The 55,324-nt window shown below is 59.2% G+C and carries 59 protein-coding genes (2 of these 59 only partly in view); 27 read left to right on the top strand and 32 right to left on the bottom strand.

The features are described from left to right. From JFT81_RS28070 to JFT81_RS28035, 8 genes are all read right to left on the bottom strand, one after another. Nucleotides 1-2,904: the 5' portion of an HD domain-containing phosphohydrolase gene (locus JFT81_RS28070; RefSeq protein WP_201230859.1), read on the bottom strand. 42 nt of this gene lie to the left of the window's left edge; 2,904 of the gene's 2,946 nt are visible here — the first part of the coding sequence; it begins with the start codon at nt 2,902-2,904; its stop codon lies beyond the left edge, outside the window. Nucleotides 2,905-2,952: 48 nt separating this feature from the next. After that, nucleotides 2,953-6,597 carry a transporter substrate-binding domain-containing protein gene (locus tag JFT81_RS28065; protein ID WP_201230857.1) on the bottom strand — a complete coding sequence of 1,215 codons (3,645 nt, stop codon included), beginning with the start codon at nt 6,595-6,597 and terminating at the stop codon, nt 2,953-2,955. An 8-nt stretch (nt 6,598-6,605) separates the two neighbouring features. Then, nucleotides 6,606-7,232, bottom strand: coding sequence for a response regulator transcription factor (locus tag JFT81_RS28060; protein ID WP_201148455.1), 627 nt, complete (start codon nt 7,230-7,232; stop codon nt 6,606-6,608). Between the two features lie 296 nt (nt 7,233-7,528). Beyond that, nucleotides 7,529-8,857 (bottom strand): deoxyguanosinetriphosphate triphosphohydrolase, encoded by a 1,329-nt coding sequence (locus JFT81_RS28055; protein ID WP_201230854.1) that lies wholly within the window; start codon nt 8,855-8,857, stop codon nt 7,529-7,531. Nucleotides 8,858-8,925: 68 nt separating this feature from the next. After that, complete coding sequence (locus JFT81_RS28050; RefSeq protein WP_201230852.1) at nt 8,926-10,089, bottom strand: EAL domain-containing protein; 1,164 nt, start codon at nt 10,087-10,089, stop codon at nt 8,926-8,928. A gap of 123 nt (nt 10,090-10,212) precedes the next feature. Next, nucleotides 10,213-10,551, bottom strand: a complete 339-nt coding sequence (locus JFT81_RS28045; protein ID WP_201230850.1) for a hypothetical protein — start codon at nt 10,549-10,551, stop codon at nt 10,213-10,215. Beyond that, nucleotides 10,548-10,934 carry a phage holin family protein gene (locus JFT81_RS28040; RefSeq protein ID WP_201148450.1) on the bottom strand — a complete coding sequence of 129 codons (387 nt, stop codon included), beginning with the start codon at nt 10,932-10,934 and terminating at the stop codon, nt 10,548-10,550. The genes JFT81_RS28045 and JFT81_RS28040 overlap by 4 nt, the downstream gene beginning before the upstream one ends. Nucleotides 10,935-10,936: 2 nt before the next feature. Then, on the bottom strand, nt 10,937-11,251 hold the full coding sequence (locus JFT81_RS28035) for a YqjD family protein (protein WP_201148449.1): 315 nt from the start codon (nt 11,249-11,251) through the stop codon (nt 10,937-10,939). Between the two features lie 305 nt (nt 11,252-11,556). On the opposite strand from JFT81_RS28035, the gene JFT81_RS28030 reads away from it, so the two are divergent. Continuing rightward, complete coding sequence (locus tag JFT81_RS28030; RefSeq protein WP_201230848.1) at nt 11,557-12,765, top strand: ammonium transporter; 1,209 nt, start codon at nt 11,557-11,559, stop codon at nt 12,763-12,765. Here JFT81_RS28030 and JFT81_RS28025 read toward each other — a convergent pair. Beyond that, nucleotides 12,762-14,474, bottom strand: coding sequence for a monovalent cation:proton antiporter-2 (CPA2) family protein (locus JFT81_RS28025; protein ID WP_201230846.1), 1,713 nt, complete (start codon nt 14,472-14,474; stop codon nt 12,762-12,764). The genes JFT81_RS28030 and JFT81_RS28025 overlap by 4 nt on opposite strands. 207 nt (nt 14,475-14,681) lie before the next feature. Between JFT81_RS28025 and JFT81_RS28020 the strand changes: the two genes are divergently transcribed. From JFT81_RS28020 to JFT81_RS28005, 4 genes are all read left to right on the top strand, one after another. Then, nucleotides 14,682-14,918, top strand: a complete 237-nt coding sequence (locus JFT81_RS28020; RefSeq protein ID WP_201230840.1) for a glutaredoxin family protein — start codon at nt 14,682-14,684, stop codon at nt 14,916-14,918. A 164-nt stretch (nt 14,919-15,082) separates the two neighbouring features. Further along, nucleotides 15,083-15,400, top strand: a complete 318-nt coding sequence (locus tag JFT81_RS28015) for a transcriptional regulator (protein ID WP_201230838.1) — start codon at nt 15,083-15,085, stop codon at nt 15,398-15,400. A 71-nt stretch (nt 15,401-15,471) separates the two neighbouring features. Next, nucleotides 15,472-16,362 (top strand): pseudouridine synthase, encoded by an 891-nt coding sequence (locus JFT81_RS28010; RefSeq protein ID WP_201230835.1) that lies wholly within the window; start codon nt 15,472-15,474, stop codon nt 16,360-16,362. A gap of 210 nt (nt 16,363-16,572) precedes the next feature. Continuing rightward, nucleotides 16,573-16,881 (top strand): class I SAM-dependent methyltransferase, encoded by a 309-nt coding sequence (locus tag JFT81_RS28005; protein ID WP_201230833.1) that lies wholly within the window; start codon nt 16,573-16,575, stop codon nt 16,879-16,881. A gap of 6 nt (nt 16,882-16,887) precedes the next feature. Here JFT81_RS28005 and greB read toward each other — a convergent pair whose 3' ends face one another. From greB to JFT81_RS27990, 3 genes are read right to left on the bottom strand one after another with little or no spacing between them, the layout of a single operon-like run. Next, the gene (greB, locus tag JFT81_RS28000; RefSeq protein ID WP_008079921.1) at nt 16,888-17,385 is read right to left on the bottom strand and encodes a transcription elongation factor GreB; all 498 of its coding nucleotides are present in this window, start codon (nt 17,383-17,385) and stop codon (nt 16,888-16,890) included. A 34-nt stretch (nt 17,386-17,419) separates the two neighbouring features. Next, nucleotides 17,420-19,924, bottom strand: a complete 2,505-nt coding sequence (locus JFT81_RS27995) for an ABC transporter permease (RefSeq protein WP_201230832.1) — start codon at nt 19,922-19,924, stop codon at nt 17,420-17,422. After that, nucleotides 19,924-20,607 (bottom strand): ABC transporter ATP-binding protein, encoded by a 684-nt coding sequence (locus tag JFT81_RS27990; RefSeq protein ID WP_007908572.1) that lies wholly within the window; start codon nt 20,605-20,607, stop codon nt 19,924-19,926. Before JFT81_RS27990 ends, JFT81_RS27995 begins: the two co-directional genes overlap by 1 nt. Nucleotides 20,608-20,617: 10 nt before the next feature. Here JFT81_RS27990 and JFT81_RS27985 point away from each other — a divergent pair, with 10 nt between their 5' ends. The 3 genes from JFT81_RS27985 to JFT81_RS27975 all read left to right on the top strand — a co-directional run bounded on the left by JFT81_RS27985 (nt 20,618) and on the right by JFT81_RS27975 (nt 22,746). Continuing rightward, nucleotides 20,618-21,223, top strand: a complete 606-nt coding sequence (locus JFT81_RS27985) for an arylesterase (RefSeq protein ID WP_201230829.1) — start codon at nt 20,618-20,620, stop codon at nt 21,221-21,223. A gap of 57 nt (nt 21,224-21,280) precedes the next feature. Beyond that, entirely contained in the window at nt 21,281-21,574 is a 294-nt protein-coding gene (locus JFT81_RS27980; RefSeq protein ID WP_007908575.1) for a hypothetical protein, read from the top strand. Between the two features lie 200 nt (nt 21,575-21,774). Next, nucleotides 21,775-22,746 (top strand): L,D-transpeptidase family protein, encoded by a 972-nt coding sequence (locus tag JFT81_RS27975; protein ID WP_201230827.1) that lies wholly within the window; start codon nt 21,775-21,777, stop codon nt 22,744-22,746. A gap of 126 nt (nt 22,747-22,872) precedes the next feature. Here the strand turns inward: JFT81_RS27975 and oprI are convergent, their stop codons facing one another. Further along, nucleotides 22,873-23,124: an outer membrane lipoprotei OprI gene (oprI, locus tag JFT81_RS27970; protein WP_003199355.1), complete on the bottom strand. Its 252-nt coding sequence runs from the start codon at nt 23,122-23,124 to the stop codon at nt 22,873-22,875. A gap of 639 nt (nt 23,125-23,763) precedes the next feature. Between oprI and JFT81_RS27965 the strand changes: the two genes are divergently transcribed. Continuing rightward, entirely contained in the window at nt 23,764-24,045 is a 282-nt protein-coding gene (locus tag JFT81_RS27965) for a GNAT family N-acetyltransferase (protein WP_003226804.1), read from the top strand. A gap of 60 nt (nt 24,046-24,105) precedes the next feature. Here the strand turns inward: JFT81_RS27965 and JFT81_RS27960 are convergent, their stop codons facing one another. Continuing rightward, the gene (locus JFT81_RS27960; protein WP_201230826.1) at nt 24,106-25,182 is read right to left on the bottom strand and encodes a 3-deoxy-7-phosphoheptulonate synthase; all 1,077 of its coding nucleotides are present in this window, start codon (nt 25,180-25,182) and stop codon (nt 24,106-24,108) included. A gap of 142 nt (nt 25,183-25,324) precedes the next feature. Further along, complete coding sequence (locus JFT81_RS27955; protein ID WP_201148625.1) at nt 25,325-25,768, bottom strand: PilZ domain-containing protein; 444 nt, start codon at nt 25,766-25,768, stop codon at nt 25,325-25,327. Between JFT81_RS27955 and JFT81_RS27950 the strand changes: the two genes are divergently transcribed. The 5 genes from JFT81_RS27950 to cysB all read left to right on the top strand — a co-directional run bounded on the left by JFT81_RS27950 (nt 25,767) and on the right by cysB (nt 29,737). After that, a complete protein-coding gene (locus JFT81_RS27950) occupies nt 25,767-26,153 on the top strand; it encodes a thioredoxin family protein (RefSeq protein ID WP_201230825.1) in 387 nt (128 codons plus the stop codon). The two genes, JFT81_RS27955 and JFT81_RS27950, sit on opposite strands and share 2 nt — an antisense overlap. After that, entirely contained in the window at nt 26,154-27,107 is a 954-nt protein-coding gene (locus JFT81_RS27945; protein WP_201230824.1) for a putative 2-dehydropantoate 2-reductase, read from the top strand. A gap of 34 nt (nt 27,108-27,141) precedes the next feature. Continuing rightward, nucleotides 27,142-28,047 (top strand): 5'-nucleotidase, encoded by a 906-nt coding sequence (locus tag JFT81_RS27940; protein WP_201230823.1) that lies wholly within the window; start codon nt 27,142-27,144, stop codon nt 28,045-28,047. 98 nt (nt 28,048-28,145) lie between these two features. Then, entirely contained in the window at nt 28,146-28,649 is a 504-nt protein-coding gene (locus tag JFT81_RS27935) for a universal stress protein (protein WP_201230822.1), read from the top strand. Between the two features lie 113 nt (nt 28,650-28,762). After that, nucleotides 28,763-29,737: an HTH-type transcriptional regulator CysB gene (cysB, locus tag JFT81_RS27930; RefSeq protein WP_007908591.1), complete on the top strand. Its 975-nt coding sequence runs from the start codon at nt 28,763-28,765 to the stop codon at nt 29,735-29,737. 9 nt (nt 29,738-29,746) lie between these two features. On the opposite strand, the gene JFT81_RS27925 is transcribed toward cysB, so the two are convergent. Continuing rightward, entirely contained in the window at nt 29,747-30,229 is a 483-nt protein-coding gene (locus JFT81_RS27925; protein WP_201230821.1) for a GreA/GreB family elongation factor, read from the bottom strand. A gap of 2 nt (nt 30,230-30,231) precedes the next feature. Next, nucleotides 30,232-30,642: a hypothetical protein gene (locus JFT81_RS27920; protein WP_201230819.1), complete on the bottom strand. Its 411-nt coding sequence runs from the start codon at nt 30,640-30,642 to the stop codon at nt 30,232-30,234. Nucleotides 30,643-30,766: 124 nt separating this feature from the next. Between JFT81_RS27920 and earP the strand changes: the two genes are divergently transcribed. Continuing rightward, nucleotides 30,767-31,909 carry an elongation factor P maturation arginine rhamnosyltransferase EarP gene (earP, locus tag JFT81_RS27915; RefSeq protein WP_201230817.1) on the top strand — a complete coding sequence of 381 codons (1,143 nt, stop codon included), beginning with the start codon at nt 30,767-30,769 and terminating at the stop codon, nt 31,907-31,909. Nucleotides 31,910-31,957: 48 nt separating this feature from the next. Continuing rightward, nucleotides 31,958-32,527: an elongation factor P gene (locus tag JFT81_RS27910; protein ID WP_123534886.1), complete on the top strand. Its 570-nt coding sequence runs from the start codon at nt 31,958-31,960 to the stop codon at nt 32,525-32,527. A 144-nt stretch (nt 32,528-32,671) separates the two neighbouring features. Here the strand turns inward: JFT81_RS27910 and JFT81_RS27905 are convergent, their stop codons facing one another. The 3 genes from JFT81_RS27905 to JFT81_RS27895 all read right to left on the bottom strand — a co-directional run bounded on the left by JFT81_RS27905 (nt 32,672) and on the right by JFT81_RS27895 (nt 34,883). Next, nucleotides 32,672-33,091, bottom strand: coding sequence for an organic hydroperoxide resistance protein (locus tag JFT81_RS27905; RefSeq protein WP_201230808.1), 420 nt, complete (start codon nt 33,089-33,091; stop codon nt 32,672-32,674). Nucleotides 33,092-33,389: 298 nt separating this feature from the next. Then, nucleotides 33,390-33,854 (bottom strand): MarR family transcriptional regulator, encoded by a 465-nt coding sequence (locus JFT81_RS27900; RefSeq protein ID WP_201230806.1) that lies wholly within the window; start codon nt 33,852-33,854, stop codon nt 33,390-33,392. Between the two features lie 72 nt (nt 33,855-33,926). After that, a complete protein-coding gene (locus JFT81_RS27895; RefSeq protein ID WP_201230804.1) occupies nt 33,927-34,883 on the bottom strand; it encodes a LysR family transcriptional regulator in 957 nt (318 codons plus the stop codon). A gap of 110 nt (nt 34,884-34,993) precedes the next feature. On the opposite strand from JFT81_RS27895, the gene JFT81_RS27890 reads away from it, so the two are divergent. Then, the gene (locus JFT81_RS27890; RefSeq protein ID WP_201230801.1) at nt 34,994-35,743 is read left to right on the top strand and encodes a sulfite exporter TauE/SafE family protein; all 750 of its coding nucleotides are present in this window, start codon (nt 34,994-34,996) and stop codon (nt 35,741-35,743) included. Here JFT81_RS27890 and JFT81_RS27885 read toward each other — a convergent pair. Further along, nucleotides 35,733-36,587 carry a LysR substrate-binding domain-containing protein gene (locus tag JFT81_RS27885; protein ID WP_201231100.1) on the bottom strand — a complete coding sequence of 285 codons (855 nt, stop codon included), beginning with the start codon at nt 36,585-36,587 and terminating at the stop codon, nt 35,733-35,735. The genes JFT81_RS27890 and JFT81_RS27885 overlap by 11 nt on opposite strands. A gap of 96 nt (nt 36,588-36,683) precedes the next feature. Here JFT81_RS27885 and JFT81_RS27880 point away from each other — a divergent pair, with 96 nt between their 5' ends. Next, nucleotides 36,684-36,905, top strand: a complete 222-nt coding sequence (locus tag JFT81_RS27880; protein ID WP_201230799.1) for a DUF1127 domain-containing protein — start codon at nt 36,684-36,686, stop codon at nt 36,903-36,905. Between the two features lie 64 nt (nt 36,906-36,969). Next, entirely contained in the window at nt 36,970-38,196 is a 1,227-nt protein-coding gene (locus JFT81_RS27875; protein WP_201230797.1) for a winged helix-turn-helix domain-containing protein, read from the top strand. A 132-nt stretch (nt 38,197-38,328) separates the two neighbouring features. On the opposite strand, the gene JFT81_RS27870 is transcribed toward JFT81_RS27875, so the two are convergent. Beyond that, on the bottom strand, nt 38,329-39,675 hold the full coding sequence (locus tag JFT81_RS27870; protein ID WP_103304747.1) for a 3-deoxy-7-phosphoheptulonate synthase class II: 1,347 nt from the start codon (nt 39,673-39,675) through the stop codon (nt 38,329-38,331). 151 nt (nt 39,676-39,826) lie between these two features. Between JFT81_RS27870 and JFT81_RS27865 the strand changes: the two genes are divergently transcribed. After that, the gene (locus JFT81_RS27865; protein ID WP_201230796.1) at nt 39,827-40,582 is read left to right on the top strand and encodes a spermidine synthase; all 756 of its coding nucleotides are present in this window, start codon (nt 39,827-39,829) and stop codon (nt 40,580-40,582) included. Nucleotides 40,583-40,717: 135 nt separating this feature from the next. Here JFT81_RS27865 and JFT81_RS27860 read toward each other — a convergent pair whose 3' ends face one another. Continuing rightward, nucleotides 40,718-41,509 (bottom strand): crotonase/enoyl-CoA hydratase family protein, encoded by a 792-nt coding sequence (locus JFT81_RS27860; RefSeq protein ID WP_201230795.1) that lies wholly within the window; start codon nt 41,507-41,509, stop codon nt 40,718-40,720. Between the two features lie 422 nt (nt 41,510-41,931). On the opposite strand from JFT81_RS27860, the gene JFT81_RS27855 reads away from it, so the two are divergent. Further along, nucleotides 41,932-43,605: a DEAD/DEAH box helicase gene (locus JFT81_RS27855; RefSeq protein ID WP_008088238.1), complete on the top strand. Its 1,674-nt coding sequence runs from the start codon at nt 41,932-41,934 to the stop codon at nt 43,603-43,605. 157 nt (nt 43,606-43,762) lie between these two features. On the opposite strand, the gene JFT81_RS27850 is transcribed toward JFT81_RS27855, so the two are convergent. After that, nucleotides 43,763-44,530 carry a class III extradiol ring-cleavage dioxygenase gene (locus JFT81_RS27850; protein ID WP_201230794.1) on the bottom strand — a complete coding sequence of 256 codons (768 nt, stop codon included), beginning with the start codon at nt 44,528-44,530 and terminating at the stop codon, nt 43,763-43,765. 103 nt (nt 44,531-44,633) lie between these two features. Here JFT81_RS27850 and JFT81_RS27845 point away from each other — a divergent pair, with 103 nt between their 5' ends. Beyond that, the gene (locus JFT81_RS27845) at nt 44,634-45,290 is read left to right on the top strand and encodes a thiopurine S-methyltransferase (RefSeq protein WP_201230793.1); all 657 of its coding nucleotides are present in this window, start codon (nt 44,634-44,636) and stop codon (nt 45,288-45,290) included. 87 nt (nt 45,291-45,377) lie between these two features. Here JFT81_RS27845 and JFT81_RS27840 read toward each other — a convergent pair whose 3' ends face one another. Both JFT81_RS27840 and mobA read right to left on the bottom strand, forming a co-directional pair. After that, entirely contained in the window at nt 45,378-45,599 is a 222-nt protein-coding gene (locus JFT81_RS27840) for a YgdI/YgdR family lipoprotein (RefSeq protein ID WP_008088233.1), read from the bottom strand. A 78-nt stretch (nt 45,600-45,677) separates the two neighbouring features. Next, a complete protein-coding gene (mobA, locus tag JFT81_RS27835; RefSeq protein WP_201230792.1) occupies nt 45,678-46,280 on the bottom strand; it encodes a molybdenum cofactor guanylyltransferase MobA in 603 nt (200 codons plus the stop codon). A gap of 81 nt (nt 46,281-46,361) precedes the next feature. On the opposite strand from mobA, the gene moaB reads away from it, so the two are divergent. Further along, nucleotides 46,362-46,901, top strand: a complete 540-nt coding sequence (gene moaB / locus JFT81_RS27830; protein WP_201148444.1) for a molybdenum cofactor biosynthesis protein B — start codon at nt 46,362-46,364, stop codon at nt 46,899-46,901. Then, nucleotides 46,885-48,111 (top strand): gephyrin-like molybdotransferase Glp, encoded by a 1,227-nt coding sequence (gene glp, locus JFT81_RS27825; protein ID WP_201230790.1) that lies wholly within the window; start codon nt 46,885-46,887, stop codon nt 48,109-48,111. Before moaB ends, glp begins: the two co-directional genes overlap by 17 nt. Before the next feature lie 59 nt (nt 48,112-48,170). Here glp and JFT81_RS27820 read toward each other — a convergent pair whose 3' ends face one another. Beyond that, nucleotides 48,171-48,464, bottom strand: coding sequence for a hypothetical protein (locus JFT81_RS27820; protein ID WP_201230788.1), 294 nt, complete (start codon nt 48,462-48,464; stop codon nt 48,171-48,173). A gap of 305 nt (nt 48,465-48,769) precedes the next feature. Between JFT81_RS27820 and yegS the strand changes: the two genes are divergently transcribed. Then, on the top strand, nt 48,770-49,687 hold the full coding sequence (gene yegS, locus JFT81_RS27815; protein WP_201230786.1) for a lipid kinase YegS: 918 nt from the start codon (nt 48,770-48,772) through the stop codon (nt 49,685-49,687). Here the strand turns inward: yegS and JFT81_RS27810 are convergent. The 3 genes from JFT81_RS27810 to JFT81_RS27800 all read right to left on the bottom strand — a co-directional run bounded on the left by JFT81_RS27810 (nt 49,671) and on the right by JFT81_RS27800 (nt 52,181). Continuing rightward, the gene (locus tag JFT81_RS27810) at nt 49,671-50,330 is read right to left on the bottom strand and encodes a response regulator transcription factor (RefSeq protein ID WP_201230784.1); all 660 of its coding nucleotides are present in this window, start codon (nt 50,328-50,330) and stop codon (nt 49,671-49,673) included. The two genes, yegS and JFT81_RS27810, sit on opposite strands and share 17 nt — an antisense overlap. Continuing rightward, nucleotides 50,327-51,220 carry a sensor histidine kinase gene (locus JFT81_RS27805; RefSeq protein ID WP_201231099.1) on the bottom strand — a complete coding sequence of 298 codons (894 nt, stop codon included), beginning with the start codon at nt 51,218-51,220 and terminating at the stop codon, nt 50,327-50,329. Before JFT81_RS27805 ends, JFT81_RS27810 begins: the two co-directional genes overlap by 4 nt. Nucleotides 51,221-51,713: 493 nt before the next feature. Next, nucleotides 51,714-52,181 (bottom strand): hypothetical protein, encoded by a 468-nt coding sequence (locus JFT81_RS27800; protein ID WP_201230782.1) that lies wholly within the window; start codon nt 52,179-52,181, stop codon nt 51,714-51,716. A gap of 454 nt (nt 52,182-52,635) precedes the next feature. Here JFT81_RS27800 and JFT81_RS27795 point away from each other — a divergent pair, with 454 nt between their 5' ends. Both JFT81_RS27795 and JFT81_RS27790 read left to right on the top strand, forming a co-directional pair. Continuing rightward, nucleotides 52,636-53,571, top strand: coding sequence for a chemotaxis protein CheV (locus JFT81_RS27795; RefSeq protein WP_007908676.1), 936 nt, complete (start codon nt 52,636-52,638; stop codon nt 53,569-53,571). 258 nt (nt 53,572-53,829) lie between these two features. Then, nucleotides 53,830-54,636 carry an MOSC domain-containing protein gene (locus JFT81_RS27790; protein WP_201230781.1) on the top strand — a complete coding sequence of 269 codons (807 nt, stop codon included), beginning with the start codon at nt 53,830-53,832 and terminating at the stop codon, nt 54,634-54,636. A 175-nt stretch (nt 54,637-54,811) separates the two neighbouring features. Here the strand turns inward: JFT81_RS27790 and JFT81_RS27785 are convergent, their stop codons facing one another. After that, nucleotides 54,812-55,096 carry a pyrimidine/purine nucleoside phosphorylase gene (locus tag JFT81_RS27785; RefSeq protein ID WP_007940055.1) on the bottom strand — a complete coding sequence of 95 codons (285 nt, stop codon included), beginning with the start codon at nt 55,094-55,096 and terminating at the stop codon, nt 54,812-54,814. A 104-nt stretch (nt 55,097-55,200) separates the two neighbouring features. Then, nucleotides 55,201-55,324, bottom strand: the end of a protein-coding gene (locus tag JFT81_RS27780) for an exonuclease domain-containing protein (RefSeq protein ID WP_201230780.1). It continues 419 nt past the right edge of the window; only the last 124 of its 543 coding nucleotides appear in the window; its start codon lies off the right edge, out of view; it ends in the stop codon at nt 55,201-55,203.

Genomic DNA, 55,324 nt, shown 5'->3' with positions numbered 1-55,324 from the left:
CACCGAATCAATTTGCTGTGGATCTAGAAAGCGCAGGGCGTACTGCATGTACACGCCTTCGTTGATGAACAAAGCGAACAGCTCGGGATCGATGTGCGCTTCGTGGCTCATCGTTGCCATGATGTTCAGCGCTTCGCTGAGCGACTTGGCCTTCTTGTACGGCCGATCGGCCGCCGTCAGTGCCTCGAAAATATCGGCAATCGCCATCATCCGCGCCGGCAGGCTCATTTCTTCGCGCTTCAGGCGTTTCGGGTAACCGCTGCCGTCCATTTTTTCGTGATGGCCGCCGGCGATTTCCGCGACGCTGTCCAGGTGGCCGGGGAAGGGCAGGTGACTGAGCATCAGGATGGTCTGCACCATGTGGTGATTGATGATGTAGCGTTCTTCGCGCGTCAGCGTGCCGCGCGTGATGCTCAGGTTGTACAGCTCGCCGCGATTGTATTTGTAGCGCGGTACGTCCAGCTTGAAACCCCATGGATTGTCTTCGGGAATCAACTCGCTGGCATCGCGATCAAGCAGATGCTCGGGCTTGTCCGCGAGGAGTTTCTCGCTGACCGGCAGCAGCGGTGCCGGCGTTTTTTGCTGACGGCGGTTTTCTTCCCATGACACGCCCAGGCGATCATCCAGGGTGCGCATCCAAGTGCGTTGAGCCAACTCGTTGAGCCGTTGCTGATCCGCTTCGGCCATTGCCTCACTGCCCAGGTTGCAGCGCGCGACAAAGGCGAAATCTGCGTCGAGTGCCGACAGCGTGGCGTCGCGCCGTTCGCTCAACGGCGCTTCATTGCCACCCATGGCCAGCGCCTGCCAGTAGCTGATCCAGGCATCGCGCTTGAGCACCTCGAAACGCGTGCGAATTTCGTGGATTCGGTCGTTGATGGTTTCCAGTTTGGTGGCTTTATCGACGACGTATTCCGGCGTCGTGACCTTGCCGCAATCGTGCAGCCACGCGGCGATATGCAGCGCCTCCCATTCATCTTCGCTGGGCTGATAGGCGCTGAACGCGGGCGCCTGACTGGCAGCCGCGGCATGCGCAAGCATCAGCGTCAGTTCCGGCACCCGCTGACAATGACCGCCGGTATACGGGCTTTTGGCGTCGATGGCACCGGCCAGCAATTGAATGAACGCATCCAGCAGTTGTTTCTGTTTGGCTTGCAACCGCTGGCTTTCGATACTGACGGCCGCGGCCCCGGAGACCGCTTGCAGAAAAGCGATGCGGTCGGGCCGCAGTTTTTCCAGATCGGCCGCGGTGCCGCTGTCGTTCACCAACAGGATCAGCAAGCCAATGGTTTCGTTGTGTCGATTGCGCAGGCGTATACCGATCAGGTGCACGCGCGGCGAGGACATCGCCAGCAGGACTTTTTGCAGATCGCCAGCCTGCTCGAAACCCAGATTGCTGACGATATTGTCGGCTACCGCAAGTTGCTGAAACCATGCCGGGCCCTCATTCGCTTGCAGGTCTCGGCCCTGAATATCAAACGCCTCAAGGGTTTGCGCGGTACCGTCGACGACTAGCCCGTAAGGCTCCATGCGGCTGCCGTCGCTATCACGCAAATAGATCAGACCGGCCTGGGCCTGAGCGATCTGCACGGTTTCGAACAGCACCCGTTGCAGCAAGGGGGCGAAGCGGGTTTCGGCGCACAGGCTGTCGGTGATACGGAAGAAACTCGCCAGGGTGTCTTTCATCCGCGCCATCGACACGCTCAGTTGGTCGACTTCGAGCACTGGCGAGCGCCGCGCGAGCGGAAAATTGAAGTCGAAACTACGAATCGCGTCGGCTTCTTTCACCAATGCGTGCAAGGGTTTGACCAGCAGCCGTGAAATCAGCCAGCCCAGGGGCAGGCACAGCAGCAAGGTGGCGAGCGTAATCAGCGCGCCTTGCCAGCGCATGCGGTAAGCATCGACCAGCAGTTCGTCCTCAGGCACCAGCAACGCCAGTTGCAATCCCTTCGGGCCACCTTCCTGCATGCTGCTGCGGGCCACGATCCATTGTCGACCGTCAGCCTCCAGACGGTTGCCCCTCTGCTCGCCGGACAGCAATGCGTGCAGGCTCGGGCTCAGGTCGGTGACTTTGGCCAGCCGCGCGGTGCGGTCATCGACAATCAGTCGACTGCTGTCGGGGTAGGCCACGGCATTGCCGTCAGCGTCGAACAGGGCAATTTCGGTGGCCGGCGTCACCACGTGTTTGCTCAGGGTCGCGGACAGCGCTTGCAGCGTCAGGTCGGCGCCGATGACGGCGTTGTCGCCGCTGCGTCGGGCAAGGGTGGTGCCGACATTGTGGGTCGAGAAAAATACATACGGTTCGGTGGTGATCTGTTCGGATTGCTGCCGAGCGCTGATAAACCAGGCGCGGCTGCGTGGATCGTAGGTATTTTCAGGGTTGTCCAGGCGGCTGATGGGGGTCAGTGATTGATCGAAAAACAGCGTTTGCGAGTGTGCTTGACCCTCGGCGTCGTGTTCGATGTTCCAGACCTGATAAACCGCCGTTTCCGGTGCCTTGAGCAGGGTTTTCAGTGCCGCCGTGCGCAGGGGCCGCACCATGAAAAAGTCACCATTGGCGTAACCCAGATATAACGAGGCCAGATCCGGGTTGTCGGTCAGCGATTGGCTGAACGGTCTGAGCAACGGCAGGCGCTGCTCAAGGCGCAGCGCCTGGGTGGCCGGGTTTTCCGCCAACAGGCTCAACAGATGCCGGATCGGCTGGTAGGTGGCATGCAGGTCGAGACGCACGTCCTGTTCGATACGGTTGAACAGCTTCTCGCTGCTAGAGAGGATGATCTGCGTGGTCTGCCGATAATTGAACAGCCCCAGCACGATGCCGGTGAGCAGCAGCAAAAACGTGAACATGACGCTGATGTGCACATGCAAGGGAAACCGGCGTTGTTCCGGGCGCAGTGGGCTGGGCATCTCGGGCTCTCCATAGGGTGTAACTCACTGCTCAGCGCCCAAGCATAGTTAAGGCACAGTCATTCTGCCTTGGTCGGTCAAATCCAATTGTTGCTGCAGGGCGTGCTCCAGTTCGAGCATCACCTGATTACTGGCGGCGCAACGACGGGCGATCTCTTCTTTTGCCAGCGTTTGCATGCAGGCTTGCTCAAGGGCTTCGCAGCACTCGATCACCCGCGAGGCCTGGGCGATGCGTGCGGCCCCCTTGATCTTGTGGGCAACCACGACCAATGCCTGGCAATCATTTTGTGGCGACAGCGCGAGCAGTTCCTCGCGATCGAGGCGGCTGCTTTTCAATAATTCAACCAACAGCCGTCGGCTCTGCTCGGGGTTGCCGCCGGTGAGCATGTTCAGGCTTTGCAGATTGAATGCGGCAGGTGTCGATGCCGGTGTCACGCTGTCGACCCATTGACTCAACTGGCTCAGGCTCAAGGGTTTGAACAGGCAATCATCCATGCCCGCCTGCTTGCAGCGTTGTATCTCCTCAGGTTGCGCGTTGGCGGTGAAACCCAGCACCGTGCAGGGTGGACAGCGGTGCTGCAGCTCATGCTGGCGAATGGCGCGGGTCAGTTCATAGCCGTTCATCAACGGCATGTTGCAGTCGACGATTACCAGATCGAATTGACCTTCCTTCCACAGTTCGAGTCCGCTGCTGCCATTTTCGGCGACGCTGAAACGGTGTCCGAGGAACTCAAGCTGCTGACACATCAACAAGCGATTGGCGGGATGATCGTCGACCACCAGCACATTCAGGGGCGTAAGCGTAGGGTTGATCGACGGTTCGATTTTTCGCGTGACGACTTCGGCTGGCAAGGTTTCCAGCGGCAGGGAAATACACACCTGAGTACCGATTCCGGGATGGCTGCTCAGTTGCAGTTTGCCGCCCATCATCTCGCACAGGTTGCGACTGATGACCAGGCCCAGGCCTGCGCCGCCTCGGCTTTGTTGTGTGCTGTTTTCTGCCTGGGCAAAGGGTTCGAACAGACGCTGCTGGTCCTCGGCACTGATCCCGACGCCACTGTCCTGAACGCTTAACTGCATCAGCGAGCGTGTCGGGTCGTCGGTGGTCATCAGATCAAGGGTTATTTTGATCTGCCCGTGCTCGGTAAACTTGATGGCGTTGCTGATCAGGTTCGACAGCACCTGTTTGAAGCGCAATGGGTCCAGTTGCACATCGACTGCCAGCTCCGGGGGATTGAACGTCAGGTGCAGGGAGAGGTTTTTCTGTCGGGCGAGACCGTCGAAAATTCTGCTGACAGACGCCACTGTCTCGACCAGATTGACCCGTTCCGGGCACAGGGTCAGGCGTCCGGATTCGATCCGCGCGATGTCCAGAATATCGCCGATCAAACCCAGCAGGTCTTTGGCCGAGTGGTAGGCGGTGTCGATCGATGAACGATCCGGGTGTTGCTGATCCATGCGCTTGAGCGTCAGCTCGAGCATGCCGATCACCGCGTTCATCGGTGTGCGGATTTCGTGGCTCATCGTCGCCAGAAAGGTACTTTTTGCGCGGTTGGCATCGTCCGCAAGCTCCTTGGCCGTGCGCAACTTGTCAAACAACTGGCGGCGTTCGCTGATGTCGATCCAGCCGCCGATGATGCCTTGCACATCACCGCCAGAGTCGCGATACGGCAGGATCCAGTGATAGATCGTCAGTCGCCGGCTGCCGATGTGCAGCGGCCGGTCGAGTAACAGCGGAATCCCTTCGGCCACTACGCGCTGGTAATCCGCTTGAAACGCCTGGGCTTCGAAGGCGTTGCTCAGGGTTCCGTCCATTACGCTTTTGCCAATGACGTCTTCGCGTCTGGTGTTGAAGACCTCAAGATAGCTGTCATTACAGCTCTGTAGCAGGCCCTGGCGGTCGCGAACGTAGATCGGATGTGGCGTGCCGTTGACCAGTGAACGCATGAACTCGAACTGATCGTTCAGCGCCCGCTCGGCGGCCCGACGTTGTTTGATCTGCCGGCGCATGTAGGCATTCCAGGCGAGCAACAGCAATAGAACCAGGCAGGCGCCAATAATCACTTGATAGAACAGGCGCTGGTAATTGCGCCAGGTGTTCTGGGCGGCGGTTGAGTAACCGCGCCAGCGGCCATTGATGACACCGAGTTCTTCAGGCGCGATGCTCAGCAAGGCCTTGTTGATGATTGAACTCAGTTCGGTATTGTCACGCGCAGTGGCCAGTGAAAAGGCCGCCTGACCAGTGCCTATGGTGGTGGTGATTTGCAGCGCACGGTCGAAGATGCGTGACGAGATGAAGTAATTGGCGATCACCAGCGAGTTCACGGCGCCATCGACATGACCTTCAGCCAGCAACGAGACCGCGCTGAAAGTGTCCGCCGTTTCGATCAGATTAATCCTCGGAAAGTCCCGGCGCAGGTATTCGACCATCGGATTGCCTTGCGCGATCGCCACTTGCTTGCCTTTGAGCTGACCGAGGTTGGTCGCGCTGTCGGCACTTTTGCGGGTCAGCAGGACGTAAGAGTTTTCCAGATACGGCCGACTGAAGTTCAGGGTTTCTTCGCGTTCGGCCGTCGGCAGCAGCGCGGCGATGAGATCCGCCTGATGGTTGTCGATCTGCTTGATCATCTCGGCGTCGTTGCGACTGCGGCGGATCTCGAAACGCAGGCCGGTGCGCAGGCGAATCAGTTCGAGAAGGTCGGCGCTGATCCCGCGAAAGTTGCCGTCGCTGTCGAAGAACGTCAGCGGTGCGTAGGCCTCGTTCACCACCACGCTGGCCACGGGATGACGTTTGATCCACGACTCTTCGCGTTGACTCAATTGCAGCTTGCGGTCGGTGAGCAGCAGGTCGCTGCCGGCACTCCAGCGTTTGGCAATGTTTTCGCGTTCACTGCGTGGCACGGCGTTGAGTACGGTGTCGATGATTTCCAGCAACCTGGGGTTATTGCGGCGCACGGCGAAGCTGAATCCCTGAGCTTCCTGCTTGCCAAAGTTGGCCATGCGCACGTTGTTCAGGTAGCCCTTGTTGATCATGTAGTGGGTGGAGAGGGTATCGCCGAGAAACACGTCGGATTGGTCGAACGCGACGGCGTTGAGCGCGTTCTGGTAGGAGGGGTAGCAGGTGATCAGTGCCTTGGGGTACAGAGCCTTGACTTCGGCCAGCGGCAGATAGTGATAGACCATGCTCAGGCGCAGTCCCGCCAGGCCTTCGCTGAGAGAGCGGCTTTCGCCTTCGCGGGTGACAAGGACGGGTTGATCGGTGGCGTAGGGAACGGAAAGCGCGAGGTTGGCGTTGCGGGCCTCGTAGCCGTTGGCCGTACCGAGTATGTCGACTTGCCCGTCGACCAGCGCGCGAATGGCAGCATCGCGGGAGGGGAAACGCTCAATGCGCACAGGCAAACCTGTGGCGATGCTCAGGAAACCTGCATAGTCAGCGGTCAGACCCTCGTAATCACGACCGCTGACTGTCATGTCGAAGGGCGGATAATCGGGAGCAGAGGTGCCCAGTATCAGTTCGCTGCGAGTCTGTAGCCATTGCTGCTGAGACGGTTGCAGCGTCACCGGCACTGATTCGCTTGCCGAGCGGCTGAGCAGCGAATAGTGCGGGGTGGTCGAGAGCACGGCGAAGGCGTTGGTGCTCAGCAACAGACTGGCACTCAAGGCAATTAAATAGTCCTTTAAACGACTGGGCATGCTGGCTCTCACACGAGTGCGTTACGTTTGGCCATCTCTATAAGTTCTACAAGGGATTTGGCCTTGAGTTTTTGCATCAGACGTTTCTTGTAGGTGCTGACGGTCTTGTTACTCAGAAACATGCCCTTGGCTATTTCTTTATTGGTGCGCCCTTGGGCAAATAATTGCAACACCATAAGTTCACGATCATTGACGGACTTGAACAGTTCCAGTTCAGCGTAACGAATATCATCAGTGCGAACCGGATTCAAAGCCTGACTGGGGAAGTAGTTATAACCGGAAAGTACCGCTTTTATTGCGCTGACCAGTTCGCTCAAGTCTTCTTGTTTACAGACATATCCCGATGCGCCGGACTGCATGCAGCGAATACCGAACAGAGTCGGGCATTGCGCGGTGAGCACCAGGGTTTTCAATGAAGAGCCCATGGCGTTGAACCGCGCAAGGACTTCCAGGCCGTCGAGCTTGGGAATGCTGATGTCGAGAATGATCAGGTCCGGCATGCACTCGCGCACCATTTGCATGGCATCGACCCCATTATCGGTTTCGCCGACGACCTTGTAGCCTTCGTGTTCCAGCAGCATTCGAACAGCAAGACGGATGACCGGGTGATCGTCGACGATAAAAACGGAGTTCATAATCAAATCCCATACAAGCACGAATAAAGCGCGCACCTTAGCTCAGATGTATGAGCGCTCACATGAACGGGTATGGCTCAAGGTGTGTTATCGGATTATTCCTACAAGTAATGAGGACGAGGACTACGGTCGAGTAGGTTTGATGTAAGGAGGAGGGATTATTAGTTGTATTAATCGGCGTGAAGTGTCACGTGAGATTTGTTCGTGAAGGATGTTTGTACGTGTCTGATATGGCTTGTTCGGGTGGTGTTTACTTGTACACCCGACCGGCCATGACGCCGGTCGGGTACAAACGATCAGTGACTGGAGCGCCCGGTCATTTCCAGCGCCATATCGCTGGCATAGCTGTCGGTCATGCCGGCGATAAAATCGATCATGCGCAGAAACGAGCTGTGTAACGAACCCTGCGGATCAGGGGCGTTATTGCCCAGCAAGTCGAGGATGCGCCGGCTTTTGAATGACGGCGTACGACCGTTGTGTTGTTCCAGCGCCGCGCCACAGAACGAGTTGAGGAGGATTTCCAGGGTCGTGTAGGCGCCGATTTCGTGCAGGGTCTTGCGCTTGTCCTGAAAGATTTTCTTGCGGGCGATGTCCTTGGCGTTCAACACACAACGTTTGGCCGGGCCGTGCATGTGCTCCACCAGATCTCCGTGCAGCGTGCCGGCAAGCAGTGCATCTTGCTGTTCGACAAAGGCGCGTGCCGCCGCATTGGTCAGGTGCTCGATGGCTTTGCCGCGCAGGATCGCCAATTTGCGCCGCCGTGAATCCTGCGGACCCAGCTGGCGGTAGGTTTCCGGCAGATCGTCACCGACCAGGCCCAGCAGCAGCGATTCGACTTCGGCGTACTCCAGCAGCTCCATTTCGAGGCCGTCTTCGAGGTCGATCAGTGCATAGCAGATGTCGTCGGCAGCCTCCATCAGGTACACCAGCGGATGGCGTGCCCAGCGTTGGTCTTCGATTTGCGGCAGGCCGAGTTTATGGGCGATCTGCTCGAGCAGCGGCAGTTCGCTCTGATAGCAGCCGAATTTGTGTTTCTTGTAGCCCAGCGAATCGGCGTGCCGCGCCGTCCACGGGTACTTGAGATAAGTGCCGAGGGTCGCGTAGGTCAGCCGCGTACCGCCGTCGAACTGATGGTACTCAAGCTGTGTGAGTACGCGGAAACCCTGGGCGTTGCCTTCGAAGTTGAGGAAATCGCCGCGTTCGGCTTCGCTCATGCCATCCAGCCAGCCGCGCCCGGCAGCCTGTTGAAACCAATGGCGAATCGCGTCTTCGCCGGAATGACCAAACGGTGGATTACCGATATCGTGGGCCAGGCAGGCCGATTGCACGACCATGCCCAGATCGGCCGGGTCGCACCATTCGGGCAAGGCACTGCGCAAGGTTTCGCCGACGCGCATGCCCAGCGAGCGGCCTACGCAACTGACTTCCAGCGAGTGGGTCAGGCGCGTGTGGATGTGGTCGTTGCTGGTGACCGGGTGAACCTGGGTCTTGCGCCCCAGACGGCGGAAGGCGCCGGAGAAAATGATGCGGTCATGGTCTTTGTGAAAAGGGCTGCGGCCGAGTTCTTGCGGGCTGTGCAGCGGTTTTCCGAGGCGTTCGCGGTTGAGCAGGGTAGGCCAATCCAAGGCTGATTCTCTCCGTCTGGTGACTGATGCCCTAGCTTCCGGGTTCAGCTCTGCGCCTGCAAGCGGAACTACAAACCCGCCGCATCAATATCGATCAGCAGCAGGCGTTCACCGTTGTCGAAAAATTGTCCGGCCGTCAGGCAGTACTGGTTGCTGGTGGCATCACGGTAAGTGTTCGACAGGGTCAGGCGCCGCTCCTCCCAGCCTTCGGCGAGCAGATGATAGAAGTACGGGCGCCACGACCAGTTGTGCCCCAAATAGCGGTCGTCGGCGACCCAGCCGTTGTGGCGCCATTCCAGGTTCGGGGTCAGTTGCGTGCCGTGGCGATCGCACTGGTAGAACCGCAGCAGCCAGGGAAAGGCTTCCAGTTTCGGCAGTGCACTCAAAGGTGCATGGGCTTGAGCCCAGGCTTGCAGAATCGCCATTAATTCGCTGAGCTGCTGGCGCATTTGCATCAATCGGCCACGTTCAGCAAGCTTTTGCCGCACATAGCGCTGGCGCAGTTCGGCAAAGCGCTGCACAAACGCATCGGTAGGAAAGAAGGCTTCCTGCGCCCGTGCGAACAGAAAACCCTGCACGTAACGCGCGCCGCACTCCAGAGCGTAATTCAATTGGGCTTCGGTCTCGACGCCTTCGGCGATGATCCAGCAACCGGTTTTCTCGGCCATCAGCGCCAGCGCCTTGACCACGTCACCACTCGGCCCGCCTAGGGCTGCCGCCTGAAACAGGCGCATGTCGAGTTTGAGGATGTCTGGCTGCAGCGCGAGTACCCGATCCAGTTGCGAGTAGCCGGCGCCAAAGTCGTCGATAGCGATTCTTGCCCCGGCCTCGCGGTAGCGCGCCACCACTTCAGCCAAGCGCTGACTGTTGCCGCCCAGTTCGGTGATCTCGAAAACGATACGCTGCGGATCGACACCGTGCCGCGCCAGTTGCTTGAGGCTGGGCAAGGCCTGATCGGCGCGAAGACGGCTGATCCAGCGTGGCGACATGTTCAGGCTGAGAAACCAGTCCGCTGGCGCTTCATGGAGACGGCTCAAGGCGTTGTCGCGGATCTGCCGGTCGAGGCGGCGCAAAGCGATTGCCGGAGTCCGAGGGTCGGCGAACAGTGGCCCGACCGAGCTCAATTGCCCATCGGCCTGGCGCAGACGGCCCAATGCTTCGACGCCGGCTATGCGTCCGGTCGCGGTATCGATGAAAGGCTGAAAGCAGGCGAGCGGTTGCCCGTCAATCACGGGGCCTCCTTAGTCGTTCTTGTTCTGGTTGAACCCTGCCGACCGGATAGGCAGGCAGGATTGAACCTCTGGATAAGAGGTTCATCCCGCCGTTACTGCAAGAATGTAGCCAGATGCGTCAGCTCAGCGCTTGCCCGAGTTCTGCATGACCAGTTTGATCAGTGGGCCCAGGCTGGTGCCCAGACGCACCAATCGGGTCAGACCACTGACGCCGCCGCTTTTTGCGCCTTTGCCAGTGATGAAGCCCAGCAGCGTCACCGCCGCCACGCCCCACAGCGGCGCGTGTTTGATGCCGAATCCACCTTGCAGGTTCTGCGTCATGCCGCGCATGCGCTGCAAGGGTTGCAGCACTTGCCCGGTTTCGTGGCGGATTTCCTGACGGTGCATTTCCATGCGCAGGCGAATCAGTGCCTTGCGCATCTCTCTGCGTGAGCTGTTGTGCGGAAGTTCAGGCAGGCTCATGGCAGCAGGCGCTCCCGGTCGTTGGCCAGCTCTTCGAGCGTGCCGTGGAAAGGTGAGGACTCATCGAAGATTGCGGCCCTGAGGCGCACCGCACAGAAAATCGCCGCCAGGGTATAGAACACGCACAGGCCTATGATCGCGGCCAAGCGATAAGTGTCCCAGAACACGATCAGAACCAGCGTCGATAAACCGACCAGCAGCAATAGGGCAAACACCAGCGCCAGACCTGCAAACAGCAGCAGGCTGACGGTGCGTGATTTCTGCTCCTGCAGTTCGATGCCGAACAGTTCGACGTGACTGTGCAACAAGCCAAGGACAGCGGCGCCCAAACGCCGCGTGGAAGATGCGGTGCCCGCAGTCGGGCCGGATTCACCGATCGACATGATCAGCGCCGAGTGGCCAGCAGGCCGATCAGAAAGCCGACGCCAGCGGCAATGCCGACCGATTGCCATGGGTTGGCCGAGACATAGTCTTCCGTTGCAGTAACGGCTGCCTGACCGCGCTCACGCAGCGAGTCTTCAGTCAGCTTCAGGGTTTCCCGAGCACGCAGCAGGCTGTCGTGAATCTGCTCACGCAGTTCATCTGCCTGATCGCCGGCCAGGGTGGCGGTGTGCTCGAGCAACCGTTCGGTGTCGGCCACCAAAGTCTGGAAGTCGTTCATGAGGATTTCTTGAGCAGTCTTTGCCTTGATGCTGGCCATGGGTGGATCTCCGTAAGTGACGTCTGAAGCGTTCGAGTATGAGCCTTGCGTGAAGGTTCAGTACAAATGACTGGTACAACTTTTGCTGTGTCGTGGTGCGTTGCCCGGCGGTCGTGCGCTGTTGCCGGGCGTAAGTGTTGAAAAACCTTAACCCAATTAAACCCGGTTCGTGTCAGCACATCGACCTCGTGCGCCAAAGCAGTTCACCGGGCATTCGCTTGTGTGACTCTGTGGTCGCAACTTGGTGCATGAAATGTGCGCATGAACCGCTTTGGTGCCTTTTTAGCCTTCAGGTCTGCCTCTTTATGGAAAATCTGCAAAGCGCTGTGGACACGCTGGTTCACAGTTCCAATACGTTGTTCATTCTGATTGGTGCGGTGATGGTACTGGCGATGCACGCCGGTTTCGCTTTTCTGGAAGTCGGTACGGTTCGCCAGAAAAACCAGGTCAACGCGCTGTCGAAAATTCTCAGCGATTTCGCCGTCTCGACGCTGGCCTATTTCTTTATAGGCTACTGGATCTCTTACGGCGTGACGTTCATGCAACCAGCGGCGGTGTTGAATGCCGATCATGGTTACGGACTGGTGAAATTCTTCTTCCTGCTGACCTTCGCGGCGGCGATCCCGGCAATCATTTCCGGCGGCATTGCCGAGCGCGCGCGATTCGTTCCGCAGTTGTGCGCGACGGCGCTGATTGTCGCGTTCATCTACCCGTTTTTCGAAGGCATGATCTGGAACGGCAACTACGGTCTGCAAGCGTGGTTGGCAGCGCAGTTCGGTGCGCCGTTTCACGATTTTGCCGGATCCGTGGTGGTGCATGCCATGGGCGGTTGGCTGGCGCTGGCAGCGGTGTTGCTGCTTGGCCCGCGCAATGGCCGTTATCGCGACGGGCGCCTGGTGGCGTTCGCGCCGTCGAGCATTCCGTTTCTGGCATTGGGCTCGTGGATACTGATTGTCGGCTGGTTCGGTTTCAACGTGATGAGCGCACAAACACTGCAAGGCGTCAGTGGTCTGGTGGCGGTCAACTCGTTGATGGCAATGGTCGGCGGCACGATGGCGGCATTGATTGTCGGCCGCAATGACCCGGGTTTTCTGCACAACGGGCCATTGGCCGGGCTGGTGGCGATCTGTGCCGGCTCCGACTTGATGCATCCGGTCGGCGCGCTGGTCACCGGTGCGATTGCCGGCGCCTTGTTTGTCTGGTGCTTTACCGCGGCGCAGGTGAAATGGCGCATCGACGATGTGCTGGGCGTGTGGCCTTTGCACGGTTTGTGCGGCGTCTGGGGCGGAATTGCCTGCGGGATTTTTGGCCAGACCGCCCTCGGTGGCCTGGGCGGCGTCAGCCTCATCAGCCAGTTGCTCGGCACCGCGCTCGGCGTCGTGGTGGCGCTGATCGGTGGCTTCGTTGTGTACGGCGCGATCAAGGCGCTGCATGGGCTGCGCCTGAGTCAGGAACAAGAGTATTACGGCGCCGATCTGTCACTGCACAAGATCGGCGCAGTGAGTCAGGACTAGGATTCTTCATCTTCGGCTCCAGGATAAAAGCCGTGCAGCAGGCGATAGCGGTCGATGCGCACCTGATCGACTTTCTCCTGAACCTGATGCGCCGGCAGGCCGAGCATGATCAACGCATGCGAGGCGAGCATCAGGCTCGATTCCAAGAGCTCCGGCACCACTTCGGTGGCGCCGGCGGCTTTCAGTTCCGCCCATTGGCTGTCGTCGCGGGTGCGCACCAGAATCGGCACATGCGTGTTGAGCCGGCGTGCTTCCTTGAGAATGCGCAGGGCAACGTCACTCTGATCCACGGCGATCACCAGCAGTCTGGCGCGCAGCAGGCCCACGGCCGTCAGCAGATCGCCGCGTGCCGAGTCACCGTAATGCACGTCACTTTCTCCGCTCGCGGCCTCCTGCACCCGCACCGGATCGTTGTCCAGGGCGATAAAGGGCTGTTTGGCATTGCGCATGAAACGCCCGATGGATTGGCCGACGCGACCGTATCCGCAGATCACCACGTGCTGGTCGAGGTCGGCGTTAAGGGCGCTGATCTGTTCGATTTGCGCTTCCTCATTCGGCTTGCGATGCAGGGCCGCAGCAATGCGTGGTGCGCCGCGCAACAACAGTGGTGTCAGCAGCATTGAGCAGAACGTTGCCGCCAGCAGCAGGGCACCGAGTTCAGCGGGCATCATGCTGTTCTGCTGCATCTGCGCCATCAGCGCGAAACAGAATTCGCCGCCCTGTGCCAACGCCAGGCCACTGCGCCACGCCGTTTCGCTGTCGCTGCCGCGCCACTTCACCAACAGCGCCACAACGATGCCCTTGATCACCATCAGGCCGAGGGTGAGACCGAGGATCAGCAGGCTGTGACTGACGAACAATTGCAGGTCGATGAGCATGCCGATGCTGACGAAAAACACCCCGAGCAGGATGTCGCGAAAGGGCCGGATGTCGGCCTCGATCTGGTGTCGGTAATGGCTTTCGCCGAGCAGCATGCCGGCGAGAAATGCGCCGAGGGCAGGGGACAGGCCCAGCAGGTGAGTCAGCCACGCGGTCAGCAACACAATCACCAACGCCAGCAGCACGAACAGTTCTGCCGAGCGCGAGGCTGCCACTTCATGGAACAGTCGCGGCAACAGCCAGCGACTGGCCAGCAGCAAACCGAGAAACAGCACCACGGTTTTCGCCAGGGTCAGTGGCAGCGCCCAGTACCAGGCCTGATCGCTGCTGCCGGCGAACACCGGCACCAGCGTCAGCAGCAAGACCGCGACCACATCCTGAAACAGCAAAACGCCGATGGCATTCTGGCCGTGGCTGCTGAACACCTCACCAAGGCTGCCGAGCTCCTTGGTCACGATCGCCGTCGATGACAATGACAGCCCGGCGCCCAGCAGCAGCGCAGGGGTCATGGGCATGCCCAGTGACATCAGCAGCAAGCCCAGCAGCGCCGCACTGATCAGCACCTGTTGGCTGCCCAGGCGAAATACCACTTGGCGCAAGGCGATCATCTTCGACAGGGAAAACTCCAGGCCCAGCGAAAACAACAGGAACACCACGCCCAGTTCAGCCACGTCAGGCAGGTGCTCACTTTCGTTGACCCAATCGAAGGCGCTCGGCCCGACCAGCAAGCCCACACACAGGTAACCCAACACCGGTGGCAGTCGCAGGCGACGGAACAGGGCAATCACCACGAGGGACGAGGCGAGGATGATCAGCAGGTTGGCAAACACTTAACACTCCGATGTCGGGCTTTCGCCTCTCAAGCGTAGAGGCAAAAAGACCGGGAGCATCGTGCAATTGGTTTTTCTGCGAACTGATTTGCGTCAGGGTTTTGCGTACAAGCCGTGCCGGCAGGCTCAAGCCTTTGGGCGGCGGTGGGTCGACGGGTTTTGCGCGGCGGCCTAGAATAGGCGCACTCTTTTTGTGGTCGAGCGATCATGCCTCCTGAATGTCAGCTGTTCGGCACCCTCGGATGCCATTTGTGCGAATTGGCCGAAGCCGAGCTGATGCCATTTGTCGAACACGGTCTGCTGGTGGAACTGGTGGATATCGCTGACAACGAAACCTGGTTCGAGGCTTACAGCCTACGGATTCCCGTGTTACGCCGCGTCGACACCGGGGCGGAACTGGGCTGGCCGTTCAGCGCCGATGAGGTCGTGGCGTTCCTGGGTTAACCCGCGTTTGCGGCGCCTCCCCGCTGGTCGCGACTGCTCATCCATTCCTTGGCACTTTACGGTTTATTCGGTTACTGTATGTTCATACAGTAATTGGGTTGGTCTGCTGCATCTTGGCTTTTTGCAGGGTTGAGCAGGTGAGCCGGACGTCAGAGGGATAAACCGTGGTCAATGTCGAACAGTTGAAGAACAGCGTGAACCGAATGTCGGTTGACGTGGTGCGCGAGGCCGTCACCGAATTGCGTCTCGACGGCTTGGTCACGGAAGGCAAGACGCCGTTCAATAAAGTCCATTTCAATACGTGTTTTGCTGAGATCGAGGCGCTGTTTCAGCGAGCCGGTTATCACAAGCAACTCGACGTGGTCGGTTACCAGGGTTTGCTTTATGCCTTGTATGACCCGGGTCGTTGGGAGGCGGTCGAGGTGTTGCGCTGGCTCAAGGAATTCACTGAGGCTGCGGCGCTCAAGTCGATTCCGGCCTGAGGATTCTGCGCTAGGTTCGTTTCCCCCAGTGTTGGATAATGCCAGCCTGCATTGAGGGTTAGAATTTTCGTATGTCCACATCTACATTTTCCGCGGCACACAATCAGGCCAGTACCTTGTATCTGCCACCGGGCTCCTGGCAGACAGTGCTGGATTGCTTGTGCGAGCATTTCAGTGCCATTGGCCGCGAGCAATGGCTGGATCGAATTGCCCGAGGCCGTGTGCTGGACGGTAACGGTCAGCCCATCGCGGTGGATTTGCCCTACAAGGAAGGTCTGCGCATTCACTATTTCCGTGAAGTGCCGGACGAAAAGCCGATCCCGGTCATCGAAACCATCCTGTATGCCGATGAGCATCTGGTGGTGGCTGACAAACCGCATTTCCTCCCGGTGACGCCGGCCGGCGAGTATGTCGAACAGACGTTGCTGCGGCGCTTGATTCGGCGTTTGGACAATCCTCACCTGGTGCCGTTGCACCGCATCGACCGGCACACCGCCGGGCTGGTGATCTTCTCGGCCAATCCGCAAACCCGTTCGGCGTATCAGTCACTGTTCCCGACCCGGCAGATCGACAAGCGCTACGAAGCCATCGCGCCGGCGCTGCCAGAACTGAATTTCCCCTTGGTACACAAGAGCCGTCTGGTCGATGGCGAACCGTTTTTCCGCATGCAGGAAGGGCCGGGTGTCAGCAACACTGAAACCGCTGTAGAGGTTCGCGAGAAGAATGGCGACCTGTGGCGCTATGGCCTGTATCCGGTCACCGGCAAAAAACATCAATTGCGTGTGCACATGACTGCGTTGGGCGCGAGCATTTGCAACGATCCGTTTTACCCGGACGTATTGAAAGACGTCGAGGATGACTACGCCAATCCGCTGAAACTCTTGGCGCAGGGCCTGCGCTTCATTGACCCGGTGACTGGCGAAGCGCGCGAATTCGAAAGCCGCATCACCTTGCAGTGGTGATAACGCTTATAGCTTCTGATTCTTGACACTGTACGGTCACGTTATCTAGCATGTGGTCATGCGCCGATTTAAACAGCTACTTGCGGGGCGCCAGGTGACTCAATCAGTTGCCGTCAGAAGCCGGAACAGGGCTTCGAAATACCGCTAAAGCGCTGGTTCGGTGTTGCCTCTCACCTGCCATGCAGACTTTTGAGGCAGAGACACGACACGATGAATGCACTACGCCCCCCAGCACGTCCCGCGCCGATCACTGCGCATATCACTCAGCGCAACCCGAAAATTCTCCTTGGCGGCAAACATCAGCCAACGCTGTTGCGCTATCTCGATGGCTGGCCACGTCGCAGCGGCGGTCCTGCCGCATTCCTGATCCAGTTCGTTGAAGACGGTGAGTCGCTGGCGCGTTTTGCCAATGACAGCTTTGATCTGGCGGTTATTCAGGCGCCCAGTCAGGAAGATGCCCCGGAAATGATCAAGCAACTGACTCGCGTTGCGCGGCAGGGTTTGATTACCCGCCGCTGACAGGACTCACAGGTACTCGATAGCGACGATGTAAACGAACTGCTCACCCGTTGGCGTCTGGACCCGCACTTCAGCGTCCAGCGCCTTGCCAATCAGGGCGCGGGCCAGTGGTGAGTCGATGCTGATCAAACCCAGCTTCAGATCCAGTTCATCGGGGCCGACGATGCGGTAGCGCGATTGCTTGCCGTCTTCGTCCTCGATGGTCACCCAGGCGCCGAAGTAGACCTTGTTCGGATCACTGGGTTTTTCGCTGACAACCTTTAGCGCTTCCAGGCGTTTGGTGAGAAAACGTACGCGACTGTCGATCTCGCGCAGCATCTTCTTGCCGTAGGTGTACTCGGCGTTTTCCGAGCGATCACCCTGGGCCGCTGCCTCGCTGACCGATTGCGTGACCTGCGGGCGACGCACATGCCAAAGTTCATGGAATTCAGCACGCATCCGCGCTTCACCTTCAGGGGTGATCAGCGCGGTGCCGGCGGTGCGGGGAGGGCGATAACGGCTCATGGCAACTTCTTGTGATTAAGACCGCTGGAGTCTATCAACCCTCGCGCAACACTGTCAGTGGACTTGCGTTGAGTGCCCGGCGCGTACCGAATACGCCCGCACCACCGATCAGCGCCGCGCCAATCAGCGGCAATACCAACAGCCATGGATGCGGATGCCACGGCAGATCAAACGCGTAGCGATAGAGCACCAGGCTCACCACTTCAGAACCAATCGCTGCAAGCAAGCCGCTGACCGCGCCGAGCAAGCCGAACTCGATGCGTCGCGCCTTGATCAGCAACTGCCGTTCCGCACCCAGTGCACGCAACAGCGCGCCCTGGCGAATGCGTTCATCAAGTGTCGCTTGCAGACCTGAGAACAACACCGCCATCCCCGCCGCCAATACAAACAACAGCACATATTCCACGGCCAGGGTGACTTGGGCGAGGATGCTGCGCAGCTGTTCGAGCAGCGCTTCAACCTGCAGGATGGTCACCGCCGGGAATGCGCGTGACAGTTCAACGATCTGCTGGTCGTGACCCGGCGCCAGATAGAAGCTGGTCAGGTAGGTCGCTGGCAGATCCTTCAGGGGGCCGGGCTGGAAGATCATGAAGAAGTTCGGCTGGAAATTGTCCCAGTTGATGTCGCGCAGGCTGGTGACCTTCGCTTCACGATTGACTCCGCCGACGCTGAACACCATGTGATCGCCGAGTTTCAATTTGAGGCTCTCGGCGACTTTGCCTTCGACCGAGACTCCCGGGACGTCGTCTGATGGTTGTTCGCTCCACCATGTGCCGGCAGTCAGTTTGTTCCCGGCAGGCAAATCCGCTGCCCAGGTCAAACTCAGGTCACGCTGAACCGCGCGGTCGCCAGCGGAGTCCTTGCTGACGATTTGTTGTACGGGCTCGCCGTTGATGCTGATCAACCGCCCCGGCACCACCGGATACAGCGGCGCCGCTTGCGCCGACACGTTGACCAGATGATCGGTGAAGGCTTGTTTGTCCGCTGGCAGGATGTTCAGGGCAAAGTAGTTGGGGGCGTTCTTCGGCAACTGGTTCTGCCAGGTGTCGAGGAGTTCGCCTCGCAGCAGCGCGATCAACGCCATCGACAACAGGATCAAACCGAATGCCAACGATTGGCCTGCCGCTGCCAATGGATGACGCAGCAACTGACCCAGTCCCAAACGCCATGGCAATGAAGCGCGGGCGAGCATTCGTCGCAGGCTTTTCAGCAGCAACAGGAGCAAGCCGCCGAGCACCAGTGCGGCGACCACACCACCGCCGAGCAGAGCAAACGTCAGCAGCAGATCGAGACTCAGGCGCCACATGATCAAACCGAGAGCGCCGAGCGCCGCACCGTAAACCATCCAGGTGCTTGACGGGATCGGCAGCATGTCGCGACGCAAAACCCGCAGTGGTGGCACGCGGCCCAACGCCGCCAGTGGCGGCAAAGCGAACCCGGCCAGTGCAACCAGCCCGGTGCCGATCCCGGCGATCGCCGGAAACAGACCGCCGGGTGGAACGTCACTTGGCAGCAAGTCATGCAGCAGGGCGAACAGGCCCAATTGCGCCAGCCAGCCGAGCAAGGCACCGCTGAGGGCGGCGCACAAGCCGAGTACTGTCAGTTGAATGCTGAACAGCAGCATGGTTTCGCGTCGTGACAATCCGAGGCAGCGCAGTAGGGCACTGGCATCGAAACGGCGACTGGCAAAACGGTTCGCCGACAACGCCACCGCCACGCCGGCGAGCAGTACGGCGACCAGGCTGGCCATGTTCAGGTAACGTTCGGCCTTGCCCAGCGCTCCGCCAATCTGCCGGTTGCCGTCGCGGGCATCCTGAATCCGCTGATTCGCCGCCAACCCCGGTTTGATCAGTTGCCGGTAGGTTTCCAGCGCCTGCGGTTCGCCGCGCCACAACTCGCGGTAGCTCACACGGCTGCCGGGCTGTACCACACCGGTTGCGGCAAGGTCGTCGAGGTTGATCATCACCCGTGGCGTCAGGCTGTAGAAGTTGCCGGCGCGATCCGGCTCGTAAGTCAGCACGCGGGCCAGCTTCAACGTCTTCATGCCGACATCGATGCTGTCGCCGATCTTCAGATCGAGCGCCGTCAGCAGGCGCGATTCGACCCAGGCTTCGCCGGGTTGCGGTTCGCCGCCAACTTCTTCAGCCGCAAATGGCGCCGGGGCGCTTTTCAGTTCGCCGCGCAACGGGTAGGCGCGGTCGACGGCTTTGATGCTCGACAACTGAATGCCGTTATCGGTGGCGATGACGCTGGAGAACTCCACCACTTGCGCATGATTCAGGCGCAACTCGGTACCGCTCTTGATCTGCTCCTCGCGGGCAGGTGAACTCCCCTCAAGCACCAGATCGGCGCCGAGAAACTCGGTGGCGCGCAGCATCATCGCGCCGTTCAGACGCGCGCCGAAGTAGCCGATGGCAGTACTTGCTGCCACCGCCACCACCAGGGCGAAAAACAACACACGCAATTCCCCGGCGCGGGCATCGCGCAGCAATTGGCGAATGGCGAGACTGAACAGGCGCAACAGCGGCAAACGTGCCATCAAGGCTCCAGAGGGGCGACCAACAGCCCGGCTTCAAGACGGATCAGGCGCCGGCAGCGATGGGCCAGGCGTTCGTCGTGGGTCACCAGCACCAGGGTGGTGCCGCGTTCCTTGTTCAATTCGAACAGCAAGTCGCTGATGCGCTCGCCGGTGTGGCTGTCGAGGTTGCCGGTGGGCTCATCCGCGAACAGCACGTCGGGCTCGGCGGCAAACGCCCGGGCAATGGCCACACGTTGCTGTTCGCCACCGGAGAGCTGGCGTGGCGAGTGGGTCAGGCGCTGGCCGAGGCCGACCCGTTGCAGAAGCTCGGTCGCTCGTTCGCGCGCATCTTTGCGGCCATCGAGTTCCAACGGCAGCATGACGTTTTCCAGCGCATTGAGGCTGTCGAGCAATTGAAACGATTGAAAGACGAAACCGACATGCTCGGCACGAATGCGTGCGCGCTGGTCTTCATCGAGGTTGCTCAGACCTTGCCCGGCGAGAATGACTTCGCCGCTGCTCGGCAGGTCGAGGCCAGCGAGCAGGCCGAGGAGGGTGGATTTACCGGAACCGGACGCGCCGACGATGGCCAGGCTATCGCCCTTGTTCAGTTCCAGGCTGAGTTCGTGCAGGATAGTCAGTTCACCTTCCGCGCTGGGAACCACTTTGCTGAGGTTCTTCGCGGTGAGAATGCTTGCGCCCATGGAGAATCCGATGCGTGTGTGGTTTTTGAGTGCTGGCCTGGCCTTGATGTGCATGGCCCAGAACGCAGCGGCGGGTACTGTCCTGATCGTTGGGGATAGTATCAGCGCCGGTTTCGGACTGGATACCCGCTTGGGGTGGGTGTCGTTGCTTGAGCAACGGCTCAAACAGGAGGGTTTCGACGATAAAGTGGTCAACGCCTCGATCAGCGGCGACACCAGTGCCGGAGGCCAGGCACGCCTGCCGGCGCTGCTTGCAGAGCATAAGCCTGAGCTGGTGATCCTGGAGCTGGGCGGCAATGATGGCCTGCGCGGAATGCCGCCAAATCAATTGCAACAAAATCTTGCCTCGATGATCGACAGCTCCCGCCAGAGTGGCGCCAAGGTGCTCTTGCTCGGCATGCAATTGCCGCCCAATTATGGCAAGCGCTACACCGATGCTTTTGCCGAGGTCTACGGCAAACTTGCCGATGATAAAAAGATCCCGTTGGTGCCGTTTTTCCTCGACGGCGTGGGCGGTCACCCGGACTTGATGCAGGCCGATGGTCTGCACCCGGCGGTCGGGGCTCAGGGCAAGTTGCTGGAAAATGTCTGGCCGACGCTAAAACCGCTGTTATGAGGCTTTTCTAAGGGCAGGCTTTCGGCTAATGTGGCGCCCCCTTATTTGGAGCCCCCGATGTCGCGTTCTGCCTGGTCCCTATTTGCCTACCAACTGATCGAGCCTGACGAACAGCTGGATCTGTTCGCCTGCCAGGAAGTGCGGGTGCATCTGGTGACCCGTCAGCTTGAACTCGGTGGCTCGGCCGATCGCACCTTGTGCGGCAGCTTGTTGCCGGCGCAACCACGCTGGTCGAGCGTGGATCGCCGGGTCTTTCAGGATCAGCGCCTGTGTTCGTTGTGCCGGGCGATTCTGGAATCGCAGAAGCGCGGCACCTCGCCGATCTGGCCTGAGCTGCGTTTCGAGCTTTGATCTTGTAGGAGCCGAGCTTGCTCGCGAAGGGGCCGTGTCAGTCAATACGTCTGGCGACTGACACACCGCATTCGCGAGCAGGCTCGCTCCCACCCAAAGCACCTTGCATCGCCTGCTGCAGGGTGGTCTCCCCGAAATTTCAAAGTGCGGTGTACAATCGCGCTCTTATACCCTTGTTGATCATGCGAAGGATTTTCCGGATGTTGCCGCGCTTTCCTGCCGTCACCCGCTGCCTGTCACTTGCCGCCCTGTGTGTGGCCGGTCCCGTTGCTGCATTGGAGTTTCCCCTGCCACCACCCGGTGAGGACATCATCGGTCAGGTGCAGGTGATCAAAGCCAAGTACGAAGACACCTTCGCCGATCTGGGCACCACCTACGATCTGGGCTATTCGGAAATGGTCGCGGCCAACCCGGGCGTCGATGCCTGGTTGCCGGGCGCCGGTACCGAAATCGTCCTGCCGACGCGTTTCATTCTGCCGCCGGGCCCGCGTGAAGGCATCGTGATCAACCTCGCCGAATATCGCCTCTACTACTTCCCGAAGGGCAAGAACGTGGTGTACACGTTCCCGCTGGGGATTGGTCGTGAGGGTTGGGGGTCGCCAATCGCGCACACCTCGATCACCGCCAAGACGCCAAACCCGACCTGGACGCCTCCAGCGTCGATCAAGGCTGAACACGCCGCTGATGGTGATCCGCTGCCAAACGTCGTGCCGGCCGGCCCCGACAACCCACTGGGCCCGTTCAAGTTCACCCTCGGTACGCCGGGTTACCTGATCCACGGTTCGAACAAGAAGTTCGGCATTGGCATGCGCACCAGCCACGGCTGCTTCCGCATGTTCAACAACAACGTGCTGGAAATGGCCAGCATGGTGCCGGTCGGCACGTCGGTACGGATCCTCAATGATGCCTACAAGTTCGGTCGCAGTGGCGGCAAGGTCTACCTGGAAGCGCACACGCCGATCGACGACAAGGGCAACCCGTCGGTGGTCGACAAACACACGGCGGTGATCAACGCGATGCTCAAGCGTGAAGACGTCACCAGTAACCTGCGCGTGAACTGGGATGTGGTGCGCGATGTGGTTGCGGCCGAAGATGGTCTGCCAACGGAAATCGGCACACCGAATACGTCGGCACCGATTGTTTCGAGTGCGCCGATCGATATGCAGCAATAAGCTGGCGGTGAAGAACCCGTCGATGCGTGCAGCGTCGGCGGGTTTTTTATTGCCGGGACAAAAGCATCAGGCACAAAAAAGCCGACCCAGACATCGGATCGGCTTGATAACAATCCCGAAGGATTATTACTTGCGGCTAGCTTTGTCCAGCATGCGCAGAGCACGCTCGTTAGCTTCGTCAGCAGTCTGTTGTGCTTTTTGAGCAGCAGCCAGAGCTTCATCAGCTTTACGGTAAGCTTCGTCTGCACGAGCCTGGGAGCGAGCAGCTGCGTCTTCAGTAGCGGTCAGACGTGCTTCGGTTTCTTTCGATGCGCTGCTGCAACCGGTAGCCAGAACTGCGGCCAGAGCCAGAGCAGAGAATTTCAGAACGTTGTTCATCGTGTTCCCCTTCAAGGACTTTCAATTAAGTAGCTGTCTCCTCACGATTGAGGAAATAGCCGGCGTACATACTACCCATTACTTGTAGTAAGTAAACTGACGTAGCGCAAGAAGCAAAAAAAATTGTAGGCGCTGATTCTTTTTCGAGCAACTTTTAACTGCGCTGTATAAAAAATGCCCAGCTGCAAGCCCCGCGCTGAGCGAGTTAATGAGAAAAAGTTCCCGTTACCACGTGCTGTTTTTGCGGTCTTGGCTAAAGTGTTTCTAGATGGATTCGTCTACACTTTTATTCCGATTTTGCGCGCGACTTCGCTTATCTTTGTCCATGTTGAGGTGACTTTAAAAAAGGTTGCACGTCTTAAGTCTCAACATCCGGCAATGTTCAGGTGAGCGAACCGGGAAGATCTGTTTCCCCGCCACCCCTGCGTCCATCGGAGCAACCCACCGTCAACCCGCTTGATGACGAGCGCACCTTGAGCATTTCTGCCAATGGCGCCTACTATTTATCAGGTGCTCGGTTGCGCGAGATCGGTGTGGCTCTTCTCGGTGTCCATCAGGCACGGGGTGGCGTAGATGTTCCTTCGCCGGAAAAACATCGGTAAGGTAGGGGTCAGAATCCAAGACCCGCGAGGAGTAGTGATGAGCGAGGCGTTGTCCATCCACCATGACCAGGCTGGTCATCAGTTCGAGACCAATGTGGACGGTCATCGTGCCTACCTGACCTATATGGATCTGGGGAAACAGACCCTGGATATTTATCGCACGTTCGTGCCCAACGCCTTGCGAGGCCGTGGCATTGCCGCTGCGCTGACCGAAAGCGCGTTGCAGTACGCCGAAGAAATGGGCTACACGGTGATCCCGTCATGCTCCTACGTCGAGCGCTACATGGAACGCCATCAGCGCCGCGCCGCAAAAATCTGAATCGCACACACAAAAACGCCGGGCAATGCCCGGCGTTTTTTTATGCCTGCGAAACGCCGATCAGTTGCGCTGACGTTTTGGCAGTACGTCCTTGAGCTTGGCGTGCATGCTGCGCAGGGTGTTCTCGGTAGCCGACCAGTCGATGCAGGCATCGGTGATCGACACGCCGTATTGTAGGTCGGCGAGGTCTTTCGGAATCGCCTGGCAACCCCAGTTCAGGTGACTTTCGACCATCAGGCCGATGATCGACTGGTTGCCTTCAAGGATCTGATTGGCGACGTTTTCCATCACCAGCGGTTGCAGAGCCGGATCCTTGTTGGAGTTGGCGTGGCTGCAATCGACCATGATGTTCGGCTTGATCTTCGCCTTGTTCAGCGCCTGCTCGCACAGGGCGACGCTGACCGAATCGTAGTTCGGCTTGCCGTTACCACCGCGCAAGACAACGTGACCGTAGGCGTTGCCTTTGGTGGTGACGATCGACACGCCACCTTCCTGGTTGATACCGAGGAAACGGTGCGGGCTGGAAACCGACTGCAAGGCGTTGATCGCCACGGTCAGGCCACCGTCGGTGCCGTTCTTGAAGCCTACGGCCGAGGACAGGCCGGAAGCCATTTCGCGGTGAGTCTGCGATTCGGTGGTTCGCGCGCCGATGGCCGACCAACTGATCAGGTCCTGCAGATACTGCGGGGAGATCGGGTCGAGGGCTTCGGTGGCGGTTGGCAGGCCTTTTTCGGCCAGGTCCAGCAGCAACTGCCGACCGATGTGCAGACCGTCCTGAATCTTGAACGAGTCATCCAGATACGGATCGTTGATCAGGCCTTTCCAGCCGACGGTGGTCCGCGGCTTCTCGAAATACACGCGCATGACCAGATACAGGGTGTCGGAGACTTCCTCCGCCAGCACCTTGAGGCGTTCGGCGTATTCGTGGGCAGCCTTGATGTCGTGGATCGAGCACGGGCCGATCACTACGAACAGACGGTGGTCGGTGCCATCAAGAATGTTGCGAATGACTTCGCGGCCCTTGGTAACGGTGCGCAGGGCAGCGTCGCTCAGAGGGATATCACGCTTGAGCTGATCGGGAGTGATCAGGGTCTCGTTAGAGGCGACGTTTAGGTCGTTGATCGGTAAATCAGCCATCGTTTACTCGTCAGGTCACGGGTGCCGGCCGCCAGCGATCCCCGCGCGGCGGAGCACAGCAGATTTAAGCGCGTCGGGGAGCGGAACCTTAGCGCGTCAAGCGCTGCTCGACAATGGGCAAGTAACTGTTTAGAGAAGCGCGTCAGTCCAGCACTGGCTGGGCGAAAGCCTTGCGCACGCTGTCATGGGAGAACTCCTCGGCGTGTTGCTCGACCCATTGCAGCGCCAGTGCCTGAATATCCTGCAGGTCATCGTGGGCATCGTTCATGCGGCAATAGCGTTCGATCTGACACACCTGCTCACCCATTCTTGCGCTGAACAGCGTCTGTTCATCGGTGAACGCGATCCCCACCAGATAGCCCTTTTTGCGCCGCAGGCACCACGCCACATAGCCCGGATAACAGATGTCGGCATTGAGCGTCGGCATGCGCACTTGCAGCGCCGTGCCATGGCGCCAGGCGCGGTGGTAATTGCAAGCGATGCCGCCGAGGCTGATAGTGTGCAGCTGTTGCCTGGAAATACACTCAGGCTTGAGCAAGGTTAATTCAACCGGCACCTCGTCCGGATGAGGTATGAAACGTCCCATGAGCACAGACTCCCTGTGTCGGCCATTTGACATTGTTTCCCCCAGTATAGTGGTCGAATCCGAACTGACTGATTTCGACGCCGACCAACGGCTGTTGGCGATGAACGGCGTTTCTCTGGTGATTTTTACCAGTGTCGGCTGCGCCAGCTGTCGCTTCGCCCGCGAGGTCTTACCGGGATTCGATCTGGCAGTGGATCGCCTGTGCTGGATTGATGCCGGCTACAACGGCGGGTTGGTGGAGCGTTATCAGGTCTTTCATTTGCCGGCGCTGTTTGTCGTGCGCGACGGCGAGTTCTTTGGAGCATTGCACACGCGCCTGGCTGCTGATGCGCTGAATGCGGCACTGGCCCAGGCACTGGATCGAATTGCAGAGGAGTTGCCATAAATGGGGACAATCAACAAACCGGTGGTGGGGATTATCGGTACTGGGGCCATCGGCGGGTTCTACGGTTTGATGCTGGCGCGGGCCGGATTCAATGTGCACTTTCTGTTGCGCAGCGAATTCTCTGCCGTTGCCGAGCGTGGTTTGCAGGTGGACAGCGCGGTGCACGGCAAGCTGACTCTCGATCCGGTGCAGGCCTATTCTGCGGCCGAAGACATGCCGCCGTGCGACTGGCTTCTTGTCGGCGCCAAGACCACCAGCACCGCCGGTCTCGCCCCGGCGATCGTTCAGGCAGGCAAACCCGACGCGAAAGTGCTGGTGTTGCAAAACGGTCTGGACGTCGAGGACAGCCTGCGTGAACTGCTCCCCGACTCCCTGCATGTATTGGGCGGTTTATGCCTGATCTGCGTGCATCGTGACGGGCCGGGGCAGATTACCCATCAGGCCCTCGGCGCGGTGAATGTCGGTTATCACAGCGGCCCGGCCGTCGATGAAGCGGCGCGCATGGCGTTGGTCGAGGAGGGCGCCGGCCTGTTTCGCAGCGCCGGTATCGACTCGCAGGCGATGCCCAATCTGCACCAGGCACGCTGGCAGAAACTGATCTGGAACATTCCTTATAACGGTCTCTCGGTGCTACTCGGGGCGAGCACGACGCCACTGATGGCTGACGCCGACAGTCGCGCATTGATTCAGGCATTGATGGCTGAAGTGGTGCAGGGCGCCCAGGCTTGTGGCCACCAGATCCCGGCCGGTTACGCCGAGTATCTGTTCACGATGACCGAGAAAATGCCCGATTACTGGCCAAGCATGTACCACGATTTTTCGCATCAGCGACCGCTGGAGCTTGAGGCCATTTATGCCCGTCCACTGGCGGCGGCGAAAGCGGCGGGCTGTGAGCTGCCGCGAATCGAGGCGTTGTATCGCAGTTTGAGTTTTATCGATCGACGCAACATTTGAGTCGATCGTTTTTTTTTGCAAGGCGGGGGAAGGCATGGCCAAGAACATCGATGACAAACTGGTGCTGGCGATTTCGTCGCGTGCCCTGTTCGACCTGAGCGAGAGCCACAAGGTCTACCTGGCGAGCGGTGTCGAAGCCTATCGGCAATATCAGATCGAACACGAAGACGAGATTCTTGCGCCCGGCGATGCCTTCCCGCTGGTGGAAAAACTCCTGAACCTGAACACTCGCCTCGGCCGCGCGCGGGTCGAGGTGATCCTGGTGTCGCGCAACAGCGCCGACACCGGTTTGCGCGTGTTCAACTCGATTCACCATTACGGTCTGGCGATTTCCCGCGCAGCGTTTGTCGGCGGGCGCAGTCCGTATCCGTATCTGAAAGCCTTCGGTTGCGACCTGTTTCTGTCGACGCATGCCGAGGATGTGCGCGCGGCGCTGGATGCCGGTTTTGCCGCCGCGACGATTTTGTCCGGTGGCGCCAGCCGCGCGGCCAGCGATGAACTGCGCATTGCCTTCGACGGTGACGCGGTGATTTTTTCCGACGAATCGGAGCGCGTCTATCAGTCCGGTGGGCTGGAAGCGTTTCAGGCCAAGGAACGTGAATCGGCGCGCGAGCCATTGCGCGGTGGGCCGTTCAAGGGCTTCCTCGCCGCGCTTAATCTGTTGCAGCGCGAGTTTCCCGATGACGACTGCCCGATCCGCACGGCGCTGGTCACCGCGCGGTCGGCACCGGCACACGAACGGGTGATCCGCACCTTGCGTGAATGGGATATCCGCCTGGACGAATCACTGTTCCTCGGTGGCTTGACCAAATCGGCGTTTCTCGAAGCGTTTGCCGCCGACGTGTTCTTCGACGATCAGGCCGGTCACTGTGAACTCGCCCGCGAAGTGGTCGCCACTGGCCATGTGCCGCATGGCATCAGCAACGAACCGTCGATCTAAAGCCCCTGTGCTTCAAGACGTTGCGTCGCACGTCGTACTCGCCAAGGCACTGCTAAGCTGAATCAAATCTCCGCCATGTTGGCTTGCGAGGAGGTCATATGATTCGTTCGATGCTGTATGCCACTGACCTCGGTCTGTACGCACCGTTGGTGATGCAGCATGCCCTGGCGTTGGCGCGAACGTTCAACGCCGACTTGTATGTAGTGCATGCGGTAGAACCGATGGGGCTGTTTGCCGAATCGGTGTTGCAGAGCTATCTCGACGAGCAGGCGTTGAACGAATTCCACAGCGAGGGTCTGAAAACAGTCATTGCCAATATCGAGCAGCGGGTGCTGGAGAGTTTTCGCGAAGAACTGGGGGATGAGGGCGAGCAGGATTTGCAACGGATTCGCGCGGTGCGTGTGCTGCAGGGCGATCCGTCGCAGGTGATTCTCGACCAGGTGGAGAAACTCTCCGTCGATTTGCTGATCGTAGGCAGTCACAGCCATGGGGTGGGCGCGGAAACACCGTTGGGGCGCACGGCGACACGGGTCCTGCAATTGGCCAAGGTGCCGGTTTATCTGGTGCCACTGGTGGAACGTCGGCGGCGGGAGGATCGCTGAAGCGGGATTAATGGCGTTTTGATAAAAAAGTTCTAGATTTATTCTCCAAACCATTAATATAGTTATATACCGTCGCTGATGCCCGTGGCGTCTACCTGCTTTGAGGGATTCATATGAAGCTTCAACAATTGCGCTACATCTGGGAAGTGGCGCACCACGACCTCAACGTCTCCGCTACAGCCCAAAGCCTTTACACCTCGCAACCGGGCATCAGTAAACAAATCCGTCTGCTGGAAGATGAACTCGGTGTTGAAGTGTTTGCCCGCAGCGGCAAGCACCTGACCCGCGTCACGCCAGCCGGCGAGCGCATCATCACCACCGCCGGTGAGATTCTGCGCAAGGTTGAAAGCATCAAGCAGATCGCCCAGGAGTTCTCCAACGAGAAGAAAGGTACCCTGTCGATCGCCACCACTCACACCCAGGCGCGTTATGCCTTGCCGCCGGTGATCAGCAATTTCATCAAGCAATACCCCGACGTTGCGCTGCACATGCATCAGGGTTCGCCGATGCAGATCGCTGAAATGGCCGCTGACGGCACCGTCGATTTCGCCATCGCCACTGAAGCGCTGGAGTTGTTCGGCGATCTGGTGATGATGCCGTGCTACCGCTGGAACCGCTGCGTGGTCGTACCGCAGGGCCACCCGCTGACCAAACTGCCGAAGCTGACCCTCGAAGCATTGGCCGAATACCCGATCGTGACATACGTGTTCGGTTTTACTGGCCGTTCAAAACTCGACGAAGCCTTCAGCCATCGTGGCCTGACGCCGAAAGTAGTGTTCACCGCTGCCGACGCCGACGTGATCAAAACCTACGTGCGTCTTGGCCTGGGCGTGGGCATCGTGGCGAAAATGGCGGTCGACACCAAACTCGACAACGATCTGGTGGTGCTGGATGCCAGTGAGCTGTTCGAATCGAGCATCACCAAAATCGGTTTCCGTCGCGGCACTTTCCTGCGCGGTTTCATGTGCGATTTCATTGAGAAGTTCGCGCCGCACCTGACCCGTGAAGTGATGGCCAAAGCCATTCAGTGCCACAACAAGCAGGAACTGGAAGAGCTGTTCGACGGCGTCGAACTGCCGGTTCACTAAGCACCTGTCTCAAAGCACCTCGGTGACAGCAAACTGTTGCCGGGTGCCCGCCACCAGAATTTCCACCTCATCGCCTTCGAACTTGCCCAGCAGGCTTTTGCCCAGCGGCGAGCGCGGGGTGATGACGGTAATCGGTTGACCCACCACATCGACTTTCAGGCCCGCCGCATCCGGCGCCAGAAACAGCCATTGCTCGCGACCCTTTTCATCTTCCAGGCCGAGCAGGGCGCCGACCTCTATTCCACGGTTTTCATCATAGGCGCGCAGTGTCAGGTTCTGGCACAGCACCAGTGACTGACGGATTTCCTCAACCCGTTTCGCCTGCCCGGCTGCCAGGTACGACGCCTCTAAACCCAGCGTGTCGTACTTGTTTTCGGCGATGTTCTCTTCGTGGGTCGCGGTTTCGTAAGCGGTTTGCGCGGCGCGTTCGGCGATGTCGAGGTCGATGCGCAGTTTGTCGATAATCAGTTGGTGGACGCTGTGCTTGTTCATGATCAATCGCAGAATTGCAAAACGTTGGCGCGGCTCTTTTCGCTGGGCGCGGTCTGATCCTGCTGCAGCCAGAACTGGCATTTTGGGTTCGCCTGGTTACGGCTGCTGCTGCGTGCCTGATCAAGGCGATTCTGCTGCTCGTTCTTGCGCAGGTTTTCTTCGTACTGATCGAACAACGGACTCTGCGGCGGGATGTCCGGACGCTCCTGGACGGCAGCCGGTGGATTGGCCAGTTGCTGTACCGCCTGAGCGACCGGGGCCAATTGTTCGTTGAACAGAAATCGAGAGAGCAGCCAGCAGGTCAGTGCGATGGCGAGAAAGCCCAGCCACAGGCCCAAGGCAATGCTGCCGGTCAGATGCAGCGCGCTAAGCTGAACAGGCAAGGGGGGACGCGAGTTGGGACGGTAGGGCATGGCTGCCTCCTGGCGGATGATTGCGGGCAAGTGGCGATTGTCGCACGAAGATTAATCGCCGTCGGCTCTTCTGCGCGAGGTCATTTATGCGGACAATCGCTGCTTTTGCCAACGGGAGTCTTGAATGCTGGAACTGAAACCCCGCTGGGATATTTTCTGCACCGTGGTCGACAACTATGGCGACATCGGCGTGACCTGGCGTCTGGCCCGGCAATTAGTGGCTGAACATTCATTGGCGGTGCGGCTGTGGGTCGATGATCTGCGGGCGTTCGAGCGGATTTGCCCGGAAATCGACAGCAATGCCGCACGGCAATGGCAGCAAGGCGTCGAAGTGCGCCATTGGCCGCGCGAATGGGCACCGACCGGAGCGGCTGATGTGGTGATCGCCGCGTTCGCCTGTCAATTGCCCACTGATTACATGGACGCCATGGCCGAGCGGGCGAAACCGCCGCTGTGGATGAATCTCGACTATCTGAGTGCCGAAGATTGGGTTGTTGGCTGCCACGGCTTGCCGTCGGTGAAGTACAAATCGGTGCAGAAGATCTTCTTTTTTCCGGGGTTCCAGGCGGGCACGGGTGGATTGCTGCGTGAGCGAGGATTGCTTGAGCAGCGTCGGCAGTTTCAGCAGGATCCGCCAGCGCAGCGACAATTCCTGCAAGGTCTGGGGATCGAGCGCGCGCCCGAGGCTCAGTTGATTTCGCTGTTTGCCTACGAGAACGCCGGGCTGGCCAGTTGGCTCGATGTATTGGCCGCTGATGCGAAACCGAACCATCTGCTGGTGCCGGAAGGGCGAATTCTCGGCGACGTGGCGCGCTGGCTTGGGGTGGAAACCCTCAGCGTCGGCGCTATTGAGGTGCGCCAGTCATTGACCGTGCAAGTGCTGCCGTTTGTCCGTCAGGATCAATATGATCGTCTGCTCTGGTGTTGTGATTTCAACGCGGTGCGCGGCGAAGACTCGTTCGTCCGGGCGCAATGGGCAGGGCGGCCGATGCTCTGGCACATCTATCAGCAGGACGAAGACATCCATCTGGACAAGCTCGATGCCTTCCTGGCGCTCTATACAAAAGGCCTGTCGCCGGCAGCCGCTGAGGCGATGAACGGTCTTTGGCAGGCGTGGAGCGCTGGTCTGCCGATCGGGGAACACTGGCTCAATGCCCGGAATTATTGGCCAGAGCTGCAAGAAAACGCCGAGGGATGGTGTCTGGAACAAGGCTTGCAGGCCGATCTTGCCGCGGCGCTGGTACAGTTTTACCTAAATTGGATATGATACGCGGCCTAGATTTTTGTAAATCCCATCCAAATTCGGATATTCGCAATGAAAACTGGTAAAGAACTCAAACCCGGTACAGTGATTCGTCTCGAAAACGATCCTTGGCTGGTTCAGAAAGCTGAATTCACCAAGTCGGGCCGTAACAGCGCGATCATGAAGACCAAGCTGAAAAACCTGCTGACCGGTTACAAGACCGAGATCGTTTACAGCGCTGACGACAAACTGGACGACGTAATCCTCGACCGCAAAGAAGCGACCCTGTCGTTCATCAGCGGCGACACCTACACGTTCATGGACACCACTGACTACACCATGTACGAGCTGAACGCTGAAGATATCGAAAGCGTTCTGCCGTTCATCGAAGAAGGCATGACCGACGTTTGCGAAGCCGTGTTCTTCGAAGATCGTCTGGTATCCGTAGAGCTGCCGACCACCATCGTGCGCGTAGTTGACTACACCGAAGGTTCGGCTCGCGGCGACACTTCCGGCAAAGTAATGAAGCCAGCCAAGCTGAGCAACGGTACTGAGCTGCAAGTTGCTGACTTCATCGAAATCGGTGACAAGATCGAGATCGACACCCGCGAAGGCGGTTCCTACAAAGGCCGTGCTAAATAAGCACTGCTTTTCGCGGAAAGAAAAAGCCCGACCATTGAGTCGGGCTTTTTTGTGCCTGCTGAAAGATCAAAAGATCGCAGCCTGCGGCATTTCCTACAGGATTCGGTGTAGGCGCTGTCGCAGGCTGCGATCTTTTTGCTTTATTCAGACAGTGACGTGCAGACGAACATCGACATTGCCACGGGTGGCGTTGGAGTACGGGCAGACCTGGTGCGCGGCGTCGACCAGCGATTGCGCGTCGGCTTGTTCCAGGCCTGGCAGGCTGACGTGCAAATCGATGTCCAGACCGAAGCCGCCAGGAATCTGGCCAATACCGACGTGGGCGGTGATCGAGGCGTCATCCGGGATTTTGCGTTGGGTCTGGCTGGCCACGAATTTCAGCGCGCCGATGAAGCAGGCCGAGTAACCGGCAGCAAACAGTTGCTCAGGGTTGGTCGCTGCACCGCCAGCGCCGCCGAGTTCTTTCGGGGTGGCGAGTTTGACATCGAGGATATTGTCGCTGGAGATCGCACGACCATCACGGCCGCCGGTGGAGGTTGCGATTGCGGTGTAGAGCGTTTGCATGGTGTGAGCCTCGTCGGATGTAATATTTTGCGCTAATTGTTTGCGCGCTAAGTAAGTGCGAGATGAATGTAGCTCGCTAATATCTTGCGCGCAAGATAATTTTTCTGAAAATGCAGCGCTGATAATTCCGATGCTTCGTTCAATGACGTTTATAAGCGCGGTCTAGAGCGGTTGGAGGGCGTTTTCGGAAGGCGAAAAGTCTTTGTAGGAGCAAGGCTTGCCCGCGATGGCGGTGTATCAGTCAAAGCGATTCCGGCAGGGAGCAAGTCTTCGCGGGCAAGCCTTGCTCCTACAAGAATCAGGCGAGGCTGTTTTGCAGGTAGCTGCGCAGGGCCTGCAATTCGGACTGCAGGTTTTGCAGACGCTCCAGGCTGAAGCCGCTGGCGCCGAGGATGCACGGCGGAACGCTGCGCGCCTGGTCTTTCAGTGCTCGACCTTGCTCGGTCAGTTCGACAATGACCACGCGTTCATCCTCACGGCTGCGAGTGCGGCTGAGCAAGCCTTCGCCTTCCAGCCGTTTCAGCAGCGGCGTCAGTGAACCCGGATCGGTCAGCAGCCGCGTGCTGATTTCTCCGACGGTCAGACCATCCTTTTCCCACAGCACCATCATCGCCAGGTACTGCGGATACGTCAGGCCCAGCGCTTGCAACAGCGGCTTGTAAACCTTGGTCATCATCAGTGAAGTCGAGTGCAGGGCAAAGCACGCCTGGTTGTCCAGCAGCAGTTCTTCGCAAACGTCAGGGGTGTTGTGGTCGATGGTCATATCTAAGCCTTGATCGGTGATGGGCATGAATCTAGCGCTCGAATGTTTAATGCGCCAGATAATTATCCGTCACTAGTGACGACCCAGATCCCGCTGCAGCGCCAGATCCCAAGGGGGCACCGGGCTGAACCGCGTCTTCAGGTACTCCAGCAGCAAACGGCTGCGGGAGTGGGTCTGCTGCTCCATGCGCAGTGCGTAGATGCCCGTAGATTCAGCTTTCGGCAGGCCACTTTCGCAAAACAGCGGCAGCAGTTCCCCGCGCAGCAGATATTCGCTGGCCAGCCAGGTGGGCAAGTGGGCGATGCCCAGCCCGGCCAAGGCGCCACACACGAGTGCCTCGGCATTGTTGGCGCTCATGCGGATGCGTGCCGGACGGTGCAAGTGCATTTGCCCGTCCTGTTCGAAACGCCAGGCGAAGGGCGGGGCCAGTCCTTCCCAATCCAGTCCGTCATGCTCGTTCAACTGTGCTGGTTGCTTGGGCACGCCGCGACGCTTGAGATAGTCCGGGCTGGCGCAGGCAATGCGCACCATGCTCGCCAACGGCGTGGCGACCAGTCGTGTGTCGGCCAATTGCCCCGCACGTAGCACCAGATCAACCTTGCCCAGGTTCGAACCGCCCATGTCGACGAAACTGTCGATCAGGTGCAATTGCACGTCCAGCCCTGGGTAGAGAACGAGGAAGTCGGCAATCACCGGCGCCAGATGCCGCCGCCCGAACGCTGCCGGGGCATCGATGCGAATCAAGCCTTCGGGTGCGCTGCTCAGGGAAACCGCTTCGGCCCGGGCCAGTTGCAGTTCGGCGACGATGCGCCGCGCTCGCTCGGCGAACGCCAGACCGGCCGGCGTAGCGAGTACGGCGTGAGTACTGCGAATGAACAACTGGCTGCCGACGGCATTCTCCAGACTGTCGATGCGCCGCGCGACCGCTGATGGCGTCAGCGGATGCCGGCGCGAGGCGGCGGAAAAGCTGCCACTCTCCAGCACATCGAGAAACAGCCCGAGTTGATCGGTCAATTGATTGGGATTCATGTGGATTCAACGCTTGTGCGATATCGGCACAGCCATTGTGCGTTGCTGTGCGTTTCCCCGCCAGCCGTGACTGCGTAGGATGAATCGCCTGACGTAAGAGGAATTTGGCTGTGATGGAGTTTTTGTTGTACCTGCTGTTCGGCGCGGCGCTCGGCACGCTCGGAGGTATCTTCGGCATCGGTGGCGGTTTGATTGCCATTCCATTGCTCGGCGTGTGGTTCGGGCTGGATCAACAGATTGCCCAGGGCACGGCGCTGGTGATGGTGGTGCCCAACGTGATGCTGGCGCTGTGGCGCTACCACCAGCGCAATCGCATCGAACTGCGCCACGCTTTGCCGTTGGCGGTAATGGGATTCTGCTTTGCCTGGATCGGCTCGATCTGGGCGATGGGCATTGATGCGCAAACCATGCGTATCGGCTTCGTCGCGTTTCTTGTGGTGCTGTCGGCCTACAACCTGCTGAAAATGTTCGGTCGTCAACCCGCTACCACTTCCGAAATGCGTTATTCGTGGCCGTGGCTCGGCGTACTCGGTGCGGCGTCCGGGACCATGGGAGGGTTGTTCGGTGTTGGTGGGGCGGTGGTAGCGACGCCGGTGCTGACCAGCCTGTTCGGTACCACGCAAGTGGTTGCCCAGGGTTTGTCGCTGGCGCTGGCATTGCCAAGCACTGGCGTCACCCTGGTGACTTACGCGGTGCACCACGAAGTGGACTGGATGATCGGCTTGCCGCTCGCCATCGGCGGTCTGGCCAGCATCAGTTGGGGGGTGAAGGTCGCCCACGCGATGCCGGAGAAACTCCTGCGTGGGCTGTTTTGCGGCTTTCTGGTGCTGTGTGCGGTGATGCTCGCGTTTAAAGTTTGAAACCTTCGACGATGTGCTCGGCCAGGCACTCGGTGATCGGCGACGGATTGTTCAGGTTGCGGATCAGCATAATGCTCGCCTCGGGCAGCAATGGCAGGTCTTCGGCGGCGCCGAGAATGCGCATGTCCGGGGTGATCAGACTTTCCAGTTGGGCGGTAATCGCCAGACCTGCGCTGACCACGGCCATCAGCGCCGACAAACTGGTGCTGTTGTAGGCGATACGGTAATCGCGGCCCATCGCGTCCAGCGCGTTGCACGCCCACAAGCGGCAGAAACAATCACTGTTGAACATCGCCAGTGGCAGCGGTGTTTGCTCGTGGGCGCTGAAGTTTTGCGCCTCGGCCCAGACGAAACGCTCCTTGCGCAGCAATTGGCCGATCTCGTTGCCCGGCTCGCGAGTGACGATCGATAGATCGAGATCGGTGCGTTGCAGCAGTTGTTTGGTCGACTCGCAGTGCACTTCGATCTGGATCAGCGGATAGAACTGTGCGAATCGCGAGAGGATCCCCGGCAGAAAGCGCATCACGTAATCATCCGGCGTACCAATGCGCACGGTGCCGACCATGTGTGGCTCGCGCAACGTGTTGAACACTTCGCTGTGCAGTTTGAGGATGCGCCGCGCATACCCGAGCAGCACCTGGCCTTCCGCAGTCAGGCGCACCTGACGGCCTTCGCGCTCGAATAGCTGGCGCTGCAAAACGTCTTCTTCCAGACGCTTCATCTGCATGCTCACCGCCGATTGCGTGCGGTTGACCATCTCGCCTGCGCGGGTAAAGCCACCCTGGTCGGCAATCGCGACAAAGGTGCGCAGTACATCGGTATCGATACTTGGGTAGGCCGACAATTGATGAATCTCCGTGATGCATGCCATCAGAAACATTCGTTGGATTGATCTTAGCGCCGGCGCGAGACTTGAGCCATCCACATGGAGGGCAACACGATGAAAGGTCAAAGCGAGTATGTAAGGGACGATAAATTTGCCGGTCACGGCCATATCGTTTCCGATTTGCTGCACAAGTTTAGCCGCTGGTACGAACTGCACCGCGAACGTGAGTTGCTCGCCAGTCTGAGTGACGAAGCGTTGAAGGACATCGGGATCAGCCGTGCCGATGTCGAACATGAAGCGGTGCGGCCGTTCTGGGACGACCCAATGCACAAATGATCAGGGGATTACTACACAAACAACTTTCAGGTGAGGTAGGTTGCGAGCAGACAAGGAGATGCTCATGCGCGCGACACTGTCCTTTTCCCTCAATCAGGCTCGACGTCTGGCGCTGGCTGCCCAAGGATTCAACGGGCGCCAGCCGCCGACCGTCAAGGCAACGCACGTCAACCGGCTGATCGAACGGCTGGGCCTTTTGCAGATTGATTCCGTCAACGCTGTTGTGCGCTCGCACTACCTGCCGCTGTTTTCCCGTCTCGGCGCCTATTCTTCCGATTTGCTCGACCAGGCCGCCTGGAGTTCAGGGCGACGTCGTACGTTGTTTGAATACTGGGGGCACGAGGCGTCGTTGCTGCCGCTGTCGATGTATCCGCTGATGGGCTGGCGGATGCAGCGGGCCAGGCGTGGCGAAGATATCTATCAGCAATTGGCAAAGTTTGGCCGCGAGCAGCCAGACGTGGTGCGCCGGGTATTGAGCGCAGTCGAAGAGCGTGGCGCATTGGGTGCTGGCAGTCTGTCGACTCGCGAAGGCAAGCCCGGCCAATGGTGGGACTGGAGTGCGGAGAAGCATGCGCTGGAATGGTTGTTCGCTGCCGGTGAGGTGACGGTGGCCGGACGGCGCGGTTTTGAGCGTTTGTACGATTTGCCGGAGCGGGTGCTCCCGTTATCGACCCTGCAACAAGCGCTCCCCGATGAAGCCCAGGCGCAGCGTGGGTTGCTGCTGCACGCAGCGCAGGCACTGGGCGTTGGCACCGAAAAAGATCTGCGTGATTACTTTCGTCTGAATCCTGCTGACGCGCGTCCGCGTTTGGCGGAACTGGTTGAGGCGGGGCAACTGCAAATGTGCGAAGTCGCCGGTTGGCGGCAGATCGCTTATTGCCTGGCGGAGCCGAAAGTCCCGCGCAAGGTTGTCGCCAGTGCGCTGCTGTCGCCCTTCGATTCGTTGATTTGGGAGCGTAGCCGGACGGAGCGGCTGTTCGACTTCCGCTATCGGCTGGAGATTTACACACCGCAGGACAAGCGGGTTTACGGCTATTACGTGTTGCCGTTTTTGCACAACGAGCGCATTGCTGCGCGGGTCGATCTGCGCGCCGAGCGGGCGTCAGGACGGTTGGCGGTGCATGCAGTGCACGAAGAGAAAACGGGGTTGGATGAGCAGGGCATGTTGGCGCTGGCGGTGAATTTGCGGCGGATGGCGAATTGGTTGGGGCTTGCGCGGGTGCAGCTGAATTGTCAGCGCGAGAGTGCCGCACGGTTGCGGGTGGCATTGACGCAGATCGGGAGCGATTGAGCGGACGCCATCGCTGGCAAGCCAAGCTCCCACAGTGATCGGGTCGGTCACAAAATCTGTGTACGACGCGAATCGTGTGGGAGCCTGGCTTGCCAGCGATGGGGCCAGGTCAGGCGATAAAGATGTCCAGCCTCAGCGGCGGACTTGCTTCAGGGTTTCAGCAATCAGGAACGCCAACTCCAGCGACTGATCAGCATTCATCCGCGGATCACAATGCGTGTGATACCGATCCGACAACCCGTCTTCAGTAATCGGCCGCGCGCCACCAATGCACTCGGTGACATTTTGCCCGGTCATCTCGATGTGAATACCGCCGGCATAAGTGCCTTCTGCTTCGTGCACCTGGAAGAACTGTTTGACCTCACCAAGGATTTGCGCGAAGTCGCGGGTCTTGTAGCCGCTGCTGGCCTTGATGGTGTTGCCGTGCATCGGGTCGGAACTCCACAGCACCTGCTTGCCTTCACGCTGCACTGCACGAATCAGCGCTGGCAGGTGATCGCCGACCTTGTTCGCGCCCATGCGCGCGATGAGGTTCAGGCGGCCCGGGTCGTTGCTCGGGTTGAGCACGTCGATCAGGCGAATCAGGTCGTCCGGGTTCATGCTCGGGCCGACTTTGACGCCGATCGGGTTGTTCACGCCGCGAAGGAATTCGACATGCGCACCGTCGAGCTGACGGGTACGGTCGCCGATCCAGAGCATGTGCGCCGAGCAATCGTAGTAATCATTGGTCAGGCTGTCGCGACGCACGAAGGCTTCTTCGTAGTTCAGCAGCAGCGCTTCGTGAGCGGTGAAAAAGCTGGTTTCGCGCAGTTGCGGCGAGCTGTCCATGCCGCAGGCACGCATGAACGCCAGCGTTTCATCGATGCGATCGGCGAGGTGGCTGTACTTCTCGGCCAGCGCCGAGTTGGCAATGAAATCGAGGTTCCATTTGTGCACCTGATGCAGGTCGGCAAAACCGCCTTGGGCGAAGGCGCGCAACAGGTTCAGCGTCGCGGTGGACTGGTGATAGGATTGCAGCAGGCGTTCCGGATCCGGCACGCGGCTCTTTTCGTCGAAGCCGATGCCGTTGACGATGTCGCCACGGTAGGCGGGCAGGGTCACGCCGTCGATAGTCTCGTCGTTGGCCGAACGCGGCTTGGCGAACTGACCGGCCATGCGCCCGACCTTGACCACCGGGCAACCGGCCGCGAAGGTCATGACGATCGCCATTTGCAGCAACACTTTAAAGGTGTCGCGAATCTTCGCTGCGGAGAATTCGGCGAAGCTTTCCGCGCAATCGCCGCCCTGCAGCAGGAACGCCCGGCCCTGAGTCACTTCGGCAAACTGACGGCGCAGTTCGCGCGCCTCGCCGGCAAACACCAATGGCGGATAACTGGCCAGGGTTTGCTCGACCTGGCGCAGGTGCGCGGCGTCGGGGTATTGGGGTTGTTGCTGGATCGGCAGGGCGCGCCAGCTGTCAGGGCTCCACGGTTGGCTCATCACGGTCTCTAAGGTTCTACGCACGGAAGGCCATGGTATCAGCAAATTAGTGCGTGACCTGTTCCTGCCCCTTCGCCGACAATCGCCGTTTTGCCACGGCGCCATAGCGGTGCCATCGCGTCACCGCGCCCGGTGACCATCAGGAGACGAAATGACTGAGGAGCGCGTCGAGCATCTGCTCGCCGAAGTACAGGATGAGTTCGGCGTGATTCGCGTGCTGGAAGTGGCTGATTATCGCTTTCTGGAATTCGGTGATGCGATCGAGCAGAGCTGCGTGTTCACTGCTGACCCGAGCTGGCTGGAATACGACTACACCCGCGCGATGCTGATCGGCGCGTTGTGCCATGAGCTGCCGGAGAGTGCGCTGTTTCTCGGGCTGGGTGCGGGGACGTTGACTCAGGCGTGCCTCAAGTTCTTGCCGCTGGAAGACGTCGAAGCCATCGAGTTGCGCCCGGACGTGCCGCGCCTGGCCATCGAATACCTTGGGCTGGACGATGATCCGCGTTTGTATATCCGTGTCGGTGATGCGTTGGAGTTGTTGCCGACGGCGGAACCTGCGGATCTGATCTTCGTCGACCTCTACACTGACGTCGGGCCGGGTGTCGGGCATCTGGCGTGGGGTTTTCTCGGTGATTGCCAGAAGCGTTTGAATCCAGGTGGCTGGCTGGTGATCAACCAGTGGGCTACCGATGATGGCCAGCCACTGGGCGCGGCGCTGTTGCGCGGGCTCTATCACCGGCATTACTGGGAGCTGCCGGTGAAGGAGGGCAATGTGATTCTGCTGGTGCCGGCGGACCTCGATCAGGAGCTGGACATGCAGGCGCTGAGCGCCCGGGCCGAAGCACTGGCGCCGCAGTTGGGCTACTCGCTGGAGTCGTTGATCAAGGCGATTCGCCCGGCCACATGATTCGCTGAATGTGCCGGCCCCATCGCGGGCAAGCCCGCTCCCACAGTGACCGTGTCCTTCACAGATTTTGTGTACGGCGCGGAACCTGTGGGAGCGGGCTTGCCCGCGATGGGGTCGGCATGACCGCCACCTGTTTCAAATACCTTTGAATATTCCGGGGCGCCGTTCCACCAACGACCGTACCCCCTCCTTGGCATCCTCGCTCGCCAGCAACTTCTTCACCAACGCCGGCAATCCCTGTGCCGCCGCCGTCTCACCCTCATACCGCGCCTGGCGCGCCGACATCAACGTTGCCTGCACCCCTAACGGTGCCTGCCGGGCAATCCGTTCGGCCAATTCAATCGCCCGTGGCAGCAAATCCTCACTGGCCATCACTTCCTGCACCAACCCCAAGCGCAACGCATCGTGCGCATCAAACTCGTCACCGGTCAGCAACCAGCGCATCGCGTTGCCCCAACCGGCGATCTGCTGAAAACGCAACGTCGCGCCACCAAAAGGAAAGATCCCACGCTGTACTTCCATTTGCGCGAAGCGGGTATTGCTCGCACAAAGATTGATATCAGCAGCCAGCATCAATTCGATACCGATGGTCGGGCAATAACCCTGCGCAGCGACAATTACCGGTTTGCTCACCCTCGGCCCGACGAATACACCCCACGGATCACAACCGCCGGTCGGAACCCGCCAGCCTTGGGCCAGCGCCGAGCTGGCATTCACTAGATCGAGACCGGCGGTAAAGTGCTCGCCGTGGCCGAACACCACAGCCACCCGGGCTTCACTGTCGGCCTCGAACTCGCCGTAAGCCAGGCTTAGCTCATTGAGCAGGTCGAGGTCGAAAGCATTGCGCTTGGCCGCTCGATCCAGGCCGATCAAGTGCATGTGGCCACGACGTTCTCGGCTGACGCGGCCGGGGCAGGGCTGGTTCATGGTAAATCCTCGGGCGGGAAGGGCGGGTGCGGCGACGGAATGCCGCACGTCGGTGAATCGTTTAAGCGTCATCGCCCGCAGGGCCGGGCCTTTGAAAAATAGACCTTGGCGCGATTATCCGCAAAACCCCGTTACACAGCGGTGACACACGCATTCAGACGATAAAAAAAGCTCCCTTTTTGGGCAAAATCCGGTATAGTGCGCGCCGGCCTTTAACCGGGCCGCGTTTAGGTAGCGCAATTTCCCGAAGTCAGCTTCGGCTGCACGTCCGCATTGCGGGCTCTTCCCGGACGATTCTTTTTTTCATTCATTCGTTTTCGCAAATCCCCGCCGACAAAGCTGCCAGGGCGACTCTTGAGTCTCAACACGGCATGCGCAGCTTTGGAGCATGGGTCTTTGCGGATGCACTTAGAGGCAGACCCATGACCCAGGAAACCGGCGGATTCGCCGCTTTTAATCTTAACCCGAATATTCTTGCAGCCGTCGCAGCGACCGGCTACGAAGAGCCTTCGGCGATTCAGCAGCAATCGATCCCGATCATCATGGCCGGCCAGGACATGATTGGCCAAGCGCAAACCGGTACCGGTAAAACCGCCGCGTTCGCTCTGCCTATTCTGCACCGCATCGATCCTGCCAAGCGCGAACCGCAAGCCCTGATCCTGGCGCCAACCCGAGAGTTGGCGCTGCAAGTAGCAACCGCTTTTGAAACCTACGCCAAGCAAATGCCAGGCGTCACCGTTGTTGCCGTTTACGGCGGCGCGCCGATGGGCCCGCAACTCAAGGCTATCCGTAACGGCGCACAGATCGTTGTCGCCACTCCGGGCCGTCTGTGCGACCACCTGCGTCGCGACGAGAAAGTTCTGTCGACCGTGAACCACCTGGTTCTCGACGAAGCTGACGAAATGTTGAAGCTGGGCTTTATGGATGACCTGGAAGTCATCTTCAAGGCTCTGCCAGCGACCCGTCAGACCGTTTTGTTCTCGGCTACCCTGCCGCAGTCGATCCGCGCCATTGCCGAACGCCATCTGCGCGATCCGCAACACGTGAAGATCCAGACCAAGACCCAGACTGTTACCGCGATCGAACAGGCTCACCTGTTGGTTCACGCTGACCAGAAGACTTCGGCCGTTCTCAGCTTGCTGGAAGTGGAAGATTTCGACGCTCTGATCATGTTCGTACGCACCAAGCAAGCGACCCTGGATCTGGCCAGTGCCCTCGACGCCAAAGGCTACAAAGCCGCTGCGCTGAACGGTGACATCGCCCAGAACCAGCGTGAGCGCGTCATCGACTCGCTGAAAGATGGCCGTCTGGACATCGTTGTGGCGACCGACGTTGCTGCTCGTGGTCTGGACGTTCCGCGCATCACTCACGTGTTCAACGTTGACATGCCGTACGATCCGGAATCCTACGTTCACCGTATCGGCCGTACTGGCCGTGCCGGTCGCGAAGGTCGTGCACTGCTGCTGGTGACTCCACGTGAGCGCCGCATGCTGCAAGTGATCGAGCGTGTAACCGGTCAGAAAGTTGCTGAAGTCCGCCTGCCGGACGCACAGGCAGTTCTCGATGCACGCATCAAGAAACTGACCAACAGCCTGTCGCCGCTGGTTGCTGATGCCGAGTCGACTCACGGTGAACTGCTTGATCGTCTGACTGCAGACATCGGTTGCACTCCGCGTGCTCTGGCTGCTGCGCTGCTGCGCAAAGCCACCAACGGTCAAGCGCTGAACCTGGCGGCGATCGAGAAGGAACGTCCACTGGTGCCGAACAACGCACCGCGTGGCGACCGTCCTGAGCGTACCGGTGACCGTCCTGATCGTGGTGACCGCGAGCGTCGCGCGCCAATGCCTTTGGGCGAAGGCCGTGCTCGTTGCCGTACCGCGCTGGGTGCGCGTGACGGTATCGCTGCGAAAAACCTGCTGGGCGCCATCCTCAACGAAGGTGGTCTGGCCCGTGAAGCGATCGGTCGCATCCAGGTGCGTGACAGCTTCAGCCTCGTCGAGCTGCCGGAAGATGGTCTGGACAAACTCCTGACCAAACTGAAGGACACTCGCGTTGCCGGTAAGCAGCTGAAACTGCGTCGCTATCGCGAAGATTGATCCGCCCTTGGGCTGATTGATCGAACATAAAAAATCCCCGACTGGTTCGGGGATTTTTTTGTCTGTTTTTCAAGATCAAGAGATCGCAGCCTTCGGCAGCTCCTACAGGGAAATGCATTCTCATGCAGGAGCTGCCGAAGGCTGCGATCTTTTGCTTTTAACCGAAACGATAAATATCCATCCCCAGCGCCCCCATCGTGAACCCCTGATGCGCCACGCTGAACTCGCCACCTGCCCCTCGCGCAAAATACAACGGCAACAAATGCTCATCACTCGGATGGCTGCGTACTGCGTTCGGCGCCTGCTGGCGGTAGTCGTGCAGCGCCGCCTCATCGTCGGCCGCGAGCTTTGCGATTACCCAGTCACGGAAGTCTTTAGCCCACGGTTCAACGCTTTCCGGCCCAGCATGCCAATCCAGTTCGCGCAGGTTGTGGGTGATGCTGCCAGAGCCGATCAGCAGAATCCCTTGCTCGCGTAAACCGGCCAGCGCCCGGCCAACGCGGGTCTGAAGCGCCGGGCCTGCGCGGCTTGGCAAGGAAATCTGCACCACTGGAATATCGGCCTGCGGATACATCAGCGATAAGGGCACCCACACGCCGTGATCGAACGGACGTTGCGGATCGAGGCGCGCAAGCAGACCGTTGGCGGCCAGCAGATCGGCGACTTCGGCAGCCAGTTGCGGATTGCCTGGCGCCGGGTATTGCACTTCAAACAACGCACGAGGGAAGCCGCCGAAATCATGCCAGGTTTCCGGTTGCGCATGGCTGCTGACCAGTAATTCTTGGCTCTCCCAGTGGGCGGAGACGATCACGATGGCTTTGGGTTTCGGCAGTTCGGCTGCCAAACGTGCGAGAGCCGGGCCGCTGGCGCCGGGCTCCAGTGCGAGCATGGGCGAACCGTGGGAAATAAACAGGCTGGGAAACATGATGGGTTCCTGAGCGGTAAGATGAGGTCATCTTCAGTCAGATCATTGATCTAAATCTAATATAAGTTTTAACGCCTTTTGATCGATTTTTTAGGGGATATTCATGCAGCCTGAGTTTTGGCAAAAGAAGTGGGCTTCCAATCAGATCGGCTTCCATCTGCCGCAAGTGAACCCGTATCTGCAACGGTATTGGCCGGATCTCGCGATCCCGACGCAAGCGGGCGTGCTGGTGCCTTTGTGTGGGAAAAGTCTGGATTTGCTGTGGCTGGCGGGACTTGGCCACCGCGTGCTCGGGATCGAGCTGGCGGAAAAAGCCGTCGAAGACTTTTTCGCTGAACAATCACTGCAACCGCAAGTCAGTGAGCAGGGTGCGTTCAAGGTCTATCGCGCGGGCCTCATCGAGTTGTGGTGCGGTGATGTTTTCGCGCTGACAGCGACAGACGTTGCTGATTGCACGGCACTCTATGACCGCGCAGCGCTGATCGCCTTGCCGCCGCCGATGCGTGAGCAGTATGCGGCGCATCTGCAAAGCATCTTGCCTGTTGGGTTACAGGGATTATTGATCACGCTGGATTACGATCAGACGCAAATGGCTGGGCCACCCTTCTCGGTTGACGATGCGCAGGTGCAGCGTTTGTTGGGTTCAACATGGCAGGTGAAGCTGTTAGAGGCGCAGGACGTGTTGGACGATAGCTGGAAATTTGTCCAGGCGGGAGTGACGCGGCTGGAAGAGCGGGTTTATCGGATTTCCGCTGAATAACGTTCGCAGAGCAATAAAAAATGCCCCGACAGGTCGGGGCATTTTTTTGGCCAGGCAATCTGACCGTTTCAGGTATCGCTTTGAACTTTACAGTTCTTTAACGGTGCGAACCTGATCCTTGTTGATGCGAGTCTCTTTGCCGTCAAGCTGCTTGAACTCGTAGAAGCCCGAATCATCATCGTATTTCGGGGTGTCGACGGCCTGGATTTCGCGACCGTCATTCAGCGTGATCACTGTTGGCGAGGAGCAACCGGCGAGGGTGGCCAAGCCCAGTGCGAGCATGAGAGTGGCGAGGGTCCGTTGAGTCATGAGTGTGTCTCCGAGTGGAAATTCTTTTGGTTACTGAGGCTGAGACGTACACAAGGCGTGAGAGTTCCTTGAATGCTGTCAGTCTGACACAGTGTTATGCGAATTTAACAGTTCCGGGGTATTGAGGTTGGCCAGTCGCGGGTCGTTGTCCGGGCATTGCAGGGCGGTTGCGCCGAGGCTGCGCATCACTCGGCCGGGGCTGCGCTCACCCGCATCCCAGGCGCTTTCGAAGGCTGGCAACAAAGCCACTGGAATGACACAGAGCAGGGGTTCCCAGTGCTCGTCATGGCGCAACATTAAAGGTTTTTCAGAATTCTGGTGGGCGGTTTCACGCATGCTTTGCAGCAGTGCGCCATCAATGCGCGGGACATCGCAGGGCAATACCAGTAGATGCGAATGACGCGCCGCCTTCAGGCCTGCGCGAATACCGGCCAGCGGGCCCGGAAAGTCGTTTTCGTCATCCACGACCAATTGGTCGGCAAGCGGCGCATAACGCTCGCGATTGCGGTTGCAGGAAATGATCAGATCATCCGTCAGCGGGCGCACCTTGCGGTGCAAATGCGTAATCAGCGGTTCCCCCAGCCATTCAACCAGACCTTTGTCCTGACCACCCATGCGTTGGCCGCGTCCGCCTGCCAATAGCAGAATGGAGCAGGCAGGCAATTGTGTATTCAGGGTCATCTCGGCTCTCCAGAGGGGCGGCGAAAAAAGGGGGCGCTGTGATATAACACCGGGCTGTTTCTCCTACAACTGGACGAGCCTATGAAAGCCAAGGCTGATGTACCTTTCGCCCCGCTGAACATTGCGGTGCTGACTGTGAGTGATACCCGAACCCTGGAAACCGACACCTCGGGCCAGGTCTTCGTCGACCGTTTGACGGCGGCAGGCCACCTGCTGGCCGAGCGGGTTCTGCTCAAAGATGACCTCTACAAAATCCGCGCGCAAGTCGCCAACTGGATTGCCGACGATGTCGTGCAGGTTGTGCTGATTACCGGCGGCACCGGCTTTACCGGTCGTGACAGCACCCCCGAAGCGGTGGCTTGCCTGCTCGACAAACAGGTTGATGGTTTCGGTGAGTTGTTCCGGCAGATTTCGGTGGCCGATATCGGCACCTCGACCGTGCAATCCCGGGCGCTGGCAGGTCTGGCCAACGGCACGCTGGTGTGCTGCCTGCCGGGTTCGACCAACGCCGTGCGTACAGGCTGGGACGGTATTCTTGCCGAGCAGTTGGATTCTCGGCACCGCCCGTGCAATTTTGTCCCCCATCTGAAACAGGCTGAACCTTGTGAATCCCGTGGGTAAGCCGGGCAAGACCGGCACCTTGATGCCGGTCGAAGTGGCGCTGGCGCGACTGCTGGAAATGGCCGAGGCCTCGCCGATAGTCGAGCGCGAGTTTTTGCCATTGGCAGACGTTCAGGGGCGGGTGCTCGCCGAGGACCTGATATCGACACTGGATCTGCCGCCCTGGCCGAACAGTGCGATGGATGGCTATGCCCTGAATCTGGCCGATTGGACCGGCGAGCCGTTGCCGGTCAGTCAGAAAATCTTTGCCGGGCAAGCGCCTGAACCCTTGCAGCCTGGAACCTGCGCGCGGATTTTTACCGGTGCGCCGGTACCGGCCGGGGCTGATTGCGTTGAAATGCAGGAAAACGCTGAAGTGCTTGCCGATGGCCGCGTGCGTTTCGTTGAAAGCATGATTGCCGGGCAAAACATTCGTGCGCAAGGTCAGGAGACCACAGTCGGCGAATTGATCCTGGCGGCTGGCACCCGGCTTGGGCCCATTGAACAAGGTTTGTCGGCATCCTTGGGTTGCGCTGGCTTGCAGGTGGTGCGCAAGGTTCGCGTGGCGGTGCTGTCGACCGGCGATGAGCTGGTCGAACCGGGTCAGGCGTTGGGTCCGGGGCAAATCTACAACAGCAATCGTGTGGTGCTGTGCAGTTGGTTGAAGCGCATGGGTTGCGAGGTGATTGATGCCGGAATTCTTCCGGATGATCTGGCCACCACCCGCGAGCGCCTCGGTGCATTGCAGGACGTTGATCTGATTCTTTCGACCGGTGGTGTGTCGGTGGGTGAGGCTGACTTTCTTGGCATTGCGTTGAGAGAGGAGGGCGAACTGGCGCTGTGGAAACTCGCCATCAAGCCCGGGAAGCCGCTGACGTTTGGTCATTTTCGGGGTGTCCCGGTCATCGGGCTGCCCGGCAATCCTGCGTCGACTCTGGTGACCTTCGCCTTGCTGACGCGTCCCTATCTGTTGCGCCGTCAGGGCGTTCAGGACGTTGAGCCGCTGAAGTTTGTGGTGCCTGCAGGGTTCGTCTGGCCTGTGGCAGGTAACCGCCGCGAGTATTTGCGTGGGCGCCTGGATCAGGGGCGTGCCGTTATCTATCGTAATCAAAGCTCGGGTGTCCTGCGCAGCGCGGCGTGGGCCGATGGGCTGGTGGAGGTGCTGGAAGGGCGAACGCTTGTCGAGGGCGACGAAGTGCTGTTCATTCCGCTGAGTGAGCTCCTCAGCTAGTTCGACCGCTGCATGTGCAGGCTCGGAGGAGCCTCCGAAGCCTGCATTCAATCGAACATTCAGCGAGTCATGATCGAAACGAGTTGTTCGAAGCGGCTGTTCGCCACCCATCCAAGCAAGCACAGGATCACGGCTGTGGCGCCCGCCGAATATGCCAATCGATGTTTGATGGTTCTGACATCGCCGCGAACTTCATCCATGTCCCGGCGAATGTATTTGAGGTGGGTTTCCAGCTCTGTGACACGAGGTTCCATATTCACTTCTCCGGATTTGGTGCTGCTGGTGTGACTGGCACGACTCTCCGCGAGTGGAACAACCGGGCTCCCAGGCATCCTGACTTCTTGACTATGCATTGACGTGTCCGCCTGAAGGCTGCTCGTTAATGCCGTCATTTGAAATATCGAAAGCGTTAAGCGTATATCGACTCATTACTGCACATCCTTGTGTGTTTCAAATTGAAGATTGCTACCGCCAGGGCACGATGTGCCAATGATGGCGCCGGGTCAATTCAGCCGTTTCCTCAGGTTTTGTAAGAAAATATACCGCCGTGTAGGACGTGCTGGCTGGAGTGCTTGAATTAATTGTCATTGTTGCGGCTTTTTTGCGCGGCGCAGTGGTCAAGATGTCCCGTACCGATTCCATTCAGGGAGTGACCGTAATGAGTGAACGCAGGGCGCTATTGATTCTGCATGGCAAGCAGGCACTCAACGAGGCGGTTCGCAGCGCCGTCGAGAGTAAACGCGAGCAAGGATGGCAATTGGCAGTGCGCGTGACCTGGGAAGCCGGTGACGCCGAGCGGATGGTCGAGGAGGCGCTGGCTGCCGGTTACTCGCAGATCATTGCCGGGGGCGGCGATGGTACGTTGCGCGACGTCGCTCAGGCATTGGCGGCGCATCCGGGCGAGGCCAGTCTGGTGCTGTTGCCGCTGGGCACGGCCAATGATTTCTCCCGTGCGGCGGGTGTGCCGCTGGAACCGGCCGAGGCGCTCGAATTGTTGGACGTACCGCCGCGTGACATCGATCTGGGCGAGGTGGGCGGGCAGGTTTTCCTCAATATGGCCACCGGCGGCTTTGGCAGTCAGGTCACCGCCAATACCTCGGAAGATCTCAAGAAGGTTTTGGGTGGCGCGGCCTATCTGTTTACCGGCTTATCGCGCTTCAGCGAATTGCATGCTGCCTACGGCGAGCTGCAAGGGCCGGACTTCCATTGGAGTGGCGAGCTGCTCGCATTGGGCATCGGTAACGGCCGTCAGGCGGGAGGCGGGCACGTGTTGTGCCCGCAAGCGCTGGCCGATGACGGTTTGCTGGACATCAGTATTCTGCCGGCGCCGCAGGAGTTGGTCGGCACTTTGAAGAACTTGCTCAGTGACGGTTTCGGCATCGAAAACATGTTTGTACGCACGCGTTTGCCATGGGTCGAAATCAAAGTGGCCGAAGGGCTCTATATCAATCTCGACGGCGAACCGCTGGAGGGCAGCAGCATGCGCTTCGAGGCGCGGCCGGCAGCGCTGCAGGTGCACCTGCCGGCTGACTCGCCGCTGTTGGGCGGCGTTCGCGCCGTCAGTCGTCCAGACTGATGATCTGTTCGCGCACGGCGAACAGCACCAGGCCCGCCACGTCGTAGATCTGCAGGCGCTTCATGATCTGCGAGCGGTGGGTTTCGACGGTCTTGATGCTCAGGCCCAGGCCGTTGGCGATCTCCCGGGTCGATTTGCCCCGTACGATCAGCCGCAGGATTTCCAGTTGGCGCGCGGTCAGGTTGTGCGAGTCGGAGGTTTCCGGCTGGCTCTTCTGGTTGCGCGTCAGGGCCTGGTTGATCACCGTGTGAGCGATGGCCGGGCTCAGGTAGCGTTCGTTGTTACGCAACGCTTCGAGCGCGTGTTCGAGTTCGGTGGCGGTGGTGTCCTTGAGCAGGTAGCCATGCGCGCCGGACTCCAGCGCTTGCATGATCAGCGCCGGGTCGGTGTGCATCGACAGGATCAGCACTTTGCTTTGTGGTCGCACACGCTTGAGCCGTTGCAGGGCTTCCAGGCCGCCGGTTTCTTTCATGGAAATATCCAGCAAAACGATATCGGGGTTCAGTTGCTCGACCATTTCGAGCAACTGCGAGCCGTCATTGGCCTCGCCAATTACCGCGTAACCGGGAATATCCAGTACCAGAGCGCGCACGCCGGCCCTGATCAGCGAGTGGTCATCCACCAGAAGTAAGTTACAAGTCAACGCATAACCTTATTCGTACTGGCCCGCTCGAGTGCGCGCGGCGCCCAGGGGAAAAGTGCTTCGATTTGAGTGCCTTTGCCCGGCTCGCTGGTCACGCTCAGGGTGCCACCCAACTGCTCGATCCGTTCGGCCATCCCGGCCATGCCGCGTTGTCCTTCACGCCCCGGATTGGCTGCCGGGGCAAATCCCTGCCCGTCATCGCTGATCAGCAGCGTCAGGCCCTTGGGCAAACGCTGGACGCGAATCAGCAGATTCTTCGCCTGCGCGTGGCGCAGGATGTTGGTCACGGCTTCCTGAGTAATGCGAAAGGCCGCGACGGCCATTTCTTCGGGAATGCCGTTCAACCGCTGCTGACAATCAAGGCTCCAGTTCACCGACGTGTTGGTCAGTGTCTTGAGCAAATGCGCGCGCAAACTGGCTTCAAGACCCAGGCTGGTGAGTTGCCGTGGGTTAAGAATGGCGGACACGTCGCGCACTTTATTGAGGGTTTCCTCGAGGGTCTCGCACAGCGTTGTACAGTGTTCCTGCAAGTCGTCCGGCAGTCGTCGTTTGAGCCATTCGCCTTGCAGTTTGGCGGCAGTCAGCAGTTGACCGATGTCGTCGTGCAGTTCACGGCTGAGACGATGGCGCTCGTTCTCCTGGACTTCCAGCAAACGGTCCGCCAACTCTTGGGGCTGAAACTTGATTGATTTGCGCGACAGCCGATATTGCACCCAGACACACGCGGTGGCGGCGATGGTGAGAACCAGCACCCCCAAGGGCAGCGGCAGGGAAAAGCCATAGGTCAGCAGGCTGCCGAGCGCCGCGGCGACACACAATATAAGTGTGAACCGGCGGGCATTTTCCCGGGAAGGTGGCCATGTGGCGATTGACTTGAGGCTGGCGTACATAACGGATGGAGCCAATGGATGTTCGCTGCGGGCAGACCGGTCAGATGGCTGGCGGGTCTCTGTCTGAAAACACTGTCATTTATGTTATAGAGTTCAACAACGTCGCGTGATCGATATGTGCTCGCCAACTTCGCCGGGAGCTTATCGCTGAAATCACTGTGCCATTAATTGAAAGCAACTAATGCGCGGCATAATACCACTTAAGATACCGTTGGTCGCGTTTGCTATATATGTCCAGTCGGTCAGGAAACACGTGAGGATGGACGTGAGTTCCATTATGAAAAAGTTGATTTATTCAATTCGATAGCAATCGACGATGCCTGAAGTTGGCTTCTATATACACAGGCAAACCCTGACACCGGGAGGAAGAAGTCTGCTGGGTTCAGGTGTGATTATTTATTCGATTATGTCGCTGGCGGGTATGAACTATTCAATTGCGACATTCGGTATCGGCGTTGTCAGGCGCCGGCAACGTGCAGCTCTCTAGCCGGGGTCAGGCTTGTCGCTCCGTAAACGTCACCAGAGACAGCGTTTTGGCGTGTGGCCGCTGGAACTGACTTTGACCGACCTGAGAGGCGAAGGCTTCGATGAGCGAGGTTTGTTCGCTGTCGTCGAGGCTCAACTGGCCGGTGGTCTGATCGATCAGTTCCAGTTGCCAGGCCATCAGGGTGAAGCAGTCTTGCAGGGCTTCGAGTGCCTGTGCATGCAGGTCGACGTGGTCCTGCGCCTGATTGAGCAGGCCGTGCAGGTGCAGGGAAAATCCGGAAATCGCTTCCAGCGCGAGGGCATCGGCTTTGCTTGCCAGCTTGAGGAGAGTGCTGAGCATGCATTCGATGGCGTCTTTGTCGTTGCTGATCAATCGCAGGTGACTGAGGCATTCCTCGGATTTGGCCAGGAGTGTTTCAGCCTCGACGAGGAATTCGGGGAACCGTTGCGCCCAGTCCTTGAGGTCGGTTGGCATGCTTATCTCCACAACGTCATGTCTGATGAGGGAATGCCGTGTGTGTCGACGTTCATGAACCGTCGCGAGATCGCGCCCCGGTGTGCAGGTGCACAGGTTCGGGGTTTCAAGAGGATGTGTTTCCACTGACCTGCGATCGCACACAATAGCCTGACTCCGTTCATGCAATGAGAATGGCGTCACATTAATGGCTATTGGATATTGCGAACATCAGGTTAGGCCTGATTGCCCATAGGGGAATCCCTTAGGCGCGGGAACCTGTGGCGCAAACCGAGGTCGCGCTGCAGAGAATGTAGCAGATGAATTTCACCGGGCCAGTAAACCATGATGTTAATGTGACATCAATGCCTGAACATGGCATTTTTAACGGACTGTGTGTGGCCATCAAGAACCGCCATCCGCAGCCGATAACCTCCCATAAGTGAATTCATCAGAACAAGCCCAGGAGTCATTGATGGCCGGCATTCTCGACACGGTAGACCAACGCACGCAACTGGTGGGTGAGAATCGCCTGGAAATTCTCATGTTCCGTCTGGCCGGACGGCAGTTGTTCGCGATCAACGTGTTCAAGGTTCAGGAAGTATTGCAGTTGCCGAAGTTGACGCTGATGCCTCAGCGTCACCCGTTTGTTTGCGGCGTGGTCAATCTGCGTGGACAGACGTTGCCGGTGATCGACCTGTCGCAGGCGATCGGCATGCGCCCGCTGGTGCCGGGTCCGAACAGCACGATCATCGTCACCGAGTACAACCGTTCGGTGCAGGCATTCCTCGTCGGTGGTGTGGATCGCATCGTCAACATGAACTGGGAAGCCATTCTGCCGCCGCCGACCAGCGCTGGCCGTCAGCATTACCTGACCGCGATCAGCAAGGTCGACGACCAACTGGTGGAAATCATCGACGTCGAGAAAGTTCTCGCCGAAATCGTCCCGTACAACGCCAAAGTCTCGCGGGAAAAACTCGAAGACCCGGTGCTGGAACGTGCCCGTGGTCGTGAAGTGCTGCTGGTGGACGACTCCAACGTGGCACTCTCGCAACTGCGCGACACCCTCGGCCAACTCGGTGTGAAAATGCACATCGCCAGCGATGGCTTGAAGGCGCTGAACATGCTCAAGGCCTGGGCCGACACCGGCGTGAACATGACCGACAAGCTGCTGATGATCTTCACCGACGCTGAGATGCCGGAAATGGACGGCTACCGTCTGACCACCGAGATCCGTAACGACCCGCGCCTGCGCGGTTTGTACGTGGTGTTGCACACCTCGCTGTCGGGCAGTTTCAACGACTCGATGGTGAAGAAGGTCGGGTGCGACAACTTCCTCTCCAAATTCCAGCCAGACAAACTCGTCGACGTGGTGCGCCAGCGTCTGATGCTCGACGAAGTTCCGGCCTGATCACACCCCCTTTGTAGGAGTGAGCCCTGTGGCGAGGGGATTTATCCCCGTTGGGCAGCGAAGCGGCCCCAAATGCAGTTGACTCGTACACCATTTAAACCGCATTTGCTGAATTTGCGACTGCTGCGCAGCCGAACGGGGATAAATCCCCTCGCCACAAGGTCGAGTAGCAGCTGGAATCCAGTGTGCGAACTCAAGTTTTGATTCGCGGATGAAGCTCGTATAGGGTGGCGTTTTTTACCCTCCAGGGAGCTGGCCATGCTGCGTCTGAGCGCGCTTTATCGTTACCCGTTGAAATCCGGCAAAGTCGATGTGCTGCAAAACGTCGACCTCGACAAGCTGGGGCTTGATGGCGACCGACGCTGGATGCTCGTGGATGAAGCCAGCGGGCGCTTCCTGACGCAGCGTGCCGAGGCGAAGATGAGCCAGTTGTCGGCCCTGTGGAATACGCAGGGCGGCTTGACCCTGAGCGCGCCGCAACAGTCCTCCATCGAGATAGCCTTGCCGGGCAACGACGCTGAACTGCGCGGCGTGACCATCTGGCGAGACACCCTGCGCGTGCCGGATGCCGGCGACGAGGCGGCCCGCTGGGTCAGCGACTTCATCGGCAAGCCGACGCGACTGGTACAAGTGCCGCTGGATCGTGCCCGCACTACGCAAGCCGGTTATGGCAACGATGATGATCAGGTTGCGTTTGCCGATGGTTTTCCGTTGTTGTTGATCGGCGAAGCGTCGCTGCAGGACCTTGCGCAAAAGGTCGGGCGGCCCCTTGAAATGCTGCGTTTCCGACCGAACCTGGTGATCGAAGGCAGCGAAGCGTATGCCGAGGACAGCTGGAAGCGCATTCGCATTGGCGATGTCGAGTTCCGCGTGGTCAAACCGTGCTCGCGCTGCATCCTTACCACCATTGATCCGCAAACGGGCGAGCGCAGCACCGATCGCGAACCACTGGCGACCTTGCAGAAATACCGTGCCGAGGCCGATGGCGCGATGTTCGGCCAGAACCTGGTCAATGACGGCAATGGCCGACTCGAAGTCGGCATGCCGGTAGAAATCCTCGAGTAATCCGCCGCTGAAACAAAAAATGCCCGTGTCCTTGGACACGGGCATTTTTATTGTGCGTGGATAACGCTTTTAACTGTGGCGAGGGAGCTTGCTCCCGCAGCACGCCGCTGCTTTTTTACTGAAGAGCAGGGGCCTGCTTCGCTCACCCTCGATGTTGACTGAACAACATCACCGATTAGCCGCGGTACTCGCACAGGTAAGCGGTATCGACCGCGACTTTCAGTTGGAACTTGCTGTTGGCCGGGACGTTGAACTGGCTGCCGGCGGCGAAGGTTTCCCAGTCGCTGCTGTCCGGCAGTTTGACCGTCAGTGCGCCCGACACCACGTGCATGATTTCACGCTGGCTGGTGCCGAATTCGTATTCGCCCGGGGCCATGACGCCAATGGTCGCAGGACCTTCAGCAGTGCCAAAGGCGATCGACTTGACGGTGCCGTCGAAGTACTCGTTGACTTTAAACATGGGCGATTCCTCGAAAAGGGTTAAAAAGTGAGGCGGCCAGTATGCACAAGGCTTTTAGCGCCGTCACCTGCCCAGCCTCTGTCCGCCGGGTTCTCGAACTGACCCTAGAGTGGCAATACCAAGGGCAGTAGCCGTGCGGTATTGCGTGCATCTTCCAGGGCCCGATGCTGTTGGCCGCTGAACTGCATGCCGGCCAGTTGCAGTGCACCGTTAAGCCCCAGCGGCCGC

This window comes from Pseudomonas sp. TH43 (assembly GCF_016650635.1).
GTDB lineage: Bacteria > Pseudomonadota > Gammaproteobacteria > Pseudomonadales > Pseudomonadaceae > Aquipseudomonas.
Note: the sequence above shows the minus strand (reverse complement) of the source record. Positions and strands in the feature narration are given on the sequence as shown.

Coding starts and splice junctions, on each gene's coding strand:
- JFT81_RS27950 (WP_201230825.1), top strand. CDS start 25,767: ATGAGCACAGACTCCCTGTGTCGGCCATTTGACATTGTTTCCCCCAGT.
- JFT81_RS27920 (WP_201230819.1), bottom strand. CDS start 30,642: ATGCCCTACCGTCCCAACTCGCGTCCCCCCTTGCCTGTTCAGCTTAGC.
- mobA (WP_201230792.1), bottom strand. CDS start 46,280: ATGACCCTGAATACACAATTGCCTGCCTGCTCCATTCTGCTATTGGCA.
- JFT81_RS28020 (WP_201230840.1), top strand. CDS start 14,682: ATGCCTCCTGAATGTCAGCTGTTCGGCACCCTCGGATGCCATTTGTGC.
- JFT81_RS27945 (WP_201230824.1), top strand. CDS start 26,154: ATGGGGACAATCAACAAACCGGTGGTGGGGATTATCGGTACTGGGGCC.
- JFT81_RS27790 (WP_201230781.1), top strand. CDS start 53,830: ATGCTGCGTCTGAGCGCGCTTTATCGTTACCCGTTGAAATCCGGCAAA.
- JFT81_RS28040 (WP_201148450.1), bottom strand. CDS start 10,934: ATGTCGATCGGTGAATCCGGCCCGACTGCGGGCACCGCATCTTCCACG.
- JFT81_RS28035 (WP_201148449.1), bottom strand. CDS start 11,251: ATGGCCAGCATCAAGGCAAAGACTGCTCAAGAAATCCTCATGAACGAC.
- JFT81_RS27850 (WP_201230794.1), bottom strand. CDS start 44,530: ATGTTTCCCAGCCTGTTTATTTCCCACGGTTCGCCCATGCTCGCACTG.
- JFT81_RS28030 (WP_201230848.1), top strand. CDS start 11,557: ATGGAAAATCTGCAAAGCGCTGTGGACACGCTGGTTCACAGTTCCAAT.
- JFT81_RS28005 (WP_201230833.1), top strand. CDS start 16,573: ATGAATGCACTACGCCCCCCAGCACGTCCCGCGCCGATCACTGCGCAT.
- JFT81_RS27785 (WP_007940055.1), bottom strand. CDS start 55,096: ATGTTTAAAGTCAACGAGTACTTCGACGGCACCGTCAAGTCGATCGCC.
- JFT81_RS27875 (WP_201230797.1), top strand. CDS start 36,970: ATGCGCGCGACACTGTCCTTTTCCCTCAATCAGGCTCGACGTCTGGCG.
- JFT81_RS27925 (WP_201230821.1), bottom strand. CDS start 30,229: ATGAACAAGCACAGCGTCCACCAACTGATTATCGACAAACTGCGCATC.
- JFT81_RS28010 (WP_201230835.1), top strand. CDS start 15,472: ATGTCCACATCTACATTTTCCGCGGCACACAATCAGGCCAGTACCTTG.
- greB (WP_008079921.1), bottom strand. CDS start 17,385: ATGAGCCGTTATCGCCCTCCCCGCACCGCCGGCACCGCGCTGATCACC.
- JFT81_RS28045 (WP_201230850.1), bottom strand. CDS start 10,551: ATGAGCCTGCCTGAACTTCCGCACAACAGCTCACGCAGAGAGATGCGC.
- JFT81_RS27805 (WP_201231099.1), bottom strand. CDS start 51,220: ATGTACGCCAGCCTCAAGTCAATCGCCACATGGCCACCTTCCCGGGAA.
- moaB (WP_201148444.1), top strand. CDS start 46,362: ATGAAAGCCAAGGCTGATGTACCTTTCGCCCCGCTGAACATTGCGGTG.
- yegS (WP_201230786.1), top strand. CDS start 48,770: ATGAGTGAACGCAGGGCGCTATTGATTCTGCATGGCAAGCAGGCACTC.
- JFT81_RS27860 (WP_201230795.1), bottom strand. CDS start 41,509: ATGAACCAGCCCTGCCCCGGCCGCGTCAGCCGAGAACGTCGTGGCCAC.
- JFT81_RS27820 (WP_201230788.1), bottom strand. CDS start 48,464: ATGCATAGTCAAGAAGTCAGGATGCCTGGGAGCCCGGTTGTTCCACTC.
- earP (WP_201230817.1), top strand. CDS start 30,767: ATGCTGGAACTGAAACCCCGCTGGGATATTTTCTGCACCGTGGTCGAC.
- cysB (WP_007908591.1), top strand. CDS start 28,763: ATGAAGCTTCAACAATTGCGCTACATCTGGGAAGTGGCGCACCACGAC.
- JFT81_RS27960 (WP_201230826.1), bottom strand. CDS start 25,182: ATGGCTGATTTACCGATCAACGACCTAAACGTCGCCTCTAACGAGACC.
- JFT81_RS27985 (WP_201230829.1), top strand. CDS start 20,618: ATGCGTGTGTGGTTTTTGAGTGCTGGCCTGGCCTTGATGTGCATGGCC.
- JFT81_RS27845 (WP_201230793.1), top strand. CDS start 44,634: ATGCAGCCTGAGTTTTGGCAAAAGAAGTGGGCTTCCAATCAGATCGGC.
- JFT81_RS27795 (WP_007908676.1), top strand. CDS start 52,636: ATGGCCGGCATTCTCGACACGGTAGACCAACGCACGCAACTGGTGGGT.
- JFT81_RS28060 (WP_201148455.1), bottom strand. CDS start 7,232: ATGAACTCCGTTTTTATCGTCGACGATCACCCGGTCATCCGTCTTGCT.
- JFT81_RS27905 (WP_201230808.1), bottom strand. CDS start 33,091: ATGCAAACGCTCTACACCGCAATCGCAACCTCCACCGGCGGCCGTGAT.
- JFT81_RS27840 (WP_008088233.1), bottom strand. CDS start 45,599: ATGACTCAACGGACCCTCGCCACTCTCATGCTCGCACTGGGCTTGGCC.
- JFT81_RS27900 (WP_201230806.1), bottom strand. CDS start 33,854: ATGACCATCGACCACAACACCCCTGACGTTTGCGAAGAACTGCTGCTG.
- JFT81_RS27980 (WP_007908575.1), top strand. CDS start 21,281: ATGTCGCGTTCTGCCTGGTCCCTATTTGCCTACCAACTGATCGAGCCT.
- JFT81_RS27895 (WP_201230804.1), bottom strand. CDS start 34,883: ATGAATCCCAATCAATTGACCGATCAACTCGGGCTGTTTCTCGATGTG.
- JFT81_RS27965 (WP_003226804.1), top strand. CDS start 23,764: ATGAGCGAGGCGTTGTCCATCCACCATGACCAGGCTGGTCATCAGTTC.
- oprI (WP_003199355.1), bottom strand. CDS start 23,124: ATGAACAACGTTCTGAAATTCTCTGCTCTGGCTCTGGCCGCAGTTCTG.
- JFT81_RS27955 (WP_201148625.1), bottom strand. CDS start 25,768: ATGGGACGTTTCATACCTCATCCGGACGAGGTGCCGGTTGAATTAACC.
- JFT81_RS27800 (WP_201230782.1), bottom strand. CDS start 52,181: ATGCCAACCGACCTCAAGGACTGGGCGCAACGGTTCCCCGAATTCCTC.
- JFT81_RS27935 (WP_201230822.1), top strand. CDS start 28,146: ATGATTCGTTCGATGCTGTATGCCACTGACCTCGGTCTGTACGCACCG.
- JFT81_RS27855 (WP_008088238.1), top strand. CDS start 41,932: ATGACCCAGGAAACCGGCGGATTCGCCGCTTTTAATCTTAACCCGAAT.
- JFT81_RS27880 (WP_201230799.1), top strand. CDS start 36,684: ATGAAAGGTCAAAGCGAGTATGTAAGGGACGATAAATTTGCCGGTCAC.
- JFT81_RS27910 (WP_123534886.1), top strand. CDS start 31,958: ATGAAAACTGGTAAAGAACTCAAACCCGGTACAGTGATTCGTCTCGAA.
- JFT81_RS27940 (WP_201230823.1), top strand. CDS start 27,142: ATGGCCAAGAACATCGATGACAAACTGGTGCTGGCGATTTCGTCGCGT.
- JFT81_RS27870 (WP_103304747.1), bottom strand. CDS start 39,675: ATGAGCCAACCGTGGAGCCCTGACAGCTGGCGCGCCCTGCCGATCCAG.
- JFT81_RS27865 (WP_201230796.1), top strand. CDS start 39,827: ATGACTGAGGAGCGCGTCGAGCATCTGCTCGCCGAAGTACAGGATGAG.
- JFT81_RS27990 (WP_007908572.1), bottom strand. CDS start 20,607: ATGGGCGCAAGCATTCTCACCGCGAAGAACCTCAGCAAAGTGGTTCCC.
- JFT81_RS27975 (WP_201230827.1), top strand. CDS start 21,775: ATGTTGCCGCGCTTTCCTGCCGTCACCCGCTGCCTGTCACTTGCCGCC.
- JFT81_RS27995 (WP_201230832.1), bottom strand. CDS start 19,924: ATGGCACGTTTGCCGCTGTTGCGCCTGTTCAGTCTCGCCATTCGCCAA.
- JFT81_RS28065 (WP_201230857.1), bottom strand. CDS start 6,597: ATGCCCAGTCGTTTAAAGGACTATTTAATTGCCTTGAGTGCCAGTCTG.